A 57,671-nucleotide genomic window follows, 5' to 3' on the forward strand; every position below is an offset into this window, starting at 1 on the left:
TGGACTGGACGTAGAAAAAACGGTGTTTTACAGACAAAGCGATATTCCTCAAGTAACGGAATTGTCTTGGTATTTAAGCTGTTTTTTTCCTTATCAACGTTTAACCCTTGCACATAGCTTTAAGGATAAAGCAGACAGGCTGGAAGATGTAAATTCTGGTTTGTTTTACTATCCCATGCTTATGGCTGCAGACATTTTATTGTATGATGCAGAGATAGTTCCTGTAGGAAAAGACCAACTACAACATTTAGAAATGACTCGCGATGTCGCTTCTAGATTTCACGCCAGAATGGGTGAAACCTTTGTGTTGCCAGAAGGAAAAGTTCAAGAAAACACCATGCTTATTCCTGGAACAAATGGTGGGAAAATGAGTAAAAGCCAAGGAAATATTATCAATATATTTTTGGACGACAAAAAACTGCGTAAGCAAATTATGTCCATAGAAACAGATAGCACAGCTCTGGAAGACCCAAAAGATTGGAGCACCTGCAACTGTTTTGCCATTTATAAATTATTAGCTTCAGACGCTCAAATAAAAACCATGAAAGCCAACTACGAACAAGGAGGTTATGGTTATGGACATGCCAAACAAGCGCTTTTAGAATTAATAATTGAAAAATTTGCTACAGAACGCGAGCGTTACCACTATTATATGAATAACCTGGACGAGTTGGACAGACTCTTGGCCATTGGAGCAGAAAAAGCAAAAATTGTAGCCAATGAGGTTTTAAATCGGGTTCGCAAGAAAGTAGGTTACTAAGCAGGTTCCAGGCTTGAGATTCTAAATTTTATAGAAACAGATTCCAAATTCCAAGAAACAAATATTTTCTGGAATTCCTTGTATTACAGTACATATCTGCTTAAATTCGTTCAGATGAGGTAATAATACCTCATTTTGAACCATGAAGCGTATATTTTTTAGTTTATTTCTTATCGCATCTTGTATTGGTTTTGCCCAAGAAGGAAAATCATTCTCTTCCAATAAAAATTTCTATTTAAAAGGGAATTCCACCATCATTGGTAATAGTATAGTAAGTACAGATGCTGTTGAGCCATTTAATGACGATTCGGAAATCAATGATGTGCTTAAAATGGAATATATAGATGTAGATGATAATCCCTCCACATTTAGCTCCAGCCAAGCCAATTTGGAGCTTGCAGATAATGCTTCTTCTGTAAAATATGCTGCTTTGTATTGGAGTGCCGTTTATAAATACGACAAAGGTGTAAAACGGGTTATTAACTTTGAAGAAATGGTGTACCAAGGCAAAGACGAACGCTCCACCAACGTGAATTCCATTTTATTTCAACAACCTGGTGGAGATTACAAACCCATTGATGGTCGTGTTATTTTTGATAGTTACCATACCGATTTGTTTGAAGACACCAAACCTTACGTTTGCTATGCAGATGTTACCCATTTGCTACAAAATGCACCTGTAATAAATGGCACCTATTCGGTTGCAAACATTAAAGCTACTCAAGGCTATGTCTCTGGAGGAGTTGCTGGTGGTTGGTTATTGTATGTTATTTATGAAAACAAAGCAGAAACAGCCAAATATTTTACCAGCTACAATGGCTTTGTAGGTGTAGACAAAACAGCCACAGATATTCAATTTAAAAATTTTAAAACCAATGAAGTTGGCCATATTAAAACCTCGCTTTTAATTGGAGCACTGGAAGGTGACCAGAAATACAAAACAGATAATTGCTCCATTTTAGATGCCGAAAAAAAATCGTTTGTACTGCTATCCAACAAACAACGTCCAGGAAACAACTTTTTTAACAGCAAAATTACCCTAGAAGACGAGCCTTTCCTTGACCGAAATCCCAATAGCTCTAACACCTTGGGTTTTGATGTGTTAAAAATGGAAATCCCCAATAAGAACAATAGCATTCTTTCCAATAACTCTTCTGAAGCTACCATCAGGTTCAAAACCAAAGCCGATGGTTTTTATTTATTTTTTGTTGCTTTTGAAACCGAAATCAGTCCCATTTATTTGGAAGGGAAAAGCAACACAGAGACTTTAGTTGTTTTTGAAAATGAAGAACCAACTGAAGTGGTTGAGGATGAAATTGACAAAGAAAAAGCAACAAACAAAGAACCAAAACCGGAACAAGACCTTACAAAAGGTGTTGAAACAAAACAAATATCCACACCTAAACCAAGGAAAAAAAGTGGCTTGGAACGCATTGAAAGTTTAAAATCCATTCATATTCCTAATTTAGAAAAAGGTTATTATTTGGTAACCAATGTGTTTTCGGTTAAGGAGAATGCTGAAAATTGGATGAAAACGCTGGAAGCAAAAGGTCATACGCCAAAATCTTACATCAATCCCAAAAACAACTGGAACTATATTTATTTAGATACAGACGAAGATGCAAGTGCTATTTATCAAAAACAAAAAGAGCTTTCAAAACTGGATTATTTTCAGGATATCTGGATTCTTAAAATAAATTTTTAACCTGCATGGCTTCAAAAAAACTCTCAGGATATTTAGATAACTTCAAACAACTTTCCAGGCAAGGGCCTCACCACACCTTTTAATTCCAAATTCAATAAGATACTGGCAATTTTAAAAATGGGCATTTGGCATTCCAGTGCTATAACATCCAAGAGTTGTTTTTCGTTTTCCTTTAAATAGTTGTAAACCACCTTTTCTTCATCGTTTAGTTCCACAAAAAGTTGTTTTTGTACAGGTGCTTTTTTTTCCTCTTCCAACTCCCAATTCAACATATATGGAATGTCCAACGGATGGGACAGAACATGTGCTTTTTGGAATTTTATGAGATTGTTGCATCCCAAACTTTGGCTGTCTGTTACTCTACCAGGAACAGCAAACACATCTCTGTTATAGGAATTTGCAATATCGGCAGTGACCAAGCTACCACCTCTTTCAGCAGATTCTATCACAATGGTAGCTTCGCTTAAACCAGCAATCACCCGATTTCGTTTTAAAAAATTGTTTCTATCAAACGGATCACTGCTCCAAAAATCAGTAAAAAAACCACCATGTTTTTCAATCTCAGCCACATATTTTTTATGTGTTTTGGGGTAAATCTGGTTCAAGCCATGAGCCAAACAGCCTATGGTTTGCAGATGGTTGTTAACGGCTGCTTTTTGAGCTGTAATATCTGTACCATAAGCAAATCCAGATACAATAACCGGATTAAAAACAGCTAATTCCTCAATTAATTTATTGCAAAAAGCTATGCCGTAGGTTGTTATTTTTCTGGTGCCAACCACACTGATGATGCGTTGTTTCTTTAAATTGATGTTCCCAGCCTGAAAAAGTAAAATTGGGCTATCAATGCAGTGCTTTAGTTTTTCAGGATAATCTGCATCAGCAAAATATAAGGTCTTGATATTATTCTCCTGAATGTATTTTAACTCTTCTTCGGCTGCCAGAAAATGTTGCTTGTTAAACAAATCCTTAATCACCAAACTCCCAATGCCATCAATTTTAAGTAAGTTTTGTTTTTTTTCATTAAAAACAGCTTCCACAGAACCACAATGCGATATCAGCTTTTTAGCAGTAATATCGCCAATATTTGGAATGTGCTGCAAGGCTAAAATATGTAGCAACCTGTTTTGGTCCATCTTAGTTTTTTGATTATGAGACTACAAGTAAAGAATTTTTATCATGTTAATAAATAGTTAGGTCGAATTTTTGTTCGCTTTTAAATTTTGCTAACTTTGTTTTTATGCAATTAGAATCTTACATAAGCGACTTACTATATAGATATGAATGTGTTACGGTTCCTGAGTTTGGAGCATTTTTAACACAACGGGTTTCGGCTACCATTCACGAATCGACCAATGCCTTTTATCCTCCAAAAAAGAAACTTTCGTTCAATGAGCAAATTCAGGCAAACGATGGTATTTTAACCCATTATATTGCTGATGTGGAAAAGATTCCTTTTGAAGAAGCTTCGAAAAAAATTGAAAAGCGTGTCAAGTCCTTAAAATCTTATTTAACGCAAGGGGAAACCATTTCTTTTGAAAATATTGGCGACCTGACGCTTAACAATGAAGGGAAAATTATTTTTGAACCTTCATACCATTTAAACTATTTAACCGATGCGTTTGGTTTATCGCAATTTGTATCACCTTCTGTAAACAGGGAAGTTTACAAAGAAGCCGTTCAAGAGATTGAAAAAGTGGTTCCTATTGCAGTAACACCTGAAAAACGCAAGTCCAGAAGTTATTTAAAATATGCTGCTGTAGCAGTTGTAGCACTTACTTTAGGTGGTTTTGTAGCTTCCAATTACTATGTGAACAATATTAACACGCAAAACCAAATAGCTCAGGAAGAAGCCAACCAACAATTGGAGAGCAAAATCCAAGAAGCCACGTTTGTGATTGAAAACCCACTTCCTGCCGTAACCTTAAACGTAAAAAAACAAACTGGAAATTACCATATTATTGCTGGAGCCTTTAGAGTGGAAGAAAACAGCGACAAAAAATTGGAAGAACTAAAAGCTTTAGGCTATGATGCCAGAAAAATTGGCCAGAACAAATATGGTTTACACGAGGTGGTGTATGCCAGCTACGAAGACCGTTTGGAAGCTTTAAAGGCTTTGAGAGAGGTGAAGCGCAACCATAATCCTGCTGCTTGGTTGTTAGTTAAGGAATTGGATTAAGTTTCCTTTGTCATTCTGAGGGAGGAACGACCGAAGAATCTAAACTTTATCATTCAAAAACTCCCCATTCAGGATTAAATCCTGAAATTAAATTGTCTTTTTTTAATCTACGCTATCCTTTTATTTGCTTTTCTCTTTTTATTGCAACTTCAACATTAAAAAAATGATCATAATATATTAAATGATAGCATTTATATTTTGTTGTAAAAGCCTTTGAAAAAGGTAATGGATTAATATGGAAATATAATCCCTACTTCAAATTATTTGTAATACCAGTATATAAAACGGTCTTATTTAAATTTGTTACTATGTAAACATAGTAATTATGTGGTCCTAATGTCCTCATTTAATAAAAATAATAAATTTTATCAGATTCTTCATTTCGCTCTGAATAACAAAAATTTCACATTTCATAAGTCTAAAATTTAAAATGGACTTACCTTTGCATTTCTATTCAAAAAATGTCAAACCATGTCTATAAAAACGCCAGAGCAATCCAGAACCATCATGACAGACTTAGTGCTGCCAAGTGAAACCAACCCTTTAAATAATTTATTTGGTGGCGAATTACTTGCCAGAATGGATCGTGCAGCCAGTATTGCTGCCAGAAGACATAGCAGACGTATTGTGGTAACAGCTTCTGTAAACCATGTGGAATTTAATCGTGCTGTTCCTGTAGGCTCTGTTGTTACGGTTGAAGCTAAAGTATCGCGTGCTTTTAGAAGTTCCATGGAAATATATTTGGATGTGTGGATAGAAGACAGGGAATCTGGACAGAAAACCAAAGCCAACGAAGCTATTTATACCTTTGTTGCTGTGGATGAAACAGGACGACCTGTGGAAGTGCCAGAACTGACTCCTGAAACCGACTTGGAAAAAGAACGTTATAATGGTGCTTTAAGACGCAAGCAATTAAGTTTGGTACTTGCCGGGAAAATGAAACCTGCTGAGGCGACTGAGTTGAAGGCGTTGTTTGTTTAATAAAATACGGATTTAAAAACAATAAGGATATAGCAGAAAAGACCCAAACACTTGGCTTGGCACTTAACTGCTATTTTTTTACATATTTAGCTTTAGTTTTTTATGATTTCAGGCAATGTTTCAGGAATAATGTCTTCATCAAAAATTAGAACGTCATTATACCAAGCTTTGGTTAAGATTGTAAAATTATCGCCTGACTGAAAATTAGCCCTAATAGTATCTGTATCTGTTTCGCTCCACTCTATATAAGTAATGGCATTTTCAAGCTGAGAGCTATTTAGGCCAATAGCTATGCCGTAAAAATCTTCTCCAGTGTCTTCAGGCGAAATGATAGAAAAATTGCGAGGTGCATCCATATTTGGATTATATATTTCTTCAATTTCACCATTTCTTAAATAATAAATTTTAATATTCTCTGCTAAATAAGCGTTAGCGTTATTGGGGTTCAATAAATCAACTCCAGCAGGTGATGACACTTTGAATTCGACACTAGTTTCTAGATTATAATAACTTGGAGTATTATTGTTTTCATCATCTGAATTACATGATATAATTATTATTCCTAACAGAAATAAGACTATTGGATTTTTCATAATATTGTGTATTTAAGGTTATTTTTTTATACTGTAGATACATTTTCTATTGTATTGAAAATTTGGGTTTACTTCATTTTCATCAACTGTAATTGTTGTTCCATTATTATTTATTAAATTTTGATAAAACCATCCGTTACCTCCATAATTTGGACCCCAACCCCAATTCATATGCAACCATTCATAACGATTTTCTTGAGAGGTATATTCATACTGAGTCCCTTCGTTGTGGATATATACATCATACTGTTGTTTGTAACCATCACTAACCCAAGCATGGCCAATTGTATAAGTTATATCTGTATCTTCCCAGAACCACCAACCAGTTGTTTCGGTATCATAAGCATGATAGCCATCCATATAAACAGGACGATTGTACATTTTTATTTCTTGTTTTACAGTACTAAAATTATAAGCAGAATAATTCGCTGATGAAGAATAACCATAGTTATTAACTAAAGCATCTCTTGCATCAGTTGAATAAGCTTCAGATTCAAATTCTGAATATTGCATATTTACTTTAACCCCAATATCAGACATTAATGAAGCTACTTCTAAAGCTCCAGTACTCGTACTACTATAATAAGAATAATTAGGCATTATTGGCCAATTAAAAGTATTTGGCCATTCGTGATATCTCATTATTTGAGCCATGGCAACAGCAACACAACCCGTTGGCGCATTATTTGGTGTATAATAACTATATGGATACCCTTGCCTCCAAGTTGTTTGCATCAATGGGCCAATCTGTTGATTTTCTGTATGACTATATCTTACAGTATAGTTTGGACTGCCTCCGTTTCCTTCTAAATCACCAGGATATGGAAATCTGCCTTCTGATAGGTAATACCATTGATAATCTATTTCCTCAACAGACTTATCGAGACCTTCCAAAAGATCATTAAAAATAATGTTCTCGGCAATCCAGCTTTTTAGTCCATCGGGAGAAGTTTCATTAAATTCAAAAGTTCCTTTGTTTGAATGTGCTACGATGGGTACGTTCCTCAAGTTGGATGACACAAGTACAAATCCAGAGGGGTTAATATTGAATGAATAAATTGCAATTTTACCATCAAAATCCTTTATGGTTTTTTCGGAGTCTATGGAAATACTCTCAATGTCAACATCATAACTCCTGCTAAAAAAGGTAAGGGCCACGGTCTTGGCAACATCTTTATCAATTTCAATTGTGGTAGTACCTTTTTGACTTAAAGAAGCATTGCTCACATTAGAATCTGAAAAGGATTGGTCGCTTAAATCATTTTCATTACAGGATAAAAGCATTAAAGACGCGCTAATAAATAGGGCTAACAGACCGCTAAATAATTTGCTTTTTTTCATGATTTTGGTTTCAAATTAAAGATAATTTTTAAAATATCTCATAATTTCTAAAATTTTAAACCTGTATACAGTTTTTTACATGATAGGTTGGTTAAACTTAATGATTGGCTTTTAATTAAAGCCTTGAAGTTTTAAATGCCAACATATTTAAAAAAACTGACGCCAGTTTGTATCTAGATGGTGTTGCAAACAATTTTATAAAGACTTCCAACTTGATGCCGTTGTTTTTAACTGGGCTAACCTAAAAAAAAAAAAAAAAATGATTCCCACAAGATTTTGTGAGAAATTTATGCAGTTTATCGAAAAGTTGTTAAATGGTTACGGTTTTTCCGTAATTGGGTGGGTTTTTAAGGGACTGGTTGTCATTCTGAGGGAGGAACGACCGAAGAATCTCCAACCTTAAATCTTTATCTATTTTAATTAAGAGATCAGTTTCGCTGAAGCTTCAAATTCCTCACTACGTTCAAAATGACAAAAAATAAAATAGAGATTTTTCGTGTTGCTCAGAAATCGAAGATTCGACGAAGTCAATAACATGACCTTTTCCTTATAAGATCCTGACACACCTGTCTCCAGACAGGCAGGAGTTTGGGTTGACATAGAGATTCTTCGCTTCATATTATGCCGCTCAGAATGACAAATTACATATTATAGATCCATGATAAAATTTTCAAGATTACATCTTGTAAATCCCAACAAAAAGATTTCAAAATGTTATCACATCTTGTAAATCCAATCTGCTGGATTTTGAGTGGTGCTTTCCTTAAAAATGCTAAAGCTTAAAATGGTTTCTTTATTGGAAGGGTTGGTGAAAACCTGTCCAATTTCTTGTTTGGTAGTAACGTTATCGCCTTTTTTAACATACACTTTCGATAGGTTTTTATAAACTGTTACATAGTTACCATGTTGTATTAAAACAGATAGGTTTCCGTGTTTTATAGCTTGAACTGCCAGTACTTTTCCATTAAAAACAGCACGAATTGGCGCGTGTTCTTCTGTAGCAATACGCACACCATTACTCTGTATCATCACGGTTTTTACCACAGGATGTGGTTGTTTTCCATAACGTAATTTTACCACACCTTTTTCTACTGGCCACGGCAATTTTCCTTTACTGGACACAAAATTATCAGCAAGGATCTTGTCTTCTGGCGTTAAGGCAAAACCACTGGAAGCTGTCGTGGCTTTTCCAGCACTTTTATTGGAACTGGCAATGGCCTCGCGAATAATTTTTTCAATCTCTCTGTCAATTTTATCGGCTTCACGTTGTTTTTCCCTAATTTGAGAGGTGTAATTATTTAAATTTTTATTAATGGAAGCCATTAAGCTTTGCTGCTGCTTCAATTCGGCTTCCAGTTCCCTTTGTGCCACTCTGTTTTCATCAATAAGCTTTTGCTTATCTGCTTTTTGTCTTAACAGGTCTTTGTTGGTATCTTGTAATTGGGCCGTTTTAATTTTAATGGCTTCTCCTTGTTCTTTTTGATATTCGGCATATTGGTTAATATACTGAACCCGTTTATAGGCTTGCTGGAAATTACTGGAAGATAGCAAAAACATAATCCTGCTTTGCTCACTCTTGCTCTTGTAGGAGGTGACAATCATTTTGGCATAGTTGTCCTTTAAGATTTTCAACTCGTCCCGCAACTCGGTAATTTTCTTTTGGTTGGCGTTTATTTCCCTGGTCAACAAATTGGCTTGTTGGTTGGTGATTTTAATTAAGTTTTGACGCACACTTACCTTATAACTTAAATCTTCTATAAGGGAGGTTTGCGACTTTTTCTGGGATTGGTTCTTAAAAAGCAAATCGTTTATTTGTTTGATTTCCCTTCTAAGTTCCTGGCGACGTTCTTCTAGCTCTTGTTGCTTTTTACTTTGAGAAAAACTTGCTATGCTACTTAAGGTAAAAACCAGTAGAAATACGAATTTATAAATGCTTTTGTACCTCATTACTTTAAGACTATTTCTTTGAATCCTGAAGGTATGCTAAAAGGATATCTTAAATCTTGGTTCAAAGATACAGATTTGAACGCCATTTCTATAACAGTTTCTTGTTCCTTTTCCAAGGCAATTATCTTCATGTTTTCCGGCAAGGTTTCCTTAGCAACTTCCTGAAAATTCAAATAATCTATTTGAAGGAATCTCGATTCTAGCGTTTGCGCCAATTGTTGTGAGTCTATTTTAAAATGCGATGGATTGACTATGTAAAACAACTCGAAGAGTGCCACTGGTTCTTTAGGTTGAAACAGGTATTTGTTATTGTTAACAGACATGTTATAATCTGTTTTGTTTAAAGGATACAAAGGGATTCCCAGCAATAAATTCTGCACTTTTTGAAAGTCCAGTTCTGTACCAAGAAGCTCGCTTAAAAATTTAAAATCGCCATCAAAATACGTGTTGTCCAACTTGTTGTAATAACTTACTTTTTCCGGAGTTATTTTTACCCGAATGATATTGAACGACGAACTGATCCAAATAATTTGGTCTTTCAGCATTCTAAAAGAAACCGTATGTGTTTGCGAATCGTTTCCTTGCGAATAGGAAATTCTAACTTTGGCCTGAAGTGTTTTAAAATCTGGGACTGTTTTAGAGTTTTCCTTGATGACTTCTTTTGAAGATAATTTTAAATTTACAGATCCATCTGAAACCTTTTTAGTGGATTTACATCCAAAAAAAACAAGTAACAAACATCCAATAAGAATAAATTTTTTTAACAAGGCTTTGGTCATTAATTTGTGGATTCTAATTGTTTTGCTTTATCACTAAACGTTTTTGCTTTTACTGTATTGTTTAATGAGGTGTGTGACAAACCAAGCTGTTTGTAAAAATCGGCTTCCATTTTGGGGTCGTCTATAATGTAATCCAACCCTGTTTCAAGAGATTCAATAGCTTCTTCTGCACGATTTAATTTGTTTAAAGCCACGCCATTTACCAAATACAATAAAGGTTGCGAAGGAAATTTCAATAAAGCTGTTTTACTTTTACTGGCAGCCTCTTGGTAATGCCCTAAATCAATATCCAAAAGCAGTACATTTTTTAAAACGGTAAAATTGTCGGCATCCATTTTTAAGGCTTCGTTAAAATGCGTTAAGGCCTTGGCTTTGTCTCCTTTGGTTAAATAGTATTGTGCCAATTCTATTTGACTTTTTTCGTTGGTATCTTCCAGGGCAAAGCTAGTGGCTTCAACCAGGTCCTGCTCGTACTCGGGATTTTGACCAACAAATTTTACAAAATCCGATAAAACCATGATTTTAGCATCTGGATTTATTTGTGTGCTTTGAAGCACAATTTTCATGGATGCAATGGCTTTTTCTGGGTCGTTTTCTTCTAAATAAAACTTATACAATGCCAAATGTACCAACTGGGAATTTGGTTTTATTTCCAAGAGTTTTTTTGCTGTTTCAAATGCTTTTTCCTTGTCGTTGTTTTCACTATATCTATAAATCAGCGCCAAATAGTTGGACTCTTCATCTGGATGGTTTTCTACACGTTCTTCCAAATTTTCTATTTGGTCTTTTTTACGTCCTGTAGCAGCATAAATTTGATTACGCATTAAATCCCTTGAAGGTGTGATACCTTGTTCTTTGTCCAATTCGTCTAAAATTTTCAAAGCATCGTTGTAATCTTTGTTTTTAAAATACAACATGGCCAAATCTTCCTTGTAATCTGGATGGTATTTTACCAGTTGTTTTACGGTTTTAATGGCTTTATCATAATCGTTTTGTTGCGCATAAACATCGTAAAGCTCATCCAGGTACCATTCGTTGTCCGGTTGTTCTTTAATGGCTTTTTTTAAAGCATCTTCGGCTTCGCCAAAGTTTTTCAATAGGTTGTAGTTTTTGCCTAGTTCGTAATAAAAAACCGATTGTGATTTATCTATTTCTATACATTGTAAAAGGGCAGTAACAGCGCGATCGTAATTTTCAATGGCTTTCTGTTTTAAGGCTTCAAAAAACAATTCTTGGGTTTTGTCTTCTACATTTCCTAAATCGTCGTCTGGAGTTTTGTTAAAATCCACTTGCGCATGGTTTATCTGTGGAAAGAAAATCATTCCGAAGAAAAAGATGAGGATGTAGATTTTTTGTTTCATATTATAAGAGATGCTTTACTTCAAATTTGCTCTGTGCAAGCTAGCTCAGCATGACAATTTAATAGTTATTCCAAAACTGAATAATCGCCAATACTGATTTTTGTAAAATGACCATCGTAACTTACATGGTTTCCAATCATGGCGTCGTCTAAATTAGCGTTTTTAATAGTAGTATGGGCTTGTATTAAGCTATTTTTAACGGTTGAAGCCTCTATCTTACAATTATTGCCAATGGAAACATAAGGTCCAATGGTGGCATTGTTTAAAACAACATGTTCGCCAATAAAACAAGGCTCTATAATAGTTGAATTGTTATTGGTAACAGTTGCTGCTATAAGATTCTCGTTACCGTCTGCATGTAAAAATCCCAACATTCTGGCATTGGTTTCAATGGTAACTGGTTTATTGCCACAATCCATCCATTCATCAACCGTTCCTGTTTTAAAAACGTTTCCGTTTGCCATCATGCCTTTAATACCATCGTTTATCTGATATTCGCCTCCATTTTTAATATTATTGTCCAAGACCTTTTGTAATTCATTTTTAAGCACAGCCACATCTTTAAAGTAATAAATACCAATTACTGCCAAATCGCTCACAAAGGTTTTAGGTTTTTCAACCAATTCTATAATTTCATTCTTATCGTTTAATTTAACCACGCCAAAAGCTTCTGGTTTATCAACTTGTTTGGTCCAAATAACGGCATCTGCTTCTGTATCCAAATCAAAATTGGCCCTAATCAAGGTATCAGCATAGGCAATAACAGCTGGTCCAGACAGTGAGGGCTTAGCACACATAATGGCGTGCCCTGTCCCCAAGGGTTGGTCTTGACGATAAATACTGGCTTTGGCATTTAAGCTTTTTGCTAAATCCTGTAGGCTGGAAACCACATCGTCTCCAAACCAAGCTGGATCGCCTAGAACGAAGGCAATTTCTTCTATAGGTTGGTTTAACACCTTTACAATATCTTTTACCAATCTGTGAACAATGGGTTGTCCTGCCACTGGAATCAATGGTTTTGGAACTGTTAAACTATGTGGACGAAGACGAGAACCTCGCCCTGCCATGGGTACTATTATTTTCATTAAAAAAGTAATTTTTTCATTTCCTTGGAGACGGAAATCTGTTTTTTATTATTTGTTATATCCCTTCAAGGTTTTTTAGTCTTAAAGGACATTTATTTGACAAGCATTTTATTTGGTTCCTGTACTTCCAAAACCACCTTCACCTCTTGAGGTTTCAGAAAGGGTTTCCACTTGCATCCATTCAGCGCGTTCGTGTTTTGCAATTACCAATTGTGCTATACGTTCGCCATTTTCAATGGTAAAATCTTCGTTTGAAAGGTTCACAAGAATCACACCAATCTCTCCTCTATAATCTGCATCCACTGTTCCAGGAGCATTTAAAACGGTAACCCCCTTTTTTGCAGCCAAGCCACTTCTAGGACGCACTTGGGCTTCTATACCAACTGGTAGTTCTATAAACAATCCCGTTTTAACAACAGTCCTTTCTAAAGGTTTTAGGGTTATAGGTTCTGTTATGTTTGCTCTTAAATCCATACCTGCAGACGCTATGGTTTCATAATGTGGTAAGGCATGATTGGATTTGTTGATGATTTTTATGTTCATAAAAATGTATTTTTTTTAATCCTTTGGTACTGTAGGTTTATCATTAAAATCATAAAAAGACCTTATTTTAAAAGGTACTTACATTATGATTGTTTTAAAAGTTTTCTTAAATCGTTTTTTTCAAGCTGAAAAACAAGACCTAAAAATACAATTAATGCTGAAATTCCAACAACATAATTCCCTCTAAATCCGTAAAAAGTTATGGCAGAAAGACCTATGGACAACAATAAATACACTGAAATCTTTTTTAGGTTATAAGGAATGGGATAGTATTTTTTTCCGAAATAATAAGATATCATCATCATGGAAGCATATGCTGCCAATGTTGCCAAGGCAGAGCCTACATAACTTATTTTTGGGATTAACCAAATATTCAACAGCAGTGTTAAAAATGCCCCAAACACTGAAATATAAGCGCCAAATTTGGTTCTGTCTGTTATTTTGTACCAAACAGATAAATTATGATAAATCCCCAAACACAGGTTGGCCAATAAAATTATTGGTACAATAAGCATGGCTTGCCAATAGGCTTCGTCTCCAATAAGAATCACTTTTAAAACATCGGCAAAAACCACCACACCCAACAAAATAACCGAACCAAAAATAACAAAGTATTCCAGGATCCTAGCATAGTTTTTTTTAGGGTTTTCAGTATTTGCATGGCTAAAAAAGAAAGGTTCCACACCCAGCTTATACGCAGTAACAAAGAGTGTCATGAACATGCCCAATTTATAACATGCAGAATACATACCTATTTCGGTTTTTGCTATGTTTTCCGGCAAGAGTTTGTCTAGTAGGATTCTATCGAACGTTTCGTTTATGGAAAAGGCCACACCAGCAATTAGCACTGGAAAGGCATAACGTATCATCTGTTTCCAAAGGTTTGTATTGAAGGTATAGGTGATTTTAAAATAAAATGGCAGCATAATCAACAACGTTACAGCACTTGCCACCAAATTGGCTATAAATATATAGTTGATTTCAAAATTAGGTCTGTAAATACTTGCCAATAATGAAGATTCTGTGGCCAAATCCTTTAACCACAACAGTAAAAAAAGGTTTAACCCTAGATTGATGGCTACATTTAAAATTTTAATAAAGGCGTATTTTATTGGTTTTCCATTGGCTCTTAACCAGGCAAAAGGAATAATTACCAAGGCATCCAATAATAAAATCCAAATCACCAGATTAATATATTCGGCTTTTATATCAATGACATTCGCTATTTGATTTTGAAAAGCTAAAGCAAGTACAAAGAATAGAACTGAAGAAACAATTAAAGAAATGGAAGAGGTTCCAACAACTTTAGCTTTGTTGTCTTCTTTATGAAAAAACCTAAAAAAGGCTGTTTCCATACCATAAGCCAAAATCACATTAAACAGTACAAAATAAGAATAGATCAAAGAGACATCTCCATAATCTGCAACCGACTTTAAAACACTTTCATCGGTATGTAAACGCACCAATAAAAAACTTAACATTCTTGGCAGCACAGTTGCTAAGCCATAAATAAAAGTTTGTTTGAATAGGGATTTTAAAGTACTCAAGAGGTCGTTTTTATGCTGCTAAATATACAGTTTTATTGAACGCTATACAACGAATTAAATTAAGGCTGTTTTGGAGGTGCAGAAGGATACTCTTCCTTAGGTTTTTCTACAAGGTTTTCTACTTTATAGTATTTGGTTGTATGGTTTTCAATGTAACTTATAACACATTCATCAAGTTCCAATTTAAAAGGGAAATCGGGATCTTTTAAGGGTGTTTTGTTTCCAAATTCATCTGGACCTTCATGGCTCATGATAAGGTCTTCCCTTAGATTGATTTCCGTTTTAATTTGTGCTGTATAAGCTATTTTGCCTATCTCGATTTTAGCTTTATAACCTCTAAAATATATAGAATCGAAAGTCACGTTGTTTTTATTGGAAGTGACGTGAATCAACATATGATAACCCGAGCCTCCTCCTTGAACACCAGCAATCCATTTTTGAAAACTTACCTCTCCCAGGTTAAATGAAGGTTTTTTCTGAAGTTTTTGGGCACTGGAACAGTGTGAAAAACTGATGAAGATGAACACAATTGAAATTAGTCCCATAAACTGCTTTGATGCTGTCATTGCTTTTGTTTCTTTTTATAAAGATACTAAATCAAATTCTGTTCCATAAAAAAACCTCACTTATAAGGTGAGGTTTTTTTTATTATAATCCTTTTATTGCTTACCTGTTCTGATTACAGGTGCTCAGGACAAGATTTTAAAATATACTAGTTGTTCAATGCTTCGGCACCACCAACAATCTCAAGGATTTCGTTGGTAATAGCTGCTTGACGAGCTTTGTTATAAGTTAACTTTAACTGATCCCTTAACTCGGTTGCATTGTCTGTTGCTTTGTGCATGGCTGTCATACGAGCACCATGTTCTGAAGCAAAAGAATCTCTTACGCCTTTATATAACTGAGTTTTTAAGGATTTAGGGATTAACTGTTCTACGATTTCAATTTTTGATGGTTCAAAAATATAATCCAAGTTTACATTTGCATCTTTTTCCACTGGAACAATTGGTAAAAATTGTTCTGTCATCACTTCTTGGGTTGCGGCATTTTTAAACTTATTGTAAACAATTACAATTTTATCAAAATCGCCAGCAACAAACTTATCCATAAGCATTTGCGCAATATCAGCTACATTGTCAAATGTCAAATCATCAAAAATAGCACTTTTATTGGCAATTACTTTATTGGTTTTTTTAAAAGCATCGTTTGCTTTTTTTCCAATTGCTAGATAAGACACCTCTTTATTGGCATAAGTAACTTTAGATAGTTTATTGACTTCTTTAATGATGTTGGAGTTAAAAGCACCACACAAACCTCTATTGGAAGTAATAGCAACAATAAGGACATTTTTAACTTCTCTTTGATCTGAAAATTTACTTCCAGAATCTGCATCTAAAGTAGCACTTAAACTTTGTAAAAGTTCCGTTAACTTATCTGCATAAGGACGCATTGCTGTAATAGCATCTTGAGCTTTCTTTAACTTTGCAGCCGATACCATTTTCATGGCACTGGTAATCTGCATGGTTGAAGATACCGATGATATTCTGTTACGTATTTCTTTTAGATTTGCCATTTTTCAAATTATGAATTATGAATTATGAATTATGAATTCTTAATAATTGATACCAAAAGTCTAATAAGCACTTCACAATCTTCTCTTAACTTTTGTGGAACTTCATAAATTTTAGTTTCTTCAATTACATCCAACCAAAACGAAGTTTCATCAGCTTCTTTAAGAGCAATTCCTAATTTATTTTTAAAATCTTTTGTACTAACGCCTCTTTGAGATTCTCTCACATTGGCACCAACACTAGTGCCAGATTTTAGTAATTGATTTGCTATTTCAAAAAAGCGCTTTTGTTTAAGTTCTTCAGCATAAATAACAATATCACAAGCAAAATAAAAACTTTTATCTACTATGGCATTGCCACTTTCCTTAAAACTCATAATTCTGAATTCTTAATCCTAAATTCGGAATTAGCTTTTATATTTTCCTGATAAGTCTTTTGCTACAGCCATTAATGTATCTGTAACTTCATCAGTTAATTTACCAGCTTTTAAAGTAGCCAAAACATCTGCATGTTTCGCTTTTAAGAACTCTAAATAATCTCTTTCAAACTCTTTTACCTTTTCAACAGGGACATCTTTTAATAAGTTTTTAGAACCTGCATAGATAATTGCAACTTGGTCTTCCACTTTAAAAGGATCGTTTTGTGCTTGTTTTAATATTTCCACGTTACGTTTTCCTTTGTTGATAACGTTTAAGGTTACAGCATCCAAATCTGATCCAAATTTCGCGAATGCTTCTAATTCACGGAACTGTGCTTGATCCAGTTTTAAGGTACCAGATACTTTTTTCATGGATTTAATTTGTGCATTACCACCAACACGGGATACAGAGATACCTACGTTAATTGCTGGACGTACACCTGAGTTGAATAAATCTCCATCCAAGAAAATCTGTCCATCTGTAATGGAAATTACGTTGGTTGGGATATATGCTGAAACGTCTCCTGCTTGTGTTTCAATAATTGGTAAAGCTGTTAAAGAACCACCACCTTTAACCATTGGTTTTAAGGTTTCTGGTAAATCGTTCATTTCTTTAGCAATTTCATCGTTATTGATGATTTTTGCAGAGCGCTCCAATAACCTAGAGTGTAAGTAGAAAACGTCTCCAGGATATGCCTCACGTCCTGGTGGACGACGTAATAATAAAGATACCTCACGGTAAGCAACAGCTTGTTTTGATAAATCATCAAACACAATTAAAGCTGGTCTTCCAGTATCTCTAAAATATTCTCCAATTGATGCTCCCGTCATAGGTGCATATACTTGCATTGCAGCAGGATCTGATGCATTTGCGGCAACTATGGTTGTATAAGCCAAAGCACCTTTTTCTTCTAAGGTTTTAGCAATATTTGCCACAGTGGAAGCTTTTTGACCAACAGCTACATATATACAATATACAGGGTTTCCTGCATCATAAAATTCTTTTTGATTTAAGATAGCGTCAATACAAACAGTAGTTTTACCAGTCTGTCTATCACCAATTACCAACTCACGTTGTCCTCTACCAACTGGAATCATGGCATCAATAGCTTTAATTCCTGTTTGTAATGGCTCTGTTACTGGCTCTCTAAAGATAACACCAGGCGCTTTACGCTCTAAAGGCATTTCAAAAGTGTCTCCAGAGATTGGTCCTTTTCCATCAATTGGGTTACCCAAAGTATCAACCACACGTCCAACAATGCCTTCTCCTACTTTTACAGAGGCGATACGTGAAGTACGTTTTACAGTAGATCCTTCTTTAACTCCAATTGAAGTTCCTAATAGTACAATACCTACGTTGTCTTCTTCTAGGTTAAGTACAATACCTTCTGCACCACCTTCAAATTCTACTAACTCACCATATTGTGCATTAGCTAATCCGTAAGCACGTACAATACCATCTCCTACAGTTAATACAGTTCCAACCTCATCTAAAGTTGCACCTGCTTCAAAACCTGAAAGTTGTTGTTTTAAGATTGCTGATATTTCAGCTGGTTTTACTTCTGCCATTTTTATTTAGATATTAGACGTTAGATACTAGACGTTAGACGCCTATTTCCACGTTTTTTAATTTAATGTAAATTCTCTTTTTAACTTATTTAATTTGTTTGCAATACTTGCGTTGTATTGTATGTCTCCAACACGAAGAATAAAACCTCCTAAAATGCTTTCGTCTATCGTGCTTTTAATTTCAACATCTTTACCTGTAAGCTCTTTTACTTTTGCCAACACCTTTGTTCTTAAAGCGTCTGTTAAAGGAACGGCTGTAGTAACTTGAGCTGTTTGAGTTCCAGTTAATTCATCATACAAAAGGTTGTATTTTAAAGCAACCTGTTCTAAAAGTGGCAATCTTTTGTTTGTGATTAATGTATCAATTAAGTTTCTGGTTATCTCATTGGCGTTTTTAAAAACATCCAATAACACTGCTTTTTTAACTGAAGAACTCACAACAGGACTTTGAAGCATGCTGTTTAAGTCTGAACTTTCTGCAATAGTTTTAGCTATTAGCTTCATATCGTTATTTACAACCTCTGTTGTATTTTTATCTGATGCTAAACTTAAAACTGCCTTTGCGTAACGTATTGCTGCTCTTGCTCCTGCCATTATAATTTAATTTAATTTTGCTTCACCTAACATAGACTCTACCAATTCCAATTGTTTGTCTTTGTTGGATAATTCTGCACGTACTACTTTTTCAGCTATATCAATTGATAAGTCTGCAACGTGTTTTTTAAGTTCTGCCATGGCAGCTTTCTTTTCGCTTTCTATAGCAGCTTGTGCTTGTTCTATAATTTTATCTGCTTGAGCTTGGGCTTCACCTTTGGCATCATCAATCATTTTAATTTTAATATCGCGCGCTTCTTTAAGTAACGCTTCGCGTTCTGCTCTAGCCTCTTTTAAGATACGCTCATTATCTGCATGTAGGTTTTCCATCTCTTTACGAGCATTTTCTGCAGATGCCAATGCTTTTTTAATACCTTCTTCTCTATCGCTTACAGCTCCAAGAATAGGCTTCCAAGCAAACTTTTTTAAGATAATAAGCAAAAACAAAAATGTAATTACTGTCCAAAATACAAGTCCTAAACCTGGTGTAATTAAATCCATTTCTTAATTTATTTAGTTTTATAATCCCACAAGTGGGCTAATTGTATGAGGCTTGCCTCAAATTTAAAATTATTTCCTATGTTGAAACCTTAGGTTTTACATCGAAAGGTTTTCTTGAACTTTAATTAAAATACAGAGGCAACCAACCGTTACCTCTGTACTTTGTAATCATAATTAAACGATTAATGCAGCAACAACACCAAATAGTGCTACTGCTTCTACGAAAGCGGCTAAAATAAGCGCTGAAGTTTGGATTTTTCCTTGGATTTCCGGTTGACGTGCCATGGCATCCATAGCAGAACCACCGATTCTTCCAATTCCCATTCCAGCTCCAATTGCTGCTAAACCAGCTCCGATTGCTGCGATTCCTGTAATAGTCATAGTTATAAAATTTAAATTAATTAATGATGTGCTTCTTCAGTTGCCATACCAATATACAAGGCAGACAACACTGTAAATATATATGCTTGAATTGCAGTTACTACAATTTCTATCAATCCAATAAATAATGAGAACGCTACTGAAACAGGTGCTACTGCAATGGTCTCGAAAATAAATATTAAGGACATTAAAGCTAAAATAATAATATGTCCTGCTGTGATGTTTGCAAACAAACGAATCATTAACGAGATTGGTTTTACAAACATCCCTACAATTTCTATAGGCATTAAGAAAATTTTCATAGGCACAGGAACGCCTGGCATCCAGAAAATATGTTTCCAATAATTTTTGTTCCCACTAAAAGTGGTTACCAAGAAGGTAAATACTGCCAAGGTTAAAGTAAAGGCAATGTTACCACTTACGTTTGCTCCATTAATAATTGGAATCAACCCAAAAATATTATTGATCCATATAAAGAAAAATATGGTCAATAAATACGGCATGTATTTTTTGTATTTGTGGTCTCCTATCATTGGTTTTGCTATCTCATCACGAACAAAAACAATTAAAGGCTCCATGAAACCAGCAATTCCCGTTGGGATTTTATGGTCTGATTTTTTGTAAACTCTAGCTGTGGAAATAAAAACAAGCAACAGAACAATTACCGAAACCCACATCATAAAGACATTTCTTGTAATGGACAAATCTGTTGGCAAACTAGCGTTTGTAGGATGATGCTCGTCATCAAAAGCCAATTCTTGGACATTAGGCTCCAATTGGTAAATTTTTTCATGATACTTTACAAATCTCATCCCATCTTTTTCTACGATATGGGAACCTGAATCGTCATGGTGAAATTCACTGGACATAAAAGTAACCAAGCCTTGGTCTGTCCATAAAATAATTGGTAAAGCAATAGAAATAGGCTTTCCATTCCAATCAACAATATGAAACTCATGGGCATCCTTTACGTGATGCATGATCATCTCTTTGGCATTGAACTCTTTATCGTTCTCGTTCTCTGGGCTTTCTGATGCATATCCAACAAATGAAATTGCTATAAACAATGCAGAAAATAATACGTTTTTAAAGGTGTTTAATGTCATTCTATATTGATTAAAAATACCTTGCTTTAAATTCCGTGCAAATGTACGTACATTATATTAATTGTCAAACACTTTTTTAATGATTATTTAAAGCTCTGTTTTTGAGAGAGTTTTAAGGCTTTTTTTGAAGGAAACTTGTTAAGGAATACACTTCAAAAAACAAGTAAAGAAAGTAAGGTATAAAAAAGTTGAAGACTTCTGGTTGCTTGTTATCAGAATCCGACAGTAAAACTGGCAACAAAAAAACTATGGACAAAATCATTTTTAAAAAGGTGAAGCCCATAAACAGATTGAAAATCTCGGTTTTTCCTCTGGAGTATTGATAATTAATAACCGAATACAATAAGGTGGTTACTGCAAAATGAAAAACATATATTTGCCAAATTGGAATAATAAAATTGGTGTTTTCAGCAAAATGGGATAACAAATAACTGTGGATTCCCAACAGGATTAAGGTTACTGCTACATTTTGAAGTAAAAACGAAAGCTGTCTGGATTTAAAATCTGGATTCATTTAATTGTTTTCTTTTGAGATTGCAATAATACGTCTTATTACAAAAACAATAGCAAAAATTACAAACACTAAAGACAAAATAATAGTGTACATGTTGTGTTTGTTTGGAAACGCATCGTCTAGTTTCACACCAATAAAAGCTCCTATGCCAATTATGGCAAACATTTGAAACGCGATGCTGGAATAGCGCGCATAGGTGTTAAGCTGTTTCTTGTCCGGGCCTTGATGGTTCTTTGCGCTCATTTTTTGAGTGAATCTCTTTTACGGCACCTTTCATAGTGCAGGTTACATTAAATGTGGCGCCTGGCTCTACTTCCAGTTTCCCTAAAACCACTTCTCCTTCTACATGTGCCGAAGATTTTAGAGTAAGTGTTCCAGATAAATTTAATTTACCAGAAAATTTACCTTCAAAATGAGCATCTGTACCATTTAGGGTTCCTTTAATCATTCCAGACTTTCCCACAACCACTTTTCCTGGTGTTTTTAAATTTCCTTCTATGGTGCCATCAATTCTTAAATCGCCTTCACTTATTAAATCACCAACTATTTTAGTGCCATTGGAAATAATATTCTGACTTGAAATGAGCTCTGCGTTTTGTCTGTCTTTTTTGCTGTCGGAAAACATAATAGGTGTTGTTTGGGGTTATTGTAAATTTAAATATTCATCGAAATTTTTATGAATTTGTATGATTCTATAATTGGCTGAAGATACGGAAAAGAAATCTTGTGTAATTTTATCCTTTTTCTTCTCTTGTAACGATAGCGCATAGCCTGTGGCTCCTTCTTTACTCTTTAATCCATGGACAATAACAAATGTTGTTGTAGGATTATATACATCTACGGAAAGGGATAGGTCGTACACATTAACCTTGTCTATTTCTGTTTGTAGTTTCTTTTTAAACGCTTCAATGTCTTTATTTGAAGCATTTGTGAAATAGTAAACTATTTTAAAGTTTTTATCTGTTTCGCTATCAACAAAATCTTTACTGGCCAATTTTGGCAAAACAGTGTCTATAATCTCTTGAGCCCTAACGCCTTCTGGAGTGTTGGCATAATTTAAAGCCACATAATTTAAGGCATTACTATAAGATTCAAATCCTTGCAGTCTGCCAATGGCAGTGGCTTTCAACAATTCAAATTTGGGTACCATTGGGTCGCCTTCAAAAGAAGTTGCATAACTTTCGGCTTCTTTTATAACTTGGCTGTATTCTTGGTTTTCCAATTTGCTGTACAGGCTCTGGTATATGCTTTCTGGACTGTTTTCATCTTTAGCTGCCAAAGATTCTGGATTTTTTAAGATTGCTGCATATCTAGAATCTGGATAATTTGAAATAATATCGTTTTTGGTTATTTGGGCTTCATCATTTTCACCTAAAAGGGTGTAAATTTTATACAAATTGTATTTGGATGGCAGTACCAACTTTTGTTCTGGCTCCATGCTTAACAGGTCTAGAAACCTCTCTTTGGAAAGCTCATATTCCTTAAATTTTTCTTTGTAGATTACTGCTAATTGGTAATATGCAAAGTTTCTTTCTTTTACAATACTATCTATGGCTTTTTGATCTGTTGGAATTTGACTTATATAGTATTCTGGTTTAAAAAGCTCATTCTCGGCAAGTACTGCACTTTTAGCATCTTTGGCCGATACATTGATGTTGGTTTTACTTTTTGTAGACCATCTCCAGTTGTCTTCCAACGGTCTATCTCCCCATTTTTTTAGGAAATCGTTTTTACCATAAGCTACAGTTGTAGGATTGTAGAAATAAAAACTGGAACCTGGTGGTGTGTTGGGACCTCTTGACAGGCTTTTACTTGAATCTCTGGAAGCAAACCCGTTTTTATTGTTATCCATTGAAGCAAAATCCTGGTTTCTGTTTGCTGCTTCTTGTTCTAGTTCTTTTCTTTCTAATTCTTCTTGGGCTTTCACTTTTAGTTTTTCGGTGTAATCTTGAAAAAAAGCCAATTGTTCATCTTTAGAGAGCGTTGTAAGGCTTATGATGCTGTCGTTGGCAAATGCAATGTCTTCGTAATAAATAACATCGTCCAGATTATCTCTTTTCCGTTTCATGATACGATAGGGTTTTGTATCTTTTTTCATGTTAAGCATGGTACTATCGTAATAAGCTCCTGCAATTTTATATTCGGTGTAATCGAAGAAGTAATCCCCTAAAATTTCATAATTAATGGCTTTTAACCTTTTATCGTTTGTGATGGCCCTTAATGACCTGTTATAATATTCCACAGCCAAGGAATCTTGACCACTTCTGGCGTGAAAATTCCCTATTTGATGATATATTTTATCCAAATAAGGTCTGTTTTCCCTATTTTCTTCAATATCTGTAAGGGTTTCTGCTAGTTGTACCTTGTCTCCCGTTTCATGATCGAAATTATTGGCTTTTTCAAGTTGTGCAGCAATAAAATAGATGCGAGGTGTTTTTCGGTTTAGTTTAATTACCTTATCAAAAGCCATGTTGGCACTGTCTTTATAACCCAATTTGTTATAAAGCTGTCCTTGAATATATCTATAGCGTCCACGTTCATCATTGCTTTTGGTATTTAAACTAGCAACATTCAATTGGGTAGCAGCACTATCCAGTGCTTGGATATTGATATATGCTTGAGCCAAGGTAGAAGTAGCATCTGCTAAATCTTGGTCTTTAAGTGTTTCTTGTTTTAAAAGGCGCTTTAAGTTTTCTATAGCCACTTCTTCGTTTTCCAACCGTAGGTTGGTTTTTTCTCGCCATATTTTTGCCTGATTGATTTTATCGCTAGCTGGATACTTGTAAAGGATGTAATTAAAAGCTTCTAGAGCAGGCACAAACCTTTGGTCAAAATACCTAGCTTTTCCCAATAGCAGATAGGCTTCGTCCATTTGAGGGTTTACCTCTTTCCCCTGAATGTTCATACTATGCATTTGAATGGCCTTAACGGCTTTTTCTTCAGCCCTGGAAAAACGCTCATTTTCATTTTGCCCTGGAAGTGTGATCTCTTCTGAGACCTGCATACGTTCTATTGGTAAAATATCCCAGTAATTGTCTTCGTAAGTGGCATTAAGCTCTTGCCTGCCTTCCTCTAAAGCTATGTAACCATTGTACAAGGTGTTGTCTTTAGCTGCGAGTGCATGGTAGTTTCGGCTTAAAAAAGTGTCTTTCTTTCTAGAGCAACTTACTATTAAAAGCGTGATACAAAACAGAAATGATATAATTCTAAAAGATGTGCGCAACGTTGATTGTATTTGGTTTTAGATTAAACTAAATTAAGCTACATTTATTATGTATAGCCGTAAAAATAAGGCATCTTTTTGAATTATTTGTAAAGAAATATATCAAATATAACTTCTTCCAAGTTGGCTTGGTTGGAATAGGTACTGTTTTAAACTTTAATTTGCTTCGTTTACAAGCGTTTCGTTGCCAGCAAAATGTGCTTCCAATTCTTTTAAAGTAGCCGCACTTGTTGCCAAGTCCTTGACCACTTCGCCTTTTTCCAAAACCACAATCCGTTCGCACACATCTGTAACGTGCAACAAATCATGACTGGATATCAAAACCGTTACACCTTGGGTTTCGGCAAGGTTTTTAATAATGCTCTTTAATCGGATTTGAGTGGTTGGATCTAAATTGGCAAATGGTTCATCCAGGATAATAACTTCTGGGTTTCCTATCAATGCTGCTACAATGCCAGCTTTTTTCTGGTTTCCTTTGCTTAAATCACGCAAGTACTTTTTCTGGTTCAATATTTCTCCATGAAAAAAGTCTTCGAATTGTGCCAATAAATTGTCCACATCTGCTTTGTTTTGACCTCTAAGCTCTCCTATAAAATAGAAATATTCTTCTGGTGTTAAATAACCTATTAAAAAACTTTCATCTATAAATGCCGACGTAAACGGTTTCCAATCTTCGCTATTATTTACTAAAATATCTTTGCTTGTAATTTGTCCCGAACTTGGTTTTATCAAGTCTAACAGCAAACTGAAAAAGGTGGTTTTTCCTGCGCCATTGTTTCCAACCAAGCCAAAACTTTGACCTTTAGGGATGTTTAGTTGCTCTATATTTAAAACAGTATTGTTTCCGTATTTTTTTGAAAGGTTTGATGCGTTTATCATAATAATTATGTATTAGTTGTCCTGGCCAAAAGCCTGAATCATTTTGTATTTTGAGTCTAAATATTTTGTGGTAATGATAGTCATGAGTTTTTGGTGAAATACAACGCCTACCAAACCAAGTACTGCAAGGACCAAACAGCCTATTTCAAAACTGAATAAGGCATAAGCACCACCAAAAATAGCCAATGGCAAAAACATTAACGGGATTCCTAAAAGCCATTGTACTGCTCCTGTTCCTTGATAATTAAATGCTGCTCGTTGATTTAAGTCTATTTTTTTTCTATTGAATGAACCTGCATATAAAATAACATGCGTATTGATTCCGATGTTGTAAATGGCTGCTGCTAAATGTGCCAATAAAATGTTCCATCCAAAATACACATAAGGGATGCTTAAAATAAACATGATAACCACACTTACTGCCATTAAGGTAAATTTAGATTTTAAATATTGTTTATATGGTATGTTTTGGCTCATGAGCATTTTGTAATAGCCACTGTCCCAAGCAGGAATAAACTGTCCGAAATTGATTAAAAAGATGCCTGTTACAAAAATGCCAATAAAAGCAAACATCCAAGATTGGTCTTGATAAACCGGATTTGGATAAAAAAACAATCCATATAACAATCCAATTAGCAAAATAAAAATTGAAGATCGTGGTCTTTTATTTCGCCATATCAGCTTTAAATCCAACTGCATAAATGGTGCAGCATCGCCAAACTTCCTGGTCCATTCCAGATTAGAGGCATTTACCTCCTGAACTTTGGTTTTTAAAGAACTGTCCAAATATAATTTAGCTTTTAATTTACTGTAGTTTAAAACATACAAGACAACCAATAATAGCAACGGAACAACTAAAAGCAAAGGAGTGTCGTAAATAGATGAAATGGCTCCAGACACCAAACTGGTAAACGAAACAATATTAAAGTAGTTAAGTGCAAACAGGCTTCCTCCCAAGGCAATTATAGGCAAAAAAGAGAGTTCGGTTTCCGAAGTAAAATTTTCAATGATGAAATTTAAAAAATTCATGCCAAGCGTGATTATAAAAATACTCACCATCCAAGACACAACCGAAACAGCTGAATAGCCATTGCCTATCAACATCGTTCCAAATGGAATGACTGCAAAAAGAGGCAAAAAATTAAAAAACGAAAAACACGATTTTGCCAAGACGTAATTAACAACCTTACTTCTTTTAACAGGCAGCGTCAATAATGGTTTTACACTCATAACTGGCAGTTTTTGAAAGAAAAAGCGCATAATTACATCGGCTAAAAACCAATAAAACAAATAACTGTTTACAATATTTAAAGGGTCTTGATCTGGAAATGTGTCTTTTAAAATAGGGTATAACGCAATACCCAACGCCAAAAATGTAACTACAAAATATAACCCTACAAAAACAAGTAAAACATTTAAAGCCATGCTTTTTTGCCAATAAGCAGATCTAAAATATTGCTTCCATTCTAAGTTTATAAAGTGTTTTAGTTTCATTTGAATTGAGTTGGTTTTTTCTATTAGTAATATTAACATACATTTTGTTACAATCAAAACTTAATTCCTAACAGTATTTCTTATTTTTGTCAAAAATTTAAATATGTCACATTTTCATAACCTTACCATAAAAGATATCACTAGGGAAACAGACAAATCTGTTGTAATTAGTTTCCAAGTTCCAGACCATTTAAAATCTACTTATGCCTTTAAAGCTGGACAATATGTTACCTTAAAAACTACTATAAACAACCATGAGGTAAGACGCGATTACTCGCTGTGTTCTTCTCCAAAAAGTGGCGATTTAAAAGTGGCTGTTAAAGAAGTGACAGATGGCACGTTTTCTTCGTATGCCAACAACACACTAAAAGCTGGAGATGTTATAGAAGTGGCGCCACCCAAAGGACGTTTTGTTTTTGAACCTAACGATTCCAAAACCAAAAACATTGCGCTTTTTGCAGCTGGAAGTGGTATCACGCCAATCTTAAGCATTATTAAATGTGCTTTGGAAGAAGAGGTTTATAGCAAAGTCATTCTTGTTTATGGGAATAAAACCACTGAGGACACCATGTTTTTGCAAGAGCTTTTAGACCTTCAGCATAACTACAAAGAGCGTTTCTCCATACAATTTGTGTTTAGTCAAGCCGATGAAGAAGATGCTATTTTTGGACGTATAGAAAAAAGTACCGTAAACTTTGTAATGAAAAACACCCACAAGCACGTGGTTGTAGATGCTTTTTATTTGTGTGGTCCAGAAGCCATGATCCATACGGTTAAAGATGTCTTGACCGAACATAATATTCCTAACGAACATATATTTTATGAACTTTTTAAAGCGGCTAAACCTGCTGATGTTAATGAAGATGACATTGCTAGTGGGAACACTAAAATTACCGTTGTGGTTGATGATGAAGAAACCACCTTTGAAATGTCTCAAAAACAATCGATTCTTGAAGCTGCTTTAGACGAGGATTTAGACGCACCTTATTCTTGCCAAGGTGGTATTTGCAGTAGCTGTTTGGCTAGAGTGGTTGAAGGCGAAGTAACCATGAGACAAAACAACATCTTAACAGATAGCGAAGTGGCTGAAGGATTGATATTAACCTGTCAGGCACATCCAACAACGCCTACTGTGAAAGTGGATTATGATGATATATAAAGCTCTCTATGTCCTTCGGACATCTCTCCGAATTTATAATTAGTTAGACATTTTAAATTTTTTAAACCTGAAAGTTCTTTTTTAAGAAGATGAATTAATTATTTTAAATATAATCCTATACCTAGTATTATACAAAAGATTCCAATAAAAAAATACCCCACAATACTCATTTGCCTTACTAGACTTGAATCTTTATAATTTTTATTATAATCATATAGAGAATATAATAAAAGTAAAATTCCAAATATGAATAATAGAAATGGATTTTCAAAAAGATTAAAATCAAATTTTAATAATGTCATTTTTATTAATTAACAATTAAAAAAACTGTAACTACTGGTAAAATCGTCAAAGAACTAAATTTATTTTCTCAACAACTCTTTCCGGAGTAATACTTCTAGCAGCATCTTGATAGCCTTCTGGGTATTTATTGCCATAAATAGAGGTTGGAATTAAAGGAAACTGTTCTCTATCTGAAAGTATTGCAAAATCTTCAGGTTGATTAAAAGGCGCAAAACCAGCATAAGGATGCGTCACTCCCCAAATGGTAATTACTTTTACACCTAACATAGCTGCCATATGTGCATTTCCTGAATCCATAGACAACATCACATCTAAATTGGAAATGACATCTAATTCTTCATCAAGGGTTAATTTTCCAGCTAGATTAATAACATTTTCATATTTGCTTTGGTAAGCATCAAGAATGTCAACTTCCTTTTTGCCTCCACCAAACAATAATATTTTATGAGTCTTTGAAAGTGTTTCAATTACTTGCTCCATCAAATCCAAAGGATACATTTTACTTTCGTGTGCTGCAAAAGGTGCCATGCCAATCCATTTTTTAGTGTCTGCTCCTACTAAATCCTGCAATTTGGAATTTAACGCTACACGATTTGGAAATTTAGGGTTTGCTAAATCTAACGGAAATCCTAATTTTCTAAAAACATCTGCATAACGTTCATGAGTTGTTTTTAGTTGTTGGAATGTTTTTCCTGTAACCAAGGCTTTTTTTTCTGCTCTGCCTTTATCTATTTGCACAAACGGTTTTCCTAAGAAAAAGCATTTTAAAATATTTGTACGCAACACATTGTGAAGATCTGCGATGGCATCGATATTCAGTTTTTTTAATTCTTTTGAGAGTTTATAAAGTCCTAAAACACCTTTGTGTGTTCCTTTTAAATCGGCAGGAAAAACAGATACATTTTCTAAATCCCTAAAAAAAGGTGTAAAAAATTCCCTGGTTAAAACGGTTAGTTTTACTTCTGGATATTGTGCAGTAAATGCCTTTAAAACAGGAACTGTCATAGCCACATCTCCCATGGCTGAGAGACGAATGACTAGGATGTGTTTAGTTGAAGGCATCATACAAACGATGTGTCATATTGAGTGCAGCGAAATATCTTGAAAATAAAATTCTTCAACTCCAAGGGTTGTAGGAATGTTCTGAAAAACAGTTTTATTTCTGTGAACGCAATACTGGATTCAGTTCGTCGTCGTTATACATTTTCATTTGCTTATACACTTTCATGTATTTGTCGCCTTTTTCAATGTCGCTTAACAAGGTATCGATAGCTGTAGATAGGTCTTTACGCTGTTCCAGTAAGACATCCAATTTCTTTTTACAGGCAGCTATATGAGCTTCAGAAGCATCTGTACGTGTTGCCTCTTCATGCATATGGTATACTTTCAAGGCTAAAATAGACAATCTATCAATTCCCCAAGCTGGACTTTCGGTATTGATGGTCGCATCAGCTTTTGGGGTTACGTCTTTATATTTTTCAAGAAAATAGCTGTCTATATATTCCACCATGTCTGTTCTGTCTTGGTTGGAAGCATCAATCTGACGTTTCAGTTTTAAAGCAGCAACAGGATCTATTTGTGGGTCTCGAATAATGTCTTCATAATGCCATTGCACAGTATCAATCCAACATTTTCTGTAAAGCAGGTGCTCTAACAAATGAGAATCTTTGTTGTAAGGATTTTCAAACGGCTGATCGACTGTATTGATAACATGATATGTTTCTATAACGTCCTGAAAAATGTTGTTGGCTTTGTCTGTAAACATGATTTTTGTTTTATAGTACAAATCTACATATTTTTTAGCTAAAAGGTTTTAAGAGCCCTAGGAATGTAGATGGATGTTTTCATTATTATTAAATTGAGAATTCCAACGGTAAATATAAGCCTAATTAATTAACTTTACCACACCATAAAATAAGTAACAACATGCATATTCATAACTTTTCAAACCAAAACACCATCCTAAATACGTTTATTGCTGAAATGAGAGATGTAACCATTCAAAAAGATTCAATGCGTTTTCGAAGAAACATTGAGCGTATTGGCGAGATCTTGGGTTACGAATTAAGCAAAACCTTAAGTTATAAACCTACAACCGTTAAAACACCTTTGGGAATATGTGAGATTGAAAAAATAGACAATAAGGTCGTGTTGTGTTCTATTTTAAGGGCTGGAGTTCCTTTGCACGACGGTTTATTAAATTATTTTGACAATGCTGAAAACGCATTTATATCTGCCTACAGGCACCATAAGGAAAAGCCCGAAAATTTTGAAATTATAGTTGAATACTTAGCTTGCCCAAGTTTAGAAAACAAAACCTTAATATTAGCAGACCCCATGTTGGCCACAGGGCAATCCATGATAGCCACTTTTGAAGCCTTAAAACCTTTTGGAACACCTAAAAACATTCATTTGGTTAGTGTTATTGCAGCACAAGAGGGCATTGATTTTGTGGAAAATTATTTCGACTCGGAAACACATTTATGGGTTGCCACTGTTGATGAAAAACTCAACGAATTTGGCTATATAGTTCCTGGATTGGGAGATGCTGGAGATTTGGCTTTTGGGGAAAAGTTACAGCATTAAATTGATTAAAGGAACAAGCATAAGCATCCAGATTAATATTTCCTTAAACCATTTTTCAGAAATAATCTCCATATAATTCGCCATGATTATAGACAATGGAGCAAATAAAAACAAAAATTCTGCTCCAGATTTTTGTGGAACAATAACAAGGATGGCTATAGCAATTAAAGCAGCTAAAAGCACCAAAAAATAAGACGGTTTATAGCTTTTGGACTTAGATTTTATATTTAAGACATAAAAAAATACTGCCCAAACAAAATAAGACAGGATAACCGTTGAGGAAAGGACAATTTGAGAAGAATTGAGCATACTAAAATCAAAACTAACTGCTGTGTTTATACTTGAAAAATAAGCAATAACATCTGTATTGGTTAGAACCAGGAAAGATACAGTTATAACACCAACGGTTAAGATTCCAATAAAAGGAATGATCCAGTTTTTCACATCGGCAACCGTGTATAGGAATAATGCTGCAAAGATTAAGATATAATAAAGCGAACACCAAAAACTCAGTAAGGTTGCCAAGCTAATCCAGAAAGCTGCATCAAACACTTTTTTATTGATCTGTTTTTTGGAACGAATGCTTATAATGCGTCTTAAAGCGAACAAAATAAAGAGGTTTGCCACCAACAGCTTGGAATTTAAAAAAGTTTGGGGCATCATGACCATAAACAAGCTAAAAAATAAAATTTTATAGCTGTTGTTTTTGGTAAGATCGTTTTTTCCAGATAAAAAATCGAAAACAAAAATGGAGAATATGCACACTCCAAACAACAGGAATTGCTTGAAAATGAACAATACATCAACCGATTGTTTGATATGAATGGCTTTTGTATATGTAAAAGCAACCAGTAACAACAACGTTACTGCCACAAAATGTATGGGTTTTGCCTTACTGAAAAAAATGGAAATCATGTATTGATCACGTTTAAATAAATTTCTATCAAACCTTGGATAAAAAGTAAATTACCAATATTCTTTTCAAATTATTGAAATTTAAAATGAAAAAAATGTAATTTTGTTGAGTAAATATATTGATAATACCTTATAAGCTCCTATGGAGCATAAAATTTATATAAAATGAAAGACTTTTTTTACGCTATTCAAGATTTATTCGTAAATGTTTTATTTGCACCATTTGATGCTTTAGCTAAGCTAGAACTGGAAAATTGGTTTGCCGCAAATATAGTTTCTTGGTTATTTATACTGATAGGTTTTGTTGCTTTTTTATATTGGATGAAGCAATTAAAGGCCTATAACGATGCCAATGACGATGATAAAAGCATCACATCGCATTCTTATTTATAAATCGAAACCAATATCGGTTCGATAATGCATCTTATCAAAATGTAGTTTTGCTATGTTTTGATAAGATTTTTTTATGGCCTCTTCATAAGTATTCCCATAAGAGGTGATGGCCATGACACGTCCTCCAGAGGTTACAATGTTACCATCCTTGTTTATTGCTCCAGCATGAAAAGGAATGGAGTCTGTAACCTGATCCAATCCTGTAATGACCTTCCCTTTTTCATAAGCTTCTGGATAACCACCAGACACCAACATCACGGTTGTTGCTGCACGTTCATCAATTTCTAGATTAATTTTATCTAATGTTTGATTGGCTATTGCTTGGAAAATTTCAACCAAATCGGTTTTTAGTCTTGGTAAAACAACTTCAGTTTCTGGGTCTCCCATTCTAACATTGTACTCGATCACCTTTGGGTCTTCCCCAACTTTAATCAACCCAATAAACACAAAGCCTTTATAAGGTAAGTTGTCTTTTTTTAATCCTTCAATAGTAGGTTTTACAATACGTTCTTCAATTTTACTTAAAAAAGCATCTGTAGCAAAAGGTACTGGAGATACAGCTCCCATGCCACCAGTATTTAAACCTGTGTCTCCTTCCCCAATGCGTTTATAATCCTTGGCAGTAGGTAATATTTTGTAATTCTCGCCATCGGTTAAAACAAAACAGCTTAATTCAATACCATCCAAAAACTCTTCAATAACCACTTTGGTACTGGCTGCACCAAACTTTGCATCCACTAGCATGTTTTTTAATTCGGTTTTGGCCTCGTTTAAATCGTTAAGGATCAGCACACCTTTTCCTGCAGCCAAACCATCGGCTTTTAAAACATATGGAGGGCTTAACGTTTCTAAAAAGGCATAACCTGCTTCTACATTCCCTGCATTAAAACTTTTATATGCAGCTGTTGGAATGTGGTGTCTTATTAAAAATTCCTTGGCAAACTCCTTGCTGCCTTCCAGTTGTGCAGCAGCTTTTTGAGGCCCAATAACAGAGACGTGTTTTAAGGCATCATCATTTAAAAAGAAATCATGAATGCCCATGACCAAAGGGTCTTCAGGACCAACCACAACCATAGTGATTTCATGTTGCAAAACAGCCTCTTTAATGGTATGAAAATCGGTGACTTTTATATCCAGGTTTTTTGCAATTTGGGCTGTTCCGGAATTTCCTGGAGCCACAAAAAGGGTGTTACATAAAGGGCTTTGAGCTATTTTCCAAGCAAAAGTATGTTCTCTACCTCCAGAACCAAGAATTAAAATGTTCATGTTGTGTGTTTGTTTCCCGCAAAAATAAAACTAATGCTTCGAATACACGAATTATTTTTGTTTACTTTACAGAAATAATGTTTTACTGTTTTGAATTTATTTGACCTTTCTTTAAAATTCAGTGGCTTTCCAATTGAGAAGGCAGAAACTGCTCTACAGAACATTCAACAAATAAAAAATAATGACTATCAAGCCTATGTTAACGAAAAAAAGCAGAACATAGTTGAATTTCATTTAAAACACACTCCTTTTTACAACGCCCTTGCAAAAAATGCAGACCCGAATAATTGGAACACCATACCTGTAATGACCAAAGCTGATTTGCAACAACCTTTAAATGAGCGTCTGGCTGAAGGGTTTAACCATAAAAATGTTTATGTAAACAAAACCTCGGGTTCTTCTGGAACCCCTTTTATATTTGCAAAAGATAAATTTTGCCATGCTTTGACTTGGGCACTGATTAAAAATAGATTTGGTTGGTATGGGTTGGATTTTAATAAATCCAAACAAGCTAGATTTTATGGCATTCCTTTAGATAAAATAGGCTACTTTAAAGAACGTTTAAAGGACTTTTTAAGCAATCGGTATCGTTTTTCGGTATTTGATTTAAGTGAAGAGGCATTGGCTGATTGTCTTGAAAAATTTAAAACTGTCCATTTCGATTATATGAATGGTTATACGAGTTCCATGGTCCAGTTTGCAAAATTTCTTCAGAAAAAAAACATGCAATTAAAACTTGTTTGTCCTAGCTTAAAAGTTTGTATTGTCACTTCTGAAATGCTTTTTGAAGATGATAAATCATTCTTGGAATTCCAGTTTGGTATTCCAGTAGTTAACGAATATGGAGCTTCGGAACTGGATGTTATTGCCTTTCAAAACCCTAAAAATGCATGGCAAGTAAACAGTGAAACCTTATATGTTGAAATCTTGGATGAAAAGAATAATGTCCTTCCTTATGGCGAAGAAGGACGAATTGTAATAACATCCCTCTACAACAAAGCACATCCTTTTATTAGGTACGATATTGGAGATATTGGAATACTTTCCAAACAAAGTACCCTTAAAAAGCCTATTTTGGAAAAACTTATTGGAAGAACCAATGATATAGCCATACTGCCAAGTGGGAAAAAGGCTGCAGGCTTAACATTTTATTATATTACCAAACGTATTATTGAAGATGATGGGAATGTGAAGGAATTTATTATTGAACAACACAAAAAAGATACCTTTATCGTTAAATATATTAGTAAAGAGGTGCTTTCTGACTTAAAAATAAAACTGATTTCTGAAGAAATGGAAAGGTATTTGGAAAAAGGACTTCATATTCAATTTAAAAGATTAGATACCTTTCAACGCTCAAAAAGCGGTAAATTGAAACAGTTTACATCACTAATAAAAGAAGTAGAATGAATATTACCATAGTTGCTGGTGCACGACCAAATTTCATGAAAATAGCTCCAATTATTGAAGCCATTAAACAGAAAAAATCTGAAGGTTTTGATCTCTCATTTAGATTGGTCCATACAGGACAACATTATGATAAAAACTTGAGCGACACATTTTTTGAAGAACTGAACATCCCATTTCCTGATATCAATTTAGATGTTAAAAGTGGATCTCAAGCAGAACAAACAGCTGCTATTATGATAGGGTTTGAAAAAGAGTTGAAACAACACCCAACACATTTGGTATTAGTGGTTGGAGATGTTACCTCAACCATGGCTTGTACCATTGTAGCAAAAAAAGCAGGTGTAAAAGTAGCCCATGTGGAAGCAGGTATCCGTTCTGGAGACAAGAGTATGCCAGAAGAAATCAATAGAATTGTTACAGATAGCTTAACCGATTATTTTTTTACAACCTCAACCCATGCCAACACCAATTTAGAAAAAATGGGCGTTCCAAAAAACAACATCTATTTTGTTGGAAATGTCATGATAGACACACTTTTAAAAAATGAAATCAGATTAAAAAGGCCACCTGTTTGGGAAGAATTAAATTTACAAGAAAAATCTTATTTTGTTCTAACACTTCACAGACCAAGCAATGTGGATGAAGAACTACAGCTAAAAATACTAATTCTTCAAATTGCCGAGCTTGGGGAAAAATATCCCATAATTTTTCCAGTACATCCAAGAACACAGAAATTTTTAAAAGGTTTAAAACTAAATTTTAAAAACTTACATTACATTAGTCCTTTGGGTTACTTGGAGTTTAACTATTTAGTAAAACATGCCAAGGCAGTTTTAACAGACTCAGGAGGTATTACTGAAGAAACAACCGTAATGAATGTGCCTTGCATGACGCTTCGAAATTCTACAGAACGTCCCGAAACATGTAACATAGGAACGAATGTTCTGGTTGGAAATGACCCTGAAAAAATATCACAGGCGTTTTATAATCTTTATTCTGGCCATTGGAAACAAGGAAAGGCACCAGAGTTATGGGATGGTAAAGCCGCTATTAGAATAGTTGATCATATAATGGAAATTTTCAAACTGTCGTGAAAGAGATTTTGATTGTTACAAGTTATTTTCCTCCTGAAACTGGCGCAGCTTCCAATAGAATGTGTCATTTGGCAGAAGGCTTACAAAAAGAAGGTTACAAAGTCTCTGTAATAACCCCTTTGCCTAATTATCCGACAGGAAAAATATTTCCAAAATATAAAGGGAAATTTAAAGCAACTACTGTTGAAAACCAAATAACCATTCACAGGTTATGGCTGTATGCAAGCAACTCCAAAAACAAATTTTTACGTTTATTTGCTATGTTTTCTTATAGCTTTAGTTTGGTTTGGTTTTTTGTTTGGAATAAGATACCAAAAACCGTTATTGTACAATCGCCTCCATTATTGGTGGCTTTTACCAATATGTTATTTTTAAAGTCAAAACACAGGAAACTTATTTTAAATGTTAGTGATTTATGGCCTATTGCTGGACTGGAACTAGGTGCCTTTAAAAAGAATTTTAGTTACAGAATGCTTGAAAAGATTGAACGTTACAATTATAAAAAAGCAACTATCATACTGGGACAAAGCGAAGAGATTTTAGAGCATATTAAAACCCTTTCACCACATAAAGAAACTTATTTATATAGAAATTATCCTAATTTCAATCCTCCCAAGATTGAAAACAACACAAACTCCCCTAAAAAGATTACTATGGTATATGCTGGATTGTTAGGCATGGCTCAAGGCATTTATAAGCTTTGCGAAGCGTTGGATTATTCCAAGTTGGAATTTCATATGTATGGTGCTGGAGCCGAACAGTCCAAAATAGAAAAATTTATAGCCAAACATCCCAATTTACCCATTTTTTATCATGGTGAAATTTCAAGGAAAGAACTCCATAAGGAGCTTTTAAAATACGATATAACCATTATCCCTTTGTTAAATAGGATTTATGGCTCTGTACCTTCAAAAATATTTGAATATGCCAGATTGGGACTCCCTATTCTTTACTTTGGCGGTGGTGAAGGCGAAAACATCATCAAGAAACATCTCTTGGGCTGGACAGCCAAAGCTGGCGACTATACAGCTTTAAATTATCAAATTTCAAAGATTAAAAAAGAAGATTTAGATGTTGCTTTAAAAGAAAAAATAAGAAGAACAGCTCTGCAAGCATTTGATTTCAACATGCAGTTAAAAAAACTAACTAATAGGCTTTTTCTTCACCTTTAACCGCGTTTAAAAATGTTTTTATAATAATTTTAAGATCTAAGAGCAAAGACCAACTCTCTATATAAAAAATATCGTATTTCACGCGACCAATAATATCCTTGTCAGTTTCAACCTCGCCTCTATAACCACTTATTTGGGCCAAACCGGTAATACCTGGTTTTACAAAATGCCTAACCATGAATTTATCTATTTTTTTGGCATACATGTTCGTGTGACTCACCATATGTGGTCTTGGCCCCACAACCGACATATCCCCAAACAGCACATTGAAGAATTGAGGTAACTCATCAATACTTGTTTTTCTAATAAACTTGCCAATTTTTGTTACTCTTTGGTCTCCTCTAGTTGCTTGATATAAGTGAGCATCTCTATTGGGCATCATCGAGCGAAACTTATAACAATCAAATTCTTTGTAATTAAACCCATTCCTGGATTGTTTAAAAAACACGGGGCCTTTGGATTCCAATTTGATAAGGATGGCTATTAAAGGGGTTAACCAAGATAAAAGGAAAATAATGACCAAAGAGGAAAATAATATATCAAAAGTCCGTTTCACAAATTTGTTTACCGAATCTTCCAACGGAATATTTCTTAAAGACAGTACGGGAATATAATCGTAATATTCATATTTCAACTTTTTGGAATGGATGTCCTTGTTATCCGGTAAAAACTTAACAATCTTTAAATTATTATCTGCAAAATCAATTATTTTTAACAACTGGGAATTGGAAAGTTCTGATATGGAACAGTAAATTTCATCTATGGATTCTTTAATGATGAAATTGAAACAGGCTTCCAAACTAAAGGTCTCTTTGTCTTTTACATTAAAGGTTTTTTTATGAACATAACCATATTCTGGGTTATTGTTGAAAAAATTCTCCAATGCCAAAGTTTGCTTGTTTTTACCAATGATGGCAGTAACCCTGAAATTTCCACCAAAAGAGGTTCTGTACTTTTGAAGCAAGTAGTACAAGGCAAATTTGGATACCCCAATTAAAAATAAAGTTAATAAGGTATATTTTACAATACTTAACGGTTGAATGTCCAACTCCTGATGCAAACCTGAAAAAGCCAACATAAGTAGGGTAAACAAAAACAGCTGTTTTAAAATTAAAGAGGCAATGGAAATTTCCCTGGTATAGCGGTGAACCTCATAAAATTTGGAATAAATGGATAAAACCACCCAAGAAACGGATATGATTAAAACAAATTTTATGGGCTCAACCGTTTTAAAAAAATACAGCAAAGCCAACCCATTTATAATACTTAAATCTATAACGTATGAAATGGGTCTTAAATATCCTGAATATCTACCTTGCTTAAATGCAGTCACTATATTTTAATGTGTTTTGTAAAGTCTTTATGCTCACTTTTATGTAGCTCTTCTGTTGATAAGCTTTTAAAGTATTGATAGGTTTTAAACATCCCTTCTTCCCTACTAACTTTTGGCTCCCAATTTAGGAGTTTTTTTGCCAAAGAAATATCTGGTTGTCTTTGTAAAGGATCATCTTTTGGAAGTTCTTTATAAATGACTTTTTGATGGGTTCCTGTTAATTTTATAATTTCATCTGCAAAATCTTTAATTGTTATTTCATGTGGATTACCAATATTAACAGGGTAAGCATAATCACTAAATAACAGTTTATAAATGCCTTCTATTTGGTCTGTAATATAACAAAAAGATCTTGTTTGTAGTCCATCTCCAAAAATTGTTAGATTTTCCCCTCTTAGTGCCTGACCAATAAAAGCTGGAATAACTCGTCCATCATTTAATCTCATCCTTGGTCCATAGGTATTAAAAATACGTACAATTCTGGTTTCCAAGCCGTGAAAACGATGGTATGCCATGGTTATGGATTCCTGAAACCGTTTGGCTTCATCATAAACACCTCTAGGTCCAATGGTGTTTACATTGCCATAATAGTCTTCACTTTGTGGGTGAACCAATGGATCTCCATAAACCTCAGAAGTGGAGGCAATTAAAATTCTAGCTTTTTTAGCTTTTGCTAAACCTAATAAATTGTGTGTTCCTAAAGAGCCTACTTTTAAGGTTTGTATGGGGATTTTTAAATAATCTATAGGACTGGCTGGAGAAGCGAAATGTAATATATAATGCAGTTCTCCTTCAATTTTCACAAATTCGGTCACATCGTGTTCTATAAGCTGAAAATGAGAGTGATTTAATAGATGATTGATATTCTTTAAGTCTCCAGTGATAAAGTTATCCATTCCAATGACTTGAAAACCTTCATCTATAAATTTGTCACATAAATGCGATCCCAAAAAACCAGCTGCTCCAGTAATTAATACTCTTTTCATCAAAAAAAAATGTTTGTTTCTATTAACCTACAGCTTGTCTTCCAATAGAGTTGTAATAGAACCCTTCTGCTTTCACGTCTTTAATATCATATAGATTTCTGCCATCAAAAATAACAGGTTGGTTCAAGTTGCTTTTCAATTTATTGAAATCTGGTGTTCTAAAGATACTCCATTCTGTACATATTATCAAAGCATCAGCATTTTTAGTGGCTTCATACATGTTAGAGGCATAATTAAGCTGTTGGCCAAATTTCTTTTTTACATTTGGCATGGCTTCGGGATCAAAAACATGTATGGTGGCTCCTAGTTTTAAAAGCTCTTCAATAATATATAAAGCAGGAGCTTCCCTGATGTCGTCTGTTTCTGGTTTAAATGCCAATCCCCAAACAGCAAATGTTTTATCCTTTAAATTTTGATTAAAATAGGATGCTATTCTTGGAATCAACACTTTTTTCTGTACATCGTTAACTTTAATGACGGAGTTTAAAATATTGAAATGATAGTTATGGTCCTTTCCGGATTTATGGAGCGCCTTAACATCTTTAGGGAAACAAGAGCCTCCATAGCCAATTCCAGGAAACAGAAAACGTTTGCCTATTCTGGAATCTGTTCCCATACCTATACGAACCATGTCCACATCTGCTCCTACCTTTTCACAAAAATTTGCAATTTCGTTCATAAAGGTGATTTTTGTGGCTAAAAAGGAATTTGCTGCATATTTGGTTAACTCGGCAGATTTTTCGTCCATGATGATTATGGGATTTCCAGAGCGCACAAATGGTTTATACAATTTTTCCATAAGTTGCGTGGCGCGCTCTGAGCTGGATCCAATAACAATACGTTCTGGTTTTAAAAAATCTTCCACAGCAAAACCTTCCCTTAAAAACTCTGGATTTGAAACCACATCAAAGGCCACATTGGTTTCTTTTGCAATGGTTTCTTTTACTTTATCTGATGTGCCTACAGGTACTGTGCTTTTGTCAACAATAACCTTGTAGTCTTTTATTAGTTTTCCAATTTCTTTGGCAGCTCCCAAAACATAGGAAAGATCTGCTGAGCCATCTTCATCTTCAGGTGTTGGCAAGGCCAAGAAAATGATTTCGCCATGATTTAAACCTTCTTCCAATGAGGTAGAAAACCGAAGCCTATTGGCTTTTATATTTCTTTCAAACAGGACGTCCAGTTGTGGTTCGTAAATGGGTACAATGCCCTCTTGCATTTGTTTTACTTTATCTTTATCTATATCTATACAAAGTACTTCATTTCCGGTTTCTGCCAAGCAGGTTCCTGTTACCAAGCCAACATAGCCTGTTCCTATTACTGATATTTTCATTTTCTTTATTTTAATTCCCAACTCATGATAGTTTTATCTAAACTACTGGAGTATATGGTGTTATTTTTGCCCTTTTTAATTTGCAAGACTGCCCTTTTGTGAATATTCAATTCTTTATCTATTGAAAAACTCTCTTTATTTAATACATACATAGTGCCATTCCAGCTACCACAAATAAGATACTTCTCATCAAAATCCATAATTACATTTACAAAATTGTTGTTAATTTCAATTTCGTTTTTTGTGTTAGAAAGTAAGTTGATTTTAACTAAATGACCTTTAATGGTGGAATAAACAAGTGTATTTTGATCAATAACAAAATCTGTTATCAATTCACCTGCATCATATATTAATGTTTTTTTATAATTAAAAAAATCATATTCATAAATCTCACCTATATCTGTTACAAAATAAAGGATATTATTTTTATAAATTAATCTTCTAGATAAAGCATTTAAGTTTAATTCTATTGTTTTATAAAACTTTGGTTTTTCTCTATAGTCTATAAAAATGATTTTTTTATTAGTCAAACTTAAAACAAAAAGTTTGGATTCCGGTATAAGAAGAAAATCTAAAATTTTACCATCTTTAAAATAAAAAACATCATCAAATTTATTGGTGCTTTTATTGTAAAATCTAACAGATGAAACATTCCTAACCAATTCATTTGATGCAGATACAATAACATTCTTGTTTTTTAAATTGTATAGTTTTAAACCATATCCACCAATAAAGTAATTTTTTGAAGTGTGTGATTTAAGATTATATAAATAAATATCTCTTTTTTTTATAAAAAAAAGAGAATCATTATCCAGATAAAAATCTCTTATTGCAAAATTATTTTTTATGAGGATTTCTTTTTTCTGTGAGTATAATGGACTCGTTAAAAGTACTTGAAAAGCAATGACTGAATATAAATATTTGATTTTAAGCATTTTCAATTTCAACTAGATAATAATTATAAAAAAAAGTAAGATAAACTATTCCATGGTGTCTATCTAAAATATTTTCAATATAACAAACACTAAAAATTATAATAAAAAACCCTATTGACTCTCTTAAATCTTTCTTATTGGTCTTTTTTGATATACTTCTAAATATGTTAATCGCATAAGCAAATAAAATAAAGAAGCCAAAAAGACCAAATCTCATTAGAATGGACAGGTATTGATTATGGCTATTTAAATCTGAATCCAAAAAATAGTATTTACCATTTATGTAATGCTTATAGTTTAAAATATCTTTTTCTGATAAGATAAGATTTCCAAAAATGGGGTTGTTTTCAAATATATCAAATGAAACCTCCCAAACTTGGAGCCTAAAATCTAAAGCTTTTTTATAACTAACGTTTATTTGGTTGTTAAATATTTGCATTATACTTAACAAAATAATTAGTGTCACTATGTAAATAGCCGCATTTTTACGTGATAACTCGGGAAGTGAATGAGCTATAAATAAGAGTATAAATATTAACATTGAAACTTTACTTCCAAGAATAAACATAGTTCCCAAACATACAGCTATTAATACAATAAGAATGATTTTAAGATGTTTGTCAATGGTTTGTTTTCTAGTTATAATTGATACAATGGCAAAGTTTACGAATGCTAATAAATACATAGATAAATATGTGTGGTGAATATCCAATAAATTGACAAAAGCATATTTATCGAAAGTTGTTCCATTAATTATAGAAAAAAGAAAAACATATGCTAAAGCAAAAAAAGCACCAACAAAAAACATATAAATAAGAAGCTTATTTTCTTTTTTAGACCTTAAAAGCATGGGGGTTATAAAAAATAAGGCAAAGTGCATGTAATCTTTTTCAAACAATGACAACGTGTTAATTACATTTGTTTGTAATACAGAACTTATTATAATATAAGAAAAAAATATGCCACCAATTATAGCTGAGTTTTTTAAAGCTTTAGTTTCAAAGAGTTTGTTTCTATTGGCCAGAACCTGAACAAACTTTAATACGGAAGAAAGTATAAATGTGAAAGTACTTAAATTAATTGATAGAGGTAACAAAAAAACTGAAAACATCAGTACTAAAAAAGACACATCTTTATTAGATATTATTTTTTTTAAGTTGATAATTGCTTCTTTAAGCATTTAATGAATAGATTTTTTTTTGAAATATTTTAATTTGTAAATTTCTATTAAAAAAAGAGGTGTTGAATACAAATATCTTTTTGTTAAACGCCAAGCAGTAAAGCTTCTATATAACCATTCTAATTTTAAATCAATTAACCATTTAGGTGCTCTTTTTTTAGTTTCAGCAATAAAATCAAAAACTGCGCCTATGGAGCAAATAATATTAGCATGAATTGCATCTTTATTTTCTAAAACCCACTTTTCTTGTTTTGGAGCTGTCATTCCTATAAAAAGCACATGAGGTTTAAATGCATTAATTTCTTTAGCCATTAGTATATTGTCTTCCTTGGTAAATACTGGTTTAAAAGGTGGCGAATAGAAACCAAAGTGGATGTTTTTGTATTTTTTAGACTGCTTTTTTTTAATAATATTGAGAGTTTCTTGACTGGCACCAAGATAATAACACCTCAAACTTTTCTCGTTAGAAATATTTAACAAATAATCATGAATATCAGCACCTGCAATTTTCTTTATCTTGTCGCCTTTTAATTTTTTAACCATATAAACTATACCTTCTCCATCTGGAAGCAAGATATCACTGTACAGTAAAGCCTTTTTAAATATTGGATCTTTTTTTGCAACAATGTAAGAATGGGCATTAATTGTATTTACAATAGTTTTGTTATTGTTATCTATGTTTATATTTTGAACATCTGATGCAAAAATATTATAATCCCTTATTTTAACTGATTTGTACATTAATTCGTTATTAGGATATTTAATAAGTTTTTTTCAAAAACCTCTACTGTATAATTATTTAAATACTCTTCTCTACATCTCATAAATGTAGACTCAGATTGAAATTCAGAGATCATTTTTTCCACATCTTCAAAAATAAGTTCTTTATTGCTTATTATCCCTATTTTGCCATTAATTATTTCAGGAACAGCACCTATATTAAACCCTAAAACAGGAAGCCCATAGGATAGAGCCTCTAGAACAGATAATGGAAAAACTTCTTTTTTATATCTGGAAGGAAAAACAAAAATAGTTGCATTGGAAAATAATCTTTTCTTTTCTTCTCCTTGTACGAGCCCGTGATAAAAAACATAATTTTCAAGTTTATTGGTATTCACGTATTCTTTGAAATATTGTTTGTCTTCAGTACTGGCCCAACCTCCTGCAAAATTAAACTCAATGTTTTTAAGTCCTGCTTCTTTAAAATACTTGGCCAATTCTAAAACAGTGTCATATCCTTTTTCCTTGAATAAATTAGACAGATATAAAATGTTTATTTTATTATTACTTTTCCTTTCAGTCAAAATACTTCTAAAATCATAGTTAGTCAACAAATTATCTACACCATTGTTAAGATAAAAAATATTTTTATAAGAAGTAACCTGCTCCAATTCACTTTGCATTAATTTTGAAATTAAAATGATATTTGTCCCTTTCAATAAAAAATTAGTGAGTTTTTTATTTTTTTTAGATTGTGAAACAAATTCGTTTATCCCTTTTGCATGATAGTGGTAAAAAAGATTTTGTTTTAAAAAAAAATTATAAATTTTTATAGGTATTGATATCGCTAAGTCCCTATAAAATGCAAAACCAAAAGGAGAAGCTGTATAATAAATTATGTTTGGTCTGAAAAAAACTAAACTCCAGCAAACTTTAAAAAACAAACCAAAGAAATAAAGCAACTTCTTTATGTTAAATTTTCCAATAGAATCAATATTTTCTGAAGATTTAATCTTTATAAACCTTGTATCAAGTTCTTGATTTATAATAGAACTATTTAAAATAGAGTCTCCAACTTTAGAAGCTCCGTGAATAGGTGGGGAATAATGCAGTACAAAAAGAGCTCTAGAGTTCATTCCTTTTGTTGTTTTTTAATTATACTTTGATTAGTTAAAAGCGTAGTTTTAATTTCGAAGTAATAAATTTTGAAACGGTCAAAAACACATATATAATTACAGAAAAATAATTTAACCCAGCATTTAACCTAGCTTTAGAACCTTCATTGAGATTTAATTTTAAGCTTTGGTTCGCACTTATACCGTCTATTCTGTAATTTACATATGTTTGGTTAATATATTCAAAATATTCAGGGTTATTTAGAAAAATCTTTAAAACCATTTCATAATCTGAAAAAACTTTAAATTCTGGGTTATATTTATAGTTTTTGTATATATCTCTATGAAAAAACATTGAAGCATGATTGTAAGTCATAGCATAGTATAAGAATTTTGCCTTTGAAGGGTTAAAAGGATATTTTATTTTTGTATCATCTGGATAGACATCATATCTATCAGCATGAAAAACCTTTTTATTAAGATTATTAACATATGAGGAAACCACTAACTCTACAGCATTTTTCTCAAACCAATCATCGCTATTAATGATACCTATTAATTCCCCGTTAGCTATAGAAACACCCTTGTTCATAGCGTCATACAATCCTTCATCAGGTTCGCTAATACAAGTAGAGATTTTATCCCTATACATTTCAATAATATCTAAAGTACCATCAGTGGATTCTCCATCAATAATTATATACTCAATGTTTTTGTAGGTTTGGTTCAAAACACTCAGGATAGTTTGTTCTAAAGTTTTTGCACCATTATACACTACGGTTATTATACTTACCAAAGGGAGTTTTGACATTTTATATATTTATAAGTTCTTTAATTTCTTGATCTGTCATGTTTCTGTTTCTCTTATTTAATGCAGTACCTACTGCAGTCCATAAAATTATAAAGGTAGGAGTAAAAGCAGGCCTAAAAGAAATGATACTTAATATTGAAAGGACTAAAATATATAACCCTAAATTTCTAACAAAAAGATTATTAGATTTAAAGATGGCCAAATAACTTGAGCTAAGCATTAAAAAAAGAGTCGATAAAAATAATATATAACCTCCTTTTAAAATCATTTGCAAATAACCAACTTCAATTGTAATCCTTATTGAGCTATCACCATACCATGTTTGCTTACGAATCTCTTCAATATACCATTTAGTATGTTCCATATAGTGGCTATAATATGTCCCTAAAGAACCTCTCCCAATAATCTCTTCAATATTATCTAATTCGGCTATTAATTCGTTATATAGGAATATTCGTGTATCTTGATATTCAACAATTCTTAATAGAATATTGGAAAGGTTTTCATACCCATAAGTAAAAATTATAAATATTAATGCTATTGATCCAAATAATATAAATTTTAAAAACTTTCTCTTTATTTTAAAATGTTTTATTTTTTTTATAAAAATAAACGTGAAAATTAAGAACAAATAGATAAACTCAATTCTTTGTTGGGTAAGAACGGCCATTAAAATGTAAACCAGAAAAGTAATATATGCTATAAACCTATAATGTGCTTTAAATTTATTAATGCCAATTAATAAAATGAAATTCATTGGCCTAAGTAACCAAACCCATTCCGTTCTTAACTTACCTGGATGTATGTGAAAAGGTAAAAATAGTAAACTCAATATCATTAATTGAAACATAAACCAAATAGACTTGAAAATTATGATCCAGTTTTCTATTTTTTGACCAATAATAATGAAAATTGGAGTAAACCATGCTAACGCCATGTATACGTTACCAAAATTTGTCATCCAATCTTGTAATTTAAATGAGAAGCTTCTAGTAATTGTAACAATGCTCCAAAACATTAAAAAAATAAAAACTCTTTTGTGAAGTTTTGGTATTTCACTAAGACTATTTTTATTACGAAAACAGACAATAAAACTCGCACATACAGAAAATGCAAGAAAGAAAGATATTGCAATCTTGTGAAAACTAATTCCGTCCGGTTGAAATAAAAAAAACAAGAACACATAAATAGCATTACTATAAAGACCATATTGAAGTAATTTATTTTGTGTTATATACATAAATGAATGTTTTTCTTAAATTAACAAACAATATTAGTTTATTTAGTGATAAAAGGAATGTAAAAAGACCAAAATCCCAATCTCTTTTTTACAATAATAACCAATAATATATTCCAAAAAACAGCTGAAATAAATTTTGCAACTGCAGCTCCAACAAAACCATATTTTGGTATTAAAACAATACTCATAATAAGATTAACTATAAATGCTAAAAATATAACTTTTTGAAAAATATTTTGATTATTTGTCATCTGCAATATATAACCTACAGACCCAGAAATAGCACTAAAAAACCTACCTAAACATAAAAAAACCAATGCCCAAAAACCAATAGTGAATTCTGGGCCAAAAAAGCCAAGTAAAAATTCACCGAAAACTATCAATACAATTAGAATTGGAACAGAAGATAAAAAAATCATTTTGGTAGATTTTTTTGTAACTTCTTCAATTTTTTTATGATCATTGTTTGAATAAGCTTCTGCAAATTTAGGTGCAGCTATTGAATTAATTGCAATAAGTGCTAGTCCTGAAAGTTCTGCCAAACGCTCTGATGCATTATAAATTCCCACACTATACTCATCAGAAAAATAACCTAACAACAATATGTTGCTCCAACTCAATAGCAAAACGAATGAATTTGCCAACATCATTGGATATGAAATAGTGAGTATTTTTTTTAAACCAAAAGAATATGTCTTTTCTACGTTGAAAACACTTTTGTTCAATCTCTTCTTAAGTAGTATAAGAGCGATTAAAAAAGAAATGTAACATGCTGTACAATACAATATAAAAATATCGGAAGTTACTTCTAAAACATAAATATTAATAGAAAGTAACACAACAAAAACAACATTAATCAACGCTGTTTTAAACAGCATATGGTAAAATGTTTTTTTAAACACCTGAAAAGTACTACTAGCAACAACCATTAAAGTTATTGGTATAATTGCTAAAGAAACAGCTTTTAAAGGTTCTATAAGTTTTTCGTTATGAAAAAACAAAACAGCTATCTTATCTGCTAAAAAATATAATATTAGCATTGCTATTATGGACAGAAACAACATAAAAAGCGAAGATTCTTTTAAAACTTCCAAAAAATTATTTTTATTTCCTTTAGTTTTAGTTTCGTTCAGTATTCTAACTAAGCCATTGTCCAGTCCAAACTTGGGAATTAATACAGCTATATTCAAAACCGTTACTGAAAGTGAAAATAAGCCCAGGCCTTCAGCTCCATATTTATTAGATATAAATATTATCACCAAATAACCAAAACCCATTCCTATAATTTTGCCAATTAAAGAAGAGAAACTACCTTTAATAAGCTCTGAGAAATCAACATCGTTTTTTAAAAAGTTTATTTTCGATTTTATTTTTTTCACAAAAACAGGCTTAATGTAAGTTATTATTCTATAAAATAATTTTGGTTCCAATTACTTGTATTGACTCCTAGTTTATGAAGTTTTTTTACATCTTCTTTAAAATGTTTAATTAAAAAATCTTCTGACTGCTTATCTAAAGGTGGTGGAGCTACTTCAAATGAAGATAATATTTTGTCTTTTAAAGGTTTCAGTTTTTTTATTAATGAAACATTTTGAGATAAAAAATGTTTTGTTTTACTCTGTTTCAAGAAAAGGTTGGTAATCCTATTTTTTTTGTAGACACCTCCTTTATTATACATAACATCAAGATTTGGAGGGACAAAGCTGCTATCAACCTCAAGAAATTCAAAAACTTGCTTTAAAATCCCTCCTGGGTTTTTATTCATTTCTTCTTGAGTTAAAAGCAATACATCTCGGAACGCTTTTTGAGCTTCAATAACTTTATCGTAGTAGGTAGAATGTCTCTTATAGTACCACATTGGAGAATATTTCTTTTCAATTCGATTTTCTTCTTCCAATAAAGCCGAATTAAAATCTAATTTTTCTCTACCCACTCTATAAAGATGCAAATAGTTTGAATATGATCTTTTTATTGGGTCCCTTAAGAGAATGATTATTTTAGGATTATCAAGCTTTTCCTTTATGTAAGAAAAACAATCTGGAAAATTTATATATGAAGGAGAAGCGTCTCCAATTGCTTTTTCATTCTTAACGGATCTGTAATAACTCATATATTGCTCCCAAGTGCTTACTTGAGTCCCAACGATAACTTTGTCTCCTTCACCACCAGTAAGGTTCTTTATTATTGGATAAGAAAAAAAATTCATTTCCTTTCTTTGCGGAATAAAAATTTCAGGGTGTGTTTCTAAATAGGCAAATAACGATGTCGTACCACATTTAGGAAAACCAGCAATTATGAAATTAGGTTTTTTTATCAAGAGTTAAGCGTAATTTAGTTGATTAGTTTCGTTAAAAGCTTTTTCTTTAAAGATATTACTGGATTATGTTTTCCTTTTACTTTTTTAGTCATTAATTTACCTTCTTCACTATTGAAATCAATATATTTGTTTAAAGCAAAATATTTTGTGAGTTCTGAAGGTTTAATATCAATAACCTTACCTCCAAAAGACACAGTAATATTATTAATTATCACTTCTTTAACATGCTCCCTTCCAAGTAATAATGATAAATTGTAATCAGGAACGATACCTTCAGGAAACTCATATGTTATAGTCTTTTGGGTTTCATTCATGTTTAATTTATGTTTAACATAAATATCCATAAATTTATTGTTGTTTAAGAAAACATCCTTTGAATACAAAGTAAAATCATCTGGAATTGTTGTTTCAAAAGAAATTTTAAAAACCAATTGCTTTTTTGTGGGTTCTTCCACTTTAGTGGTAGAATCTTCTAATGTTTCGTCAATATTTTTATTAGTTGCTTCTTTACAGCTATTAAATAATACTAATAAAAGTGATAATACTAATACTCTTTTCATAAAATGTGTAATTTAAACAATCATACCTGCTGCAACGGTTTCATTCGTGGAATCATCCACCAAAATGATACTTCCTGTGGTCCTATTTTCTCTATAGGAATCTATCATTAGAGGCTTGGTGGTTCTTATTTTCACTTTACAAATATCATTCATTTTCAATTCTGCATCTCCTGTAATACGGTCCAATGTGTTAATATTAAACTTATAAACCACTTCCTTGATCATGGCTTTTTGTTCGTTGGAGGTGTGACGAATAGAATATTTTGCACGAGGTTTCGCAGGACTATTGTTTAACCAACACAACATCACTTCTAGATCCTGTGATGCTTCAGGTTTATTATTAGAACGCACAATCATATCGCCTCTACTAATATCTATATCGTCTTCCAAAGTCATGGAAACAGACATTGGTGCATAGGCTTCTTCTAATTCCTTATTGTATAAATTAATTGATTTTATTTTACTTGTAAAACCAGATGGCATAACCGTTATATCATCTCCAACCCTAAAAATACCACTGGCCACACGTCCGGCATAGCCTCTGTAATCCCTATGTGTCTCACTTTGGGGCCTTAACACGGTTTGAACTGGAAAACGGGCATCTACTTTATTGATATCACTACTAATATGCAGGGTTTCCAACGTGTGTAACAATGGCGCGCCTTGATACCAATCCATGTTTTTGGAACGGTTAACCACATTGTCCCCTTTTAAGGCACTAATAGGAATAAAACGCACATCTTTTACCAACATTTTTGATGAAAACTCTTCAAATTGATTGATGACCTTGGTATAGGCCTCTTCCGAATAACCTACCAAGTCCATTTTATTGATACATACTATCACATGAGGAATCTGTAATAAGGAGGCTATAAACGAATGTCTTTTGGTTTGCTCAATAACACCATGTCTGGCATCCACCAAAATAATGGCGGCATTGGCAGTAGAAGCTCCAGTGACCATATTTCTTGTATATTGAATGTGTCCAGGTGTATCTGCAATTATAAATTTACGTTTGGGAGTTGTAAAATATCTATATGCTACATCGATAGTAATACCTTGTTCGCGCTCATCACGCAGACCATCTGTAAATAAAGCCAAATCCACCCCTTCATGACCTTTTTTCTTGCTGGTAGTCTCAATAGCTTGCAATTGGTCTTCAAAAATAGATTTTGAGTCGTAAAGCAAACGCCCTATTAGCGTACTTTTACCATCATCTACACTTCCTGCTGTTGTAAAACGTAATAATTGATTGTTGTCTAACATGTTATTCTTATTTTCACGGATTTACGCAGATTACGCAGATTGTTCCCGTGATATTTCTATATTTCTATGTGTTAATAAATCGTTTCCAGACCAAACTTAACTGTCCAAAATTCACCAATAATCCTAACGGATGGTTAGTAGATTTAACATAATTAATCGTTTGGGCTTCAAAATTCTTATGTAAAAAAGCTGCTGCTTTTAGTTCTACAATTATTTTGTCATAACAAATAAAATCAGCTACAAAATATTTATCGAGCGGTTCATCGTTATAATAAACTTGTATTTTTTGTTTTGATTTAAACGGAATTCCCTTTTTGCTAAACTCTCTTTCCAGAGCTTCATGGTAAACCGACTCCAAAAAACCTGCACCCAATCCTTTGTGAACTTGCATACACAATCCGATTATAACATAGGTCTCTTTTTCAAAAATTAGTTTTCCCATTAATCAGCGTAATTCGTAAAAATCCGTTTAATTCGTGTTAATTCGTATCAATTCGTACAATTCACATCACTAAAAATACCCCTGACGCTTGCGGTCTTCCATAGCAGATTCTGAACGTTTATCATCACTTCGGTTTCCTCTTTCTGTTTGACGCATTCCAGACACCTCTTCTGCAATTTTCTCTAAAGTATCTGCATCAGATTCGATACCTCCAGTGATTGTAATATCTCCAAGGGTTCTAAAACGAACTTTCTTGACCACTATTTCTTCATGATCTTCTAAAACCAAAAACTCTGAATTTGGTATCCAAGAATCCTGTCTCCATACCACTTCGCGTTCGTGAGCGTAATACAATGATGGTATGGCTATGTTTTCGCGTTTAATGTAATTCCAGACATCCATTTCTGTCCAGTTACTAATTGGGAAAGCCCTAAAGTGCTCTCCTTGAAAATGTTTACCATTAAAAATATTCCAAAGCTCTGGCCTTTGATTTTTTGGATCCCATTGGCCAAAATCGTCCCTATGTGAAAAGAAACGTTCTTTAGCCCTGGCTTTTTCTTCATCACGTCTTCCTCCACCTATGGCACAATCCACCTTATTTGCCTCAATAGCATCTAAAAGTGTGGTTATTTGTAGTGCATTTCTAGTGGCATTTTTTCCTTTTTCTTCAGCTACACGTCCATCGTCTATGGATTCTTGAACAGATCCTACAATAAGGTCAACACCTAATTCTTTTATGATATTATCTCTAAACTGAATGGTTTCAGGGAAATTATGACCTGTATCCACATGCATTAAAGGAAACGGAATTTTAGCTGGGTAAAACGCTTTTTTTGCCAAGTGTGTTACTAAAATCGAGTCTTTTCCTCCAGAAAACAGAATCACAGGATTTTCAAATTGAGCCCAAACTTCACGCAAAATAAAAATGGCTTCGCTTTCTAATTCGTCTAAATAATTTAAATAATACTTACTCATTTTTGAGTTTTAATTTTGGTGTTATATATTCTATAATCTGCTTTACGGCTTGTTCTACAGATACTTGTTCTGTGTTTATTTCTACATCTGGATCCTCAGGCGCTTCATAAGGCGCAGAGATTCCTGTCATGTTTTTTATTTCACCTGCCCGAGCTTTTTTATAGAGGCCTTTAACATCCCTTTTTTCACACTCTTCAAGACTGGTGTTTACATATATTTCGACAAAGTTAACATCTTTAACGATACTTTTAATGTTCTCCCTATCTTTTTTGTAAGGGGATACAAATGCCGCAAGTACCACTAAACCAGCATCAACCATTAAATTGGCCGTTTCTGCAATCCTCCTGATATTTTCGGTCCTATCTTCTGGTGAAAAACTCAAATCGTTATTTATTCCTTTTCGTATATTGTCACCATCTAAAATGTACGTTTTAATACCTTTTTTATGTAATTCTTGTTCAACAACATTTGCTATGGTGGATTTTCCCGAACCTGAAAGCCCTGTAAACCACATTAAAAAAGAATTGTGCTTATTGGCTTGTCTCCTGTCTTGAATGGAAATTTGATATGAATGTGGGATGATATTTTCTTTCATAATAGCTACTTTTTGCGTTCTGATAATCCAAAATTAATTTTATACCATATACGCTCGTGAAAATAGTATAACAGCATTTTAGTGACCACTTCGGCAAAGCCTATTTTTAGTCCTGTTAATGGGTTGCCAGAGATAATCCAGGCAATAATCATGGTATCCATGGTACCTACAATTCTCCAGGTAAATGTTTTGGCTATATGACGTTTCCTGCTTTCAAGTATTTTACCGTCTTTAGATAGATTGATTTTAAACCAGGCTCTTTCGTGAAAATAATAAAATATCATTTTGGTTACCACTTCGGCCATACCTATTTTTAACCCAACAAAAGGATCTCCAGAAATAATCCATGACAGAATGATGGTATCTATGGTACCCACAATTCTCCAGGTAATGGATTTGGCTATATGTCTTTTATGGGATATGTCTACCATTATTTATGAACTAAAAACCAAGGATTTAAAAGGTTTTCTTTATTGTACATTAAAGATTTGTTTGTTTCTTTTGAAATAACTTCAATTCCAACAGCGTTACAAATGGCCTGACCAGCTGCTGTGTCCCATTCCATGGTTGGTGCAAAACGTGGATAAACATCTGCATTTCCTTCTGCAACCAAACAGAACTTTAGAGAGCTGCCTTTTGAAACCACTTCAACATCTTTTCCTGTGGCTTTAAGAGTCTCCATATAATCCAAAGTTTCCTGGCTCATGTGGGAGCGGCTTCCAACCACTTGAACAAGGTTCGAAACCCCATGTTTTGGTCTTAAAGGTGTTGCCTTTTCCATTAAGTCTTCTATGGAAGTTTGATGAGAATTCAATGTTACTTTAAAACCTTCTTTTTTATTCACTTCGGCAAAATATAACACTTTGGATTCTGGCACATAAATAACACCTAAAACAGGTTTGCCATTTGTAACTAAAGCAATGTTAACGGTAAATTCCCCATTGCGTTTAATAAACTCCTTGGTACCATCAACGGGATCTACAACCCAACAGGTTTCCCAAGTTTTTCTAATGGAATAATCTGTTTGTTTATTTTCTTCTGAAATGATGGGGATTTGGGTTGGCAACAAAAAAGAATTAATAATATCATTAGCCTGTTTATCTGCTTCTGTTAAAGGCGATTTGTCATCTTTATATTCTACTTCTATAACGGAATTATAAACTTCCATTATTTTTTCTCCAGCTTTTAAAGAGGCTTTTATTGCTAACTGAAGATATTTGCTTATCACCATTTTTTATGATTTTAAAGTAGTATTAAAATGTTATTATAACATTTAACAAATCTGCATATAAATTTCTTTAATAACCTCTAATTGCTTTTGTTTTTCTTTTTCAATAAAGTCCATATCTAACTCTACGGGTTTGTTTCTAATTTCAGATAACCCAACCCTATCAAAAAGATAAGATCTATCAGATTTGTCATAATACTGTGCTTTTTTGCCAAAAATTAAAGAAGATACACAAGCATGAACCCTATCGGAATGTGTAACATCAGCATTGGCATATAAGTGTAAGTAATCGTTAGGGTAGTCTGTAATTAAATCATAAGATTTTATTAGTTTAAATGCTTTAAACCTCTTAACCAAAAAATATTTAAAACTATCTACATCCAATAATCTATGAGATAATTTTATTATTTTTTTAGAACCTTCTTTAACTGTTCTTAAATAAGTTAGATCGAAACTATTAATTATAAAGGGTTCCATATTTAATGGGGCTGGAGTAAATGCGTTGTTCAAGAAGAATGCATTATCAATTCCACTATAAGCTATTTTAGCATATTTCCCGAAATTACTAAAAGCTTTTTCATCTCTTGCCACGTACCCTATAAAATTTATTTTTTTCCAATAACTAGAAACAAAATCAAGTTCTTCTTGACTATAATTGTTACCACCACCTCCACCTAGGACAAAAACTGGATATTGATTTTGAATTAACCAATCTAAAAATTTTGAATGTACTTTACACCAAAAAACATCAAAAAGCGAACCACCTAAAATGACCAAATCTGGTTTTGTTTGCATTCTAAGATCAAAAACTGAATCTGCTTTTTTTCTGCCGCCACTTAAATAATTATATGGAAATCTATAATTAAACTTATAATCATTATAAGGTTGCATGTTGGAAATATTATTGATTTGAACGTCTTGGTCTTTTAAAGCTTCTTTTAGGCAGTAATTGATTCCAAAATCAATAAATGCATTGCCTATATTGTCTGCCCAACAGTGTCCAAAGTAGAATATTTGTTTCATTTTTGTTTAGTTTACAACCAATTTGATAAATCTTGGTTAATTAGTTTTTGTAATTTTATTATGTCTTCTCTATAAAGGTTTTTTAAATAAGAAATATCGTCTTTATATATTAAATCTTTCTTCTGGATATATAGGTTTTCAGGCACTATATTTTTGCTCACTAATTTATTAAAAGCATTTATGCGCTTTTGGTTTTTTAAAAGGTTTTTTAAAAGGTTATGTTTTGGTATAATTGATAATGATGAATCGTTATGTTTCACAAAATCTTCATTCTTAAAATTATTGCTTACTTCTAAATAATCATACAAATCATTCATAACTTGACTTGTATTATTTACAAAGTCTTCAAATAAAATGACCTTAACATTTTTAAAGGTTTTAATATAAGCGTTTACTTGTTTATAATAAAATCCCAGTTCTGAATAAAACCAAAAAGAATTATAGCCTTTGTTTTTTCTTTTTTCCTCATTTTTTAATGCTTCCTTAAATTTTAAGAAATCTTTATCTTGATATTTCCAGTTTGATAGAGCTCTATAGACTGGATTTCTCAACAAAATTATTATTCTTGTTTCAGTCCCTAAATATTTAACAATATTGTTGATAGCTTCTTCGTGATGATATAAATAATGTACACTCGCTTCCCCTATTGCCTTTTCATTTCTATTTTTAAATAGACTAAAGTAATCTTCAGGATTTAATATAGAATTTTTAATTAGATAATTATATGAAGGGTCTGAAGTTGTAGTCTTTTTGATTGTGTTAGCAATAAAGAATCTTGGTTCTTTAATTTTTGAAATAAAAATATCTGGATGTTCGTTTAAGTACTTAGCTAAAGATGTTGTGCCTGCTTTAGCTGCGCCAACAATTAAAAAATTTGGAATGATAGTTTCTTTTGAGTTTATCATCATTTAGTATTATACTTTAAATAGCATCATAAAAACATTCAAACCCCAACCTAACAATCTTTTTTGAGGTACCATTCGTAGATTTTTTGTATTCCTTCATTTAACTCTATTGAATGTTTCCAACCTAACTTGTTTAATTTTGAAACATCTGTTAACTTGCGCATGGTTCCATCTGGTTTGTTTGTATTAAATGCTAAATTGCCTTTAAAACCAATTGTTTTTTTGATTGTCTCTGCTAATTCTTTTATGGAAACCTCTTTGCCTGTACCTATATTTATGTGTGTATTTCTAATTTCATTATCTCCTTCAGAATAAGTATCTTTAAAATTCCTTTTTTCCATAATAAACACACAAGCATCTGCCATGTCTTCAGACCACAAAAATTCTCTCATCGGTTTTCCTGTACCCCAAATTTCAACGCTATTTTCTGAAACACCAAAATTTTGTAAGTAAGCTTTTGCTTCTTCTAAATTTTGAAATCCTGTGTCTTTTAAAATTTCATCAAATTTATTTTCATAAAGTAACTTTGCTAAGTGTATTTTCCTAATTAATGCTGGTAAGACATGTGATTTTTCTAAATCGAAATTGTCATTAGGGCCATATAAGTTTGTTGGCATTACAGAAATAAAATTTGTGTTATATTGAATATTATAACTCTCACACATTTTTATTCCAGCAATTTTTGCTATGGCATAGGGTTCATTTGTATACTCTAAAGTATCTGTTAACAGATACTCTTCTTTCATGGGTTGAGGTGCGTTTTTAGGGTAAATGCATGTACTTCCTAAAAAAAGAAGTTTCTTTGTCTTGTTAACATAACTTTGATGAATTACATTATTTTGAATCATCATGTTGTCATAGATAAAATCTGCTCTATAAACATTATTTGCCACTATTCCTCCAACTTTTGCTGCAGCTAAAAACACATACTCGGGTTTTTCTAATTCAAAAAACATTTTAACTTCTAACTGATTTGTTAAGTCTAACTCTTTATGTGTGCGTGTAATTAAATTTGAATAGCCTTTAGATTGGAGGTTTTCTAATATAGCACTCCCTACAAGACCTCTATGTCCTGCGACATATATTTTAGAATCTTTATTCATGCTTTATTATTCAAAGTAATTTTTTATTCTGTAACCACCATCTTGAAGATATTGTTGTTTTTTCATTACCTTAATGTCGCTGGTCATCATATCTTCAACAAGTGCAGGTAAGTCATATTCTGGAACCCATCCTAATTTTTCTTTAGCTTTGGTTGCATCACCAATTAGCAAGTCAACTTCGGTAGGCCTAAAGTATTTTTCATCAACACAAATAACTTCTTTCCCTATTTCCAAT

General features: G+C 33.1%; 60 protein-coding genes (2 of these 60 cut by a window edge). 10 read left to right on the forward strand and 50 right to left on the reverse strand.

All coding sequences use genetic code 11. The features are described from left to right. Both trpS and AACY93_RS00290 read left to right on the forward strand, forming a co-directional pair. Positions 1-760, forward strand: the 3' portion of a protein-coding gene (gene trpS / locus AACY93_RS00285; protein ID WP_286853122.1) for a tryptophan--tRNA ligase. It extends 209 nt beyond the left edge of the window; only the last 760 of its 969 coding nucleotides appear in the window; its start codon lies beyond the left edge, outside the window; its stop codon occupies positions 758-760. Between the two features lie 142 nt (positions 761-902). Next, on the forward strand, positions 903-2,465 hold the full coding sequence (locus tag AACY93_RS00290) for a hypothetical protein (RefSeq protein WP_286853121.1): 1,563 nt from the start codon (positions 903-905) through the stop codon (positions 2,463-2,465). Between the two features lie 32 nt (positions 2,466-2,497). Here the strand turns inward: AACY93_RS00290 and dprA are convergent, their stop codons facing one another. Continuing rightward, a complete protein-coding gene (gene dprA, locus AACY93_RS00295; RefSeq protein ID WP_286853120.1) occupies positions 2,498-3,601 on the reverse strand; it encodes a DNA-processing protein DprA in 1,104 nt (367 codons plus the stop codon). 104 nt (positions 3,602-3,705) lie between these two features. Here dprA and AACY93_RS00300 point away from each other — a divergent pair, with 104 nt between their 5' ends. Further along, entirely contained in the window at positions 3,706-4,644 is a 939-nt protein-coding gene (locus AACY93_RS00300; protein WP_007647374.1) for an SPOR domain-containing protein, read from the forward strand. A 250-nt stretch (positions 4,645-4,894) separates the two neighbouring features. On the opposite strand, the gene AACY93_RS00305 is transcribed toward AACY93_RS00300, so the two are convergent. After that, positions 4,895-4,990 (reverse strand): GIY-YIG nuclease family protein, encoded by a 96-nt coding sequence (locus tag AACY93_RS00305; protein ID WP_339610767.1) that lies wholly within the window; start codon positions 4,988-4,990, stop codon positions 4,895-4,897. Positions 4,991-5,115: 125 nt separating this feature from the next. Here AACY93_RS00305 and AACY93_RS00310 point away from each other — a divergent pair, with 125 nt between their 5' ends. Next, positions 5,116-5,625: an acyl-CoA thioesterase gene (locus AACY93_RS00310; protein WP_007647372.1), complete on the forward strand. Its 510-nt coding sequence runs from the start codon at positions 5,116-5,118 to the stop codon at positions 5,623-5,625. Between the two features lie 92 nt (positions 5,626-5,717). Here the strand turns inward: AACY93_RS00310 and AACY93_RS00315 are convergent, their stop codons facing one another. From AACY93_RS00315 to AACY93_RS00420, 22 genes are all read right to left on the reverse strand, one after another. Next, entirely contained in the window at positions 5,718-6,218 is a 501-nt protein-coding gene (locus tag AACY93_RS00315) for a hypothetical protein (RefSeq protein ID WP_155949859.1), read from the reverse strand. A gap of 18 nt (positions 6,219-6,236) precedes the next feature. Then, a complete protein-coding gene (locus AACY93_RS00320) occupies positions 6,237-7,559 on the reverse strand; it encodes a C10 family peptidase (RefSeq protein ID WP_286853119.1) in 1,323 nt (440 codons plus the stop codon). 717 nt (positions 7,560-8,276) lie between these two features. After that, positions 8,277-9,506, reverse strand: a complete 1,230-nt coding sequence (locus tag AACY93_RS00325; protein ID WP_286853118.1) for a peptidoglycan DD-metalloendopeptidase family protein — start codon at positions 9,504-9,506, stop codon at positions 8,277-8,279. Beyond that, entirely contained in the window at positions 9,506-10,285 is a 780-nt protein-coding gene (locus AACY93_RS00330; RefSeq protein ID WP_286853117.1) for a DUF4292 domain-containing protein, read from the reverse strand. Before AACY93_RS00330 ends, AACY93_RS00325 begins: the two co-directional genes overlap by 1 nt. After that, positions 10,285-11,646, reverse strand: a complete 1,362-nt coding sequence (locus tag AACY93_RS00335; RefSeq protein WP_286853116.1) for a tetratricopeptide repeat protein — start codon at positions 11,644-11,646, stop codon at positions 10,285-10,287. Before AACY93_RS00335 ends, AACY93_RS00330 begins: the two co-directional genes overlap by 1 nt. Before the next feature lie 65 nt (positions 11,647-11,711). Beyond that, on the reverse strand, positions 11,712-12,731 hold the full coding sequence (locus AACY93_RS00340; RefSeq protein WP_286853115.1) for a sugar phosphate nucleotidyltransferase: 1,020 nt from the start codon (positions 12,729-12,731) through the stop codon (positions 11,712-11,714). Between the two features lie 108 nt (positions 12,732-12,839). Further along, on the reverse strand, positions 12,840-13,274 hold the full coding sequence (dut, locus tag AACY93_RS00345) for a dUTP diphosphatase (protein WP_286853114.1): 435 nt from the start codon (positions 13,272-13,274) through the stop codon (positions 12,840-12,842). 83 nt (positions 13,275-13,357) lie between these two features. Continuing rightward, complete coding sequence (locus AACY93_RS00350; RefSeq protein WP_007647356.1) at positions 13,358-14,821, reverse strand: polysaccharide biosynthesis C-terminal domain-containing protein; 1,464 nt, start codon at positions 14,819-14,821, stop codon at positions 13,358-13,360. Between the two features lie 59 nt (positions 14,822-14,880). Beyond that, positions 14,881-15,387, reverse strand: coding sequence for a hypothetical protein (locus AACY93_RS00355; RefSeq protein ID WP_286853113.1), 507 nt, complete (start codon positions 15,385-15,387; stop codon positions 14,881-14,883). 146 nt (positions 15,388-15,533) lie between these two features. Continuing rightward, positions 15,534-16,394 carry an ATP synthase F1 subunit gamma gene (atpG, locus tag AACY93_RS00360; RefSeq protein WP_007647353.1) on the reverse strand — a complete coding sequence of 287 codons (861 nt, stop codon included), beginning with the start codon at positions 16,392-16,394 and terminating at the stop codon, positions 15,534-15,536. Between the two features lie 29 nt (positions 16,395-16,423). Continuing rightward, entirely contained in the window at positions 16,424-16,768 is a 345-nt protein-coding gene (locus AACY93_RS00365; protein WP_007647352.1) for a four helix bundle protein, read from the reverse strand. A gap of 30 nt (positions 16,769-16,798) precedes the next feature. Beyond that, a complete protein-coding gene (gene atpA / locus AACY93_RS00370; protein ID WP_007647351.1) occupies positions 16,799-18,379 on the reverse strand; it encodes a F0F1 ATP synthase subunit alpha in 1,581 nt (526 codons plus the stop codon). Between the two features lie 57 nt (positions 18,380-18,436). Then, positions 18,437-18,973, reverse strand: coding sequence for an ATP synthase F1 subunit delta (gene atpH, locus AACY93_RS00375; RefSeq protein WP_286853112.1), 537 nt, complete (start codon positions 18,971-18,973; stop codon positions 18,437-18,439). Positions 18,974-18,979: 6 nt separating this feature from the next. Continuing rightward, complete coding sequence (locus AACY93_RS00380; protein WP_007647349.1) at positions 18,980-19,474, reverse strand: F0F1 ATP synthase subunit B; 495 nt, start codon at positions 19,472-19,474, stop codon at positions 18,980-18,982. Positions 19,475-19,648: 174 nt separating this feature from the next. Further along, a complete protein-coding gene (gene atpE, locus AACY93_RS00385; RefSeq protein WP_007647348.1) occupies positions 19,649-19,855 on the reverse strand; it encodes an ATP synthase F0 subunit C in 207 nt (68 codons plus the stop codon). A gap of 20 nt (positions 19,856-19,875) precedes the next feature. Beyond that, entirely contained in the window at positions 19,876-20,961 is a 1,086-nt protein-coding gene (gene atpB, locus AACY93_RS00390; protein WP_007647347.1) for a F0F1 ATP synthase subunit A, read from the reverse strand. A gap of 112 nt (positions 20,962-21,073) precedes the next feature. Further along, complete coding sequence (locus tag AACY93_RS00395) at positions 21,074-21,475, reverse strand: hypothetical protein (RefSeq protein WP_007647345.1); 402 nt, start codon at positions 21,473-21,475, stop codon at positions 21,074-21,076. After that, positions 21,476-21,718, reverse strand: a complete 243-nt coding sequence (locus AACY93_RS00400) for an AtpZ/AtpI family protein (protein WP_286853111.1) — start codon at positions 21,716-21,718, stop codon at positions 21,476-21,478. It abuts the gene before it with no gap. Beyond that, on the reverse strand, positions 21,675-22,100 hold the full coding sequence (locus AACY93_RS00405) for a polymer-forming cytoskeletal protein (protein WP_286853110.1): 426 nt from the start codon (positions 22,098-22,100) through the stop codon (positions 21,675-21,677). Before AACY93_RS00405 ends, AACY93_RS00400 begins: the two co-directional genes overlap by 44 nt. 18 nt (positions 22,101-22,118) lie before the next feature. Further along, on the reverse strand, positions 22,119-24,698 hold the full coding sequence (locus AACY93_RS00410) for a hypothetical protein (RefSeq protein ID WP_286853109.1): 2,580 nt from the start codon (positions 24,696-24,698) through the stop codon (positions 22,119-22,121). Between the two features lie 156 nt (positions 24,699-24,854). Then, entirely contained in the window at positions 24,855-25,577 is a 723-nt protein-coding gene (locus AACY93_RS00415) for an ABC transporter ATP-binding protein (protein WP_007647332.1), read from the reverse strand. A gap of 12 nt (positions 25,578-25,589) precedes the next feature. Further along, complete coding sequence (locus tag AACY93_RS00420; protein WP_286853108.1) at positions 25,590-27,071, reverse strand: DUF5687 family protein; 1,482 nt, start codon at positions 27,069-27,071, stop codon at positions 25,590-25,592. Positions 27,072-27,174: 103 nt separating this feature from the next. On the opposite strand from AACY93_RS00420, the gene AACY93_RS00425 reads away from it, so the two are divergent. Next, positions 27,175-28,230: a ferredoxin--NADP reductase gene (locus AACY93_RS00425; protein WP_286853107.1), complete on the forward strand. Its 1,056-nt coding sequence runs from the start codon at positions 27,175-27,177 to the stop codon at positions 28,228-28,230. Between the two features lie 348 nt (positions 28,231-28,578). On the opposite strand, the gene AACY93_RS00430 is transcribed toward AACY93_RS00425, so the two are convergent. After that, positions 28,579-29,595: a glycosyltransferase family 9 protein gene (locus AACY93_RS00430; RefSeq protein ID WP_287005768.1), complete on the reverse strand. Its 1,017-nt coding sequence runs from the start codon at positions 29,593-29,595 to the stop codon at positions 28,579-28,581. 94 nt (positions 29,596-29,689) lie between these two features. Next, entirely contained in the window at positions 29,690-30,298 is a 609-nt protein-coding gene (locus AACY93_RS00435) for a DUF4254 domain-containing protein (RefSeq protein ID WP_287005748.1), read from the reverse strand. Positions 30,299-30,459: 161 nt separating this feature from the next. On the opposite strand from AACY93_RS00435, the gene upp reads away from it, so the two are divergent. Next, positions 30,460-31,119 carry a uracil phosphoribosyltransferase gene (gene upp / locus AACY93_RS00440; protein ID WP_007647323.1) on the forward strand — a complete coding sequence of 220 codons (660 nt, stop codon included), beginning with the start codon at positions 30,460-30,462 and terminating at the stop codon, positions 31,117-31,119. On the opposite strand, the gene AACY93_RS00445 is transcribed toward upp, so the two are convergent. Next, complete coding sequence (locus AACY93_RS00445; protein WP_286853104.1) at positions 31,108-32,034, reverse strand: DUF6427 family protein; 927 nt, start codon at positions 32,032-32,034, stop codon at positions 31,108-31,110. The two genes, upp and AACY93_RS00445, sit on opposite strands and share 12 nt — an antisense overlap. 165 nt (positions 32,035-32,199) lie before the next feature. Between AACY93_RS00445 and AACY93_RS00450 the strand changes: the two genes are divergently transcribed. Beyond that, complete coding sequence (locus AACY93_RS00450) at positions 32,200-32,427, forward strand: uracil phosphoribosyltransferase (protein WP_286853103.1); 228 nt, start codon at positions 32,200-32,202, stop codon at positions 32,425-32,427. Here AACY93_RS00450 and purD read toward each other — a convergent pair. Then, positions 32,422-33,693 (reverse strand): phosphoribosylamine--glycine ligase, encoded by a 1,272-nt coding sequence (gene purD / locus AACY93_RS00455; protein ID WP_286853102.1) that lies wholly within the window; start codon positions 33,691-33,693, stop codon positions 32,422-32,424. The two genes, AACY93_RS00450 and purD, sit on opposite strands and share 6 nt — an antisense overlap. Before the next feature lie 90 nt (positions 33,694-33,783). Between purD and AACY93_RS00460 the strand changes: the two genes are divergently transcribed. Genes AACY93_RS00460 through AACY93_RS00470 form a run of 3 tightly spaced genes read left to right on the forward strand, consistent with a single transcriptional unit; the run spans position 33,784 to position 37,369 of the window. Then, a complete protein-coding gene (locus AACY93_RS00460; RefSeq protein WP_286853101.1) occupies positions 33,784-35,103 on the forward strand; it encodes a phenylacetate--CoA ligase family protein in 1,320 nt (439 codons plus the stop codon). Then, the gene (gene wecB / locus AACY93_RS00465; RefSeq protein WP_286853100.1) at positions 35,100-36,197 is read left to right on the forward strand and encodes a UDP-N-acetylglucosamine 2-epimerase (non-hydrolyzing); all 1,098 of its coding nucleotides are present in this window, start codon (positions 35,100-35,102) and stop codon (positions 36,195-36,197) included. The genes AACY93_RS00460 and wecB overlap by 4 nt, the downstream gene beginning before the upstream one ends. Then, a complete protein-coding gene (locus AACY93_RS00470) occupies positions 36,194-37,369 on the forward strand; it encodes a glycosyltransferase family 4 protein (RefSeq protein WP_286853099.1) in 1,176 nt (391 codons plus the stop codon). The genes wecB and AACY93_RS00470 overlap by 4 nt, the downstream gene beginning before the upstream one ends. On the opposite strand, the gene AACY93_RS00475 is transcribed toward AACY93_RS00470, so the two are convergent. From AACY93_RS00475 to gmd, 22 genes are all read right to left on the reverse strand, one after another. Continuing rightward, on the reverse strand, positions 37,344-38,702 hold the full coding sequence (locus AACY93_RS00475) for an undecaprenyl-phosphate glucose phosphotransferase (RefSeq protein ID WP_286853098.1): 1,359 nt from the start codon (positions 38,700-38,702) through the stop codon (positions 37,344-37,346). The genes AACY93_RS00470 and AACY93_RS00475 overlap by 26 nt on opposite strands. Further along, on the reverse strand, positions 38,702-39,688 hold the full coding sequence (locus tag AACY93_RS00480) for a UDP-glucuronic acid decarboxylase family protein (protein WP_286853097.1): 987 nt from the start codon (positions 39,686-39,688) through the stop codon (positions 38,702-38,704). The genes AACY93_RS00475 and AACY93_RS00480 overlap by 1 nt, the downstream gene beginning before the upstream one ends. A gap of 22 nt (positions 39,689-39,710) precedes the next feature. After that, entirely contained in the window at positions 39,711-41,021 is a 1,311-nt protein-coding gene (locus AACY93_RS00485; RefSeq protein WP_286853096.1) for a UDP-glucose/GDP-mannose dehydrogenase family protein, read from the reverse strand. A gap of 5 nt (positions 41,022-41,026) precedes the next feature. Further along, positions 41,027-41,956, reverse strand: a complete 930-nt coding sequence (locus tag AACY93_RS00490) for a hypothetical protein (protein WP_286853095.1) — start codon at positions 41,954-41,956, stop codon at positions 41,027-41,029. Next, positions 41,949-43,136: an O-antigen ligase family protein gene (locus AACY93_RS00495; RefSeq protein ID WP_286853094.1), complete on the reverse strand. Its 1,188-nt coding sequence runs from the start codon at positions 43,134-43,136 to the stop codon at positions 41,949-41,951. Before AACY93_RS00495 ends, AACY93_RS00490 begins: the two co-directional genes overlap by 8 nt. After that, complete coding sequence (locus AACY93_RS00500; RefSeq protein WP_286853093.1) at positions 43,137-43,877, reverse strand: WecB/TagA/CpsF family glycosyltransferase; 741 nt, start codon at positions 43,875-43,877, stop codon at positions 43,137-43,139. Continuing rightward, positions 43,877-44,992, reverse strand: a complete 1,116-nt coding sequence (locus AACY93_RS00505; RefSeq protein WP_286853092.1) for a glycosyltransferase — start codon at positions 44,990-44,992, stop codon at positions 43,877-43,879. The genes AACY93_RS00500 and AACY93_RS00505 overlap by 1 nt, the downstream gene beginning before the upstream one ends. Positions 44,993-45,026: 34 nt before the next feature. Then, positions 45,027-45,782 (reverse strand): glycosyltransferase family 2 protein, encoded by a 756-nt coding sequence (locus AACY93_RS00510; RefSeq protein ID WP_286853091.1) that lies wholly within the window; start codon positions 45,780-45,782, stop codon positions 45,027-45,029. 1 nt (position 45,783) lies between these two features. Then, positions 45,784-47,022 (reverse strand): hypothetical protein, encoded by a 1,239-nt coding sequence (locus AACY93_RS00515; protein ID WP_286853090.1) that lies wholly within the window; start codon positions 47,020-47,022, stop codon positions 45,784-45,786. Between the two features lie 38 nt (positions 47,023-47,060). Further along, entirely contained in the window at positions 47,061-48,401 is a 1,341-nt protein-coding gene (locus AACY93_RS00520; protein ID WP_286853089.1) for a flippase, read from the reverse strand. Positions 48,402-48,424: 23 nt separating this feature from the next. Continuing rightward, entirely contained in the window at positions 48,425-49,339 is a 915-nt protein-coding gene (locus AACY93_RS00525; protein WP_286853088.1) for a sulfotransferase, read from the reverse strand. A gap of 14 nt (positions 49,340-49,353) precedes the next feature. After that, positions 49,354-49,899, reverse strand: a complete 546-nt coding sequence (locus tag AACY93_RS00530) for a hypothetical protein (RefSeq protein ID WP_286853087.1) — start codon at positions 49,897-49,899, stop codon at positions 49,354-49,356. A gap of 12 nt (positions 49,900-49,911) precedes the next feature. Then, positions 49,912-51,165 (reverse strand): GTP-binding protein, encoded by a 1,254-nt coding sequence (locus tag AACY93_RS00535; RefSeq protein ID WP_286853086.1) that lies wholly within the window; start codon positions 51,163-51,165, stop codon positions 49,912-49,914. A gap of 64 nt (positions 51,166-51,229) precedes the next feature. Next, a complete protein-coding gene (locus tag AACY93_RS00540) occupies positions 51,230-51,607 on the reverse strand; it encodes a GxxExxY protein (protein WP_286853085.1) in 378 nt (125 codons plus the stop codon). A 69-nt stretch (positions 51,608-51,676) separates the two neighbouring features. After that, the gene (gene cysD / locus AACY93_RS00545) at positions 51,677-52,582 is read right to left on the reverse strand and encodes a sulfate adenylyltransferase subunit CysD (RefSeq protein ID WP_007647291.1); all 906 of its coding nucleotides are present in this window, start codon (positions 52,580-52,582) and stop codon (positions 51,677-51,679) included. Continuing rightward, a complete protein-coding gene (gene cysC, locus AACY93_RS00550) occupies positions 52,575-53,177 on the reverse strand; it encodes an adenylyl-sulfate kinase (protein WP_007647289.1) in 603 nt (200 codons plus the stop codon). The genes cysD and cysC overlap by 8 nt, the downstream gene beginning before the upstream one ends. A gap of 5 nt (positions 53,178-53,182) precedes the next feature. Then, on the reverse strand, positions 53,183-53,608 hold the full coding sequence (locus AACY93_RS00555; RefSeq protein WP_286853084.1) for a DUF2061 domain-containing protein: 426 nt from the start codon (positions 53,606-53,608) through the stop codon (positions 53,183-53,185). After that, positions 53,608-54,408 carry a 3'(2'),5'-bisphosphate nucleotidase CysQ gene (cysQ, locus tag AACY93_RS00560; RefSeq protein WP_286853083.1) on the reverse strand — a complete coding sequence of 267 codons (801 nt, stop codon included), beginning with the start codon at positions 54,406-54,408 and terminating at the stop codon, positions 53,608-53,610. Before cysQ ends, AACY93_RS00555 begins: the two co-directional genes overlap by 1 nt. A gap of 42 nt (positions 54,409-54,450) precedes the next feature. Then, complete coding sequence (locus AACY93_RS00565; protein ID WP_286853082.1) at positions 54,451-55,428, reverse strand: polysaccharide pyruvyl transferase family protein; 978 nt, start codon at positions 55,426-55,428, stop codon at positions 54,451-54,453. Between the two features lie 11 nt (positions 55,429-55,439). Beyond that, on the reverse strand, positions 55,440-56,336 hold the full coding sequence (locus tag AACY93_RS00570) for a sulfotransferase (protein ID WP_286853081.1): 897 nt from the start codon (positions 56,334-56,336) through the stop codon (positions 55,440-55,442). 47 nt (positions 56,337-56,383) lie between these two features. Continuing rightward, positions 56,384-57,436, reverse strand: coding sequence for a GDP-L-fucose synthase (locus AACY93_RS00575; RefSeq protein WP_286853080.1), 1,053 nt, complete (start codon positions 57,434-57,436; stop codon positions 56,384-56,386). A 6-nt stretch (positions 57,437-57,442) separates the two neighbouring features. Continuing rightward, positions 57,443-57,671, reverse strand: partial view of a GDP-mannose 4,6-dehydratase gene (gene gmd, locus AACY93_RS00580; RefSeq protein WP_286853079.1) — the final stretch only. Its footprint extends 890 nt past the window's final position; the window shows 229 of its 1,119 coding nt (coding positions 891-1,119); its start codon lies off the right edge, out of view — the gene reads right to left on this strand; the stop codon is at positions 57,443-57,445.

This window comes from uncultured Xanthomarina sp. (assembly GCF_963971605.1).
Lineage (GTDB): Bacteria > Bacteroidota > Bacteroidia > Flavobacteriales > Flavobacteriaceae > Xanthomarina > Xanthomarina gelatinilytica.

Bases quoted from the DNA above. Each gene is read 5' to 3' on its own strand.
- AACY93_RS00510 (WP_286853091.1), bottom strand. From the start codon at position 45,782: ATGTCAAAACTCCCTTTGGTAAGTATAATAACCGTAGTGTATAATGGT.
- dprA (WP_286853120.1), bottom strand. From the start codon at position 3,601: ATGGACCAAAACAGGTTGCTACATATTTTAGCCTTGCAGCACATTCCA.
- AACY93_RS00320 (WP_286853119.1), bottom strand. From the start codon at position 7,559: ATGAAAAAAAGCAAATTATTTAGCGGTCTGTTAGCCCTATTTATTAGC.
- AACY93_RS00305 (WP_339610767.1), bottom strand. From the start codon at position 4,990: ATGAGGACATTAGGACCACATAATTACTATGTTTACATAGTAACAAAT.
- AACY93_RS00555 (WP_286853084.1), bottom strand. From the start codon at position 53,608: ATGGTAGACATATCCCATAAAAGACATATAGCCAAATCCATTACCTGG.
- atpE (WP_007647348.1), bottom strand. From the start codon at position 19,855: ATGACTATTACAGGAATCGCAGCAATCGGAGCTGGTTTAGCAGCAATT.
- AACY93_RS00540 (WP_286853085.1), bottom strand. From the start codon at position 51,607: ATGGGAAAACTAATTTTTGAAAAAGAGACCTATGTTATAATCGGATTG.
- AACY93_RS00565 (WP_286853082.1), bottom strand. From the start codon at position 55,428: ATGAAACAAATATTCTACTTTGGACACTGTTGGGCAGACAATATAGGC.
- AACY93_RS00300 (WP_007647374.1), top strand. From the start codon at position 3,706: ATGCAATTAGAATCTTACATAAGCGACTTACTATATAGATATGAATGT.
- AACY93_RS00515 (WP_286853090.1), bottom strand. From the start codon at position 47,022: ATGTATATAACACAAAATAAATTACTTCAATATGGTCTTTATAGTAAT.
- wecB (WP_286853100.1), top strand. From the start codon at position 35,100: ATGAATATTACCATAGTTGCTGGTGCACGACCAAATTTCATGAAAATA.
- cysC (WP_007647289.1), bottom strand. From the start codon at position 53,177: ATGAAAGAAAATATCATCCCACATTCATATCAAATTTCCATTCAAGAC.
- AACY93_RS00405 (WP_286853110.1), bottom strand. From the start codon at position 22,100: ATGTTTTCCGACAGCAAAAAAGACAGACAAAACGCAGAGCTCATTTCA.
- cysD (WP_007647291.1), bottom strand. From the start codon at position 52,582: ATGAGTAAGTATTATTTAAATTATTTAGACGAATTAGAAAGCGAAGCC.
- atpH (WP_286853112.1), bottom strand. From the start codon at position 18,973: ATGGCAGGAGCAAGAGCAGCAATACGTTACGCAAAGGCAGTTTTAAGT.
- AACY93_RS00430 (WP_287005768.1), bottom strand. From the start codon at position 29,595: ATGCCTTCAACTAAACACATCCTAGTCATTCGTCTCTCAGCCATGGGA.
- purD (WP_286853102.1), bottom strand. From the start codon at position 33,693: ATGAACATTTTAATTCTTGGTTCTGGAGGTAGAGAACATACTTTTGCT.
- atpA (WP_007647351.1), bottom strand. From the start codon at position 18,379: ATGGCAGAAGTAAAACCAGCTGAAATATCAGCAATCTTAAAACAACAA.
- AACY93_RS00490 (WP_286853095.1), bottom strand. From the start codon at position 41,956: ATGCTTAAAATCAAATATTTATATTCAGTCATTGCTTTTCAAGTACTT.
- AACY93_RS00485 (WP_286853096.1), bottom strand. From the start codon at position 41,021: ATGAAAATATCAGTAATAGGAACAGGCTATGTTGGCTTGGTAACAGGA.
- AACY93_RS00450 (WP_286853103.1), top strand. From the start codon at position 32,200: ATGAAAGACTTTTTTTACGCTATTCAAGATTTATTCGTAAATGTTTTA.
- AACY93_RS00420 (WP_286853108.1), bottom strand. From the start codon at position 27,071: ATGAAACTAAAACACTTTATAAACTTAGAATGGAAGCAATATTTTAGA.
- AACY93_RS00315 (WP_155949859.1), bottom strand. From the start codon at position 6,218: ATGAAAAATCCAATAGTCTTATTTCTGTTAGGAATAATAATTATATCA.
- atpB (WP_007647347.1), bottom strand. From the start codon at position 20,961: ATGACATTAAACACCTTTAAAAACGTATTATTTTCTGCATTGTTTATA.
- AACY93_RS00495 (WP_286853094.1), bottom strand. From the start codon at position 43,136: ATGCTTAAAGAAGCAATTATCAACTTAAAAAAAATAATATCTAATAAA.
- AACY93_RS00365 (WP_007647352.1), bottom strand. From the start codon at position 16,768: ATGAGTTTTAAGGAAAGTGGCAATGCCATAGTAGATAAAAGTTTTTAT.
- AACY93_RS00400 (WP_286853111.1), bottom strand. From the start codon at position 21,718: ATGAGCGCAAAGAACCATCAAGGCCCGGACAAGAAACAGCTTAACACC.
- AACY93_RS00415 (WP_007647332.1), bottom strand. From the start codon at position 25,577: ATGATAAACGCATCAAACCTTTCAAAAAAATACGGAAACAATACTGTT.
- AACY93_RS00325 (WP_286853118.1), bottom strand. From the start codon at position 9,506: ATGAGGTACAAAAGCATTTATAAATTCGTATTTCTACTGGTTTTTACC.
- AACY93_RS00530 (WP_286853087.1), bottom strand. From the start codon at position 49,899: ATGAAAAGAGTATTAGTATTATCACTTTTATTAGTATTATTTAATAGC.
- atpG (WP_007647353.1), bottom strand. From the start codon at position 16,394: ATGGCAAATCTAAAAGAAATACGTAACAGAATATCATCGGTATCTTCA.
- AACY93_RS00395 (WP_007647345.1), bottom strand. From the start codon at position 21,475: ATGAATCCAGATTTTAAATCCAGACAGCTTTCGTTTTTACTTCAAAAT.
- AACY93_RS00570 (WP_286853081.1), bottom strand. From the start codon at position 56,336: ATGATGATAAACTCAAAAGAAACTATCATTCCAAATTTTTTAATTGTT.
- AACY93_RS00480 (WP_286853097.1), bottom strand. From the start codon at position 39,688: ATGAAAAGAGTATTAATTACTGGAGCAGCTGGTTTTTTGGGATCGCAT.
- AACY93_RS00425 (WP_286853107.1), top strand. From the start codon at position 27,175: ATGTCACATTTTCATAACCTTACCATAAAAGATATCACTAGGGAAACA.
- AACY93_RS00435 (WP_287005748.1), bottom strand. From the start codon at position 30,298: ATGTTTACAGACAAAGCCAACAACATTTTTCAGGACGTTATAGAAACA.
- AACY93_RS00505 (WP_286853092.1), bottom strand. From the start codon at position 44,992: ATGAACTCTAGAGCTCTTTTTGTACTGCATTATTCCCCACCTATTCAC.
- dut (WP_286853114.1), bottom strand. From the start codon at position 13,274: ATGAACATAAAAATCATCAACAAATCCAATCATGCCTTACCACATTAT.
- AACY93_RS00290 (WP_286853121.1), top strand. From the start codon at position 903: ATGAAGCGTATATTTTTTAGTTTATTTCTTATCGCATCTTGTATTGGT.
- upp (WP_007647323.1), top strand. From the start codon at position 30,460: ATGCATATTCATAACTTTTCAAACCAAAACACCATCCTAAATACGTTT.
- AACY93_RS00575 (WP_286853080.1), bottom strand. From the start codon at position 57,436: ATGAATAAAGATTCTAAAATATATGTCGCAGGACATAGAGGTCTTGTA.
- cysQ (WP_286853083.1), bottom strand. From the start codon at position 54,408: ATGGTGATAAGCAAATATCTTCAGTTAGCAATAAAAGCCTCTTTAAAA.
- AACY93_RS00310 (WP_007647372.1), top strand. From the start codon at position 5,116: ATGTCTATAAAAACGCCAGAGCAATCCAGAACCATCATGACAGACTTA.
- AACY93_RS00380 (WP_007647349.1), bottom strand. From the start codon at position 19,474: ATGGATTTAATTACACCAGGTTTAGGACTTGTATTTTGGACAGTAATT.
- AACY93_RS00500 (WP_286853093.1), bottom strand. From the start codon at position 43,877: ATGTACAAATCAGTTAAAATAAGGGATTATAATATTTTTGCATCAGAT.
- AACY93_RS00335 (WP_286853116.1), bottom strand. From the start codon at position 11,646: ATGAAACAAAAAATCTACATCCTCATCTTTTTCTTCGGAATGATTTTC.
- AACY93_RS00330 (WP_286853117.1), bottom strand. From the start codon at position 10,285: ATGACCAAAGCCTTGTTAAAAAAATTTATTCTTATTGGATGTTTGTTA.
- AACY93_RS00535 (WP_286853086.1), bottom strand. From the start codon at position 51,165: ATGTTAGACAACAATCAATTATTACGTTTTACAACAGCAGGAAGTGTA.
- AACY93_RS00355 (WP_286853113.1), bottom strand. From the start codon at position 15,387: ATGACAGCATCAAAGCAGTTTATGGGACTAATTTCAATTGTGTTCATC.
- AACY93_RS00340 (WP_286853115.1), bottom strand. From the start codon at position 12,731: ATGAAAATAATAGTACCCATGGCAGGGCGAGGTTCTCGTCTTCGTCCA.
- AACY93_RS00445 (WP_286853104.1), bottom strand. From the start codon at position 32,034: ATGATTTCCATTTTTTTCAGTAAGGCAAAACCCATACATTTTGTGGCA.